Origin of the sequence: Marinobacter sp. SS13-12 (assembly GCF_030227115.1) — a bacterium.
Taxonomy (GTDB): domain Bacteria; phylum Pseudomonadota; class Gammaproteobacteria; order Pseudomonadales; family Oleiphilaceae; genus Marinobacter.
Map to the genome: position 1 here is coordinate 172,680 of NZ_JASSUA010000004.1, position 57,671 is coordinate 230,350.

Consider the following 57,671-nt stretch of genomic DNA (forward strand, 5'->3'; position numbering starts at 1 on the left):
CGGACGCATACCCGAAGAGTGCAGAACACGCGAAGGGAGGAGCATGAGATGACACAGATGAATATGCTCCAGGCCATCAACAACGCCCTTGATACCGCCATGGCCGCCGACGAACGGGTCCTGTGTTTCGGTGAGGACGTGGGCATCTTCGGCGGCGTTTTCCGGGCCACCAGCAACCTGCAACAGAAATACGGCAAAGCCCGCTGCTTCAACACACCACTGGTGGAACAGGGCATCATCGGCTTTGCCAACGGACTGGCGGCCCAGGGTTCCGTGCCGGTCGCCGAGATACAGTTTGCCGACTACATCTTCCCGGCCTTTGACCAGATCGTGAACGAGTCGGCCAAGTTCCGCTACCGCTCCGGCAACCTGTTCAATGTGGGCGGGCTCACCATTCGCGCCCCCTATGGTGGTGGCATTGCCGGTGGGCTCTATCACTCACAGTCGCCCGAGGCCTATTTTGCCCACACTCCGGGCCTCAAGATTGTGGTGCCGCGCAACCCGCACCAGGCCAAGGGCTTACTGCTGGCTGCCATCCACGACCAGAACCCTACCCTGTTCTTCGAGCCCAAGCGGCTGTACCGCGCCTCCGTGGGCGACGTGCCGGACGAGGACTACCGGCTGCCACTGGGCGAAGCGGAAGTGCTCAAGGAAGGCACGGATGTGACCGTGCTGGGCTGGGGCGCCCAAATGGAAGTGATTGAACACGCCGTCGAAATGGCGGAAAAAGAAGGCATTTCCTGTGAAGTCATCGACCTGAGAACCATCCTGCCGTGGGATGTGGAAACCGTCGCCAACTCGGTGTTCAAGACCGGACGCCTGGTGGTTACCCATGAAGCCCCGCTGACCGGCGGTTTCGCCGGCGAAATAGCGGCGACGATACAGGAGCGTTGCTTCCTGTACCTGGAGTCCCCGATCGCTCGGGTGACCGGGATGGACACACCGTTCCCATTGGTGCTGGAAAAAGAGCACCTGCCCAATCACCTGAAGGTCTATGAGGCCATCAGGTCGAGCGTGGATTTCTAGGTTGATATCAGGACAGGAGAGCAATCATGAGTGATTTTATACTGCCCGATATCGGCGAAGGTATCGTGGAGTGCGAACTGGTCAAATGGCTGGTCAGCGAAGGGGACGTGATCGAAGAGGACCAGCCGGTGGCCGAGGTGATGACCGACAAGGCGCTGGTGGAAATTCCGGCCCCCTACAAGGGCAAGGTGACCCGTCTCTACCATAAGGAAGGCGACATCGCGAAGGTCCACGCTCCGCTGTTCGAACTGGTGGAAGTCGACGGTGACAGTGAAAAGGACGCAGCGCCTCCAGCACCATCGAAAGAAGCCGAAGCTGGCACGAAGGAAGCAGAGCCTGTGCAGGGAACCGCTGGCACCACCACAACCAATAGTGATGAGACCGAAGACTTCATCCTTCCCGATATCGGCGAAGGCATCGTTGAGTGCGAGGTGGTGGAATGGCGCGTGGCCGAAGGCGACGAGATCGAGGAAGACCAGCCGGTAGTGGATGTCATGACCGACAAGGCCATGGTGGAAATTACCGCCCCCAAGGCTGGCCGCGTCACCAGGCTTTACCATAAGCAGCAGGAGATGGCCCGGGTACACTCCCCACTGTTTGCGTTTATTCCCCGCGACCGTGACGAGCCCACCGAGGCAAAAGCCGAATCGAAGGCGGCACCGGAACCCTTACCCGCTACCGCCAAACCGGTTTCAACAGGAGCGCGGCAGCGGATTCCCGCCAGTCCTGCCGTGCGCCGCCTGGTGCGTGAGCATGACCTGAACCTGGCGGATATCGCCGGTTCCGGCAAGGATGGCCGGGTGCTGAAGGCCGATGTGCTCGCCCACCTGGACAAGCCCACTGCGCCGGCGCAAAGCGGGGAAGGCGCCGGCGAATCCCAGCAAGCAAGTCAGGGCAGCGGGCGCAGAATGCCAGAGCGTGAGCAGGAAGTCCGGATCGAACCCATCAAGGGCATGAAAGCGGCGATGGCCCGCAGCATGGTCAAGTCGGCCACCACGATCCCCCACTTCATCTACAGCGAAGACATCGACGTTACGGACCTGCTTAAACTGCGGGAGCAGCTCAAGTCGGAAGCCGAAGCCAGGGGCTCACGGCTGACACTGATGCCATTCGTCATGAAGGCCATGGCCCTGGCGGTTCAGGAATTCCCGGTGCTCAACAGCCGCGTCAACGACGACGTCACGGAAATTCATTATCTGCCCAATTGCAATATCGGCATGGCGGTGGACGGCAAGGCCGGGCTGATGGTTCCCAATGTCAAAAGTGTTGAGAGCCTGAGCCTGCTGGGCATTGCCGATGAAGTGGCCCGTCTGACCGAGGCGGCCCGCTCTGGCCGTGTCAGCCAGGAGGACCTCAAGGGTGGCACCATCACCATCTCCAACATTGGCGCTCTGGGCGGCACCTATGCCTCGCCCATCATCAATGCGCCGGAAGTGGCGATTGTGGCCCTGGGCCGGACCCAGAAACTGCCGCGATTTGATGCCAACGGCCAGGTGGTGGAACGGGCCATCATGACCGTAAGCTGGGCGGGTGACCACCGCATCATCGATGGCGGCACCATTGCGCGTTTCTGCAATCGCTGGAAAGGCTACATGGAATCGCCGCAATCGATGCTGTTGCATCTCGGCTGACGGGGCATCATGGCGCAGAAGACGCAACTGCAGCAGTTCTACATACCTGAAGAGCAGTCGATCTACCTGCTCAGCCATGACGATGCAAAGAAGCTCAAGGACTGGGTGGCACTGTGTGCCACCCAGCTCCGCCAACTGGGTTACCTGGACATAGAACTGATTGGCAAGGGCGCCTACGGCTTCGTGTTCGCAGGCCGTCTGCCAAGCCCGGACAACACCGGCCCCGAACACGTCTTTAAATTCACCCGCATCAATCTGCCACAACATCTACAGGACCGGCTGGAGGACGAGGCCTATATACTGGAGCAGGTTCGCCACCCCAGGGTGCCACGGTTGATCGCCTATCAGCGGGCACACAACCAGCCCATCCTGGTAATGGAACGGGCGGCCGGCCTTAACCTGGAAGAAGTCTCCCTGCGGGAGGGCCGCCTCAAACCACGAGTGGTGATGCGTATCGCCGACCAGCTCGCGGACATCCTGCGCAACCTGCGCCGGGAGAACGGCCCCGCCGGGCGCCCCATCGTGCACGGCGACATCAAACCGTCGAACCTGGTCTTCGACGCCAGCACCGAAAACATCGCCCTGATCGACTGGGGCTCGTCGGTATTTGCTCAGCTCGACGCCAACCTGCAGTTCCTCACCACCAATGTCATGGAGCTGATGTCCGACAATCTGCAGCAGACTAACGCAAGGCTGGGGGATGTCTACTTCATCGGCGAAGAGCAGCTCAACGGCGGCCTGTCGTCTCCCCGCTTTGACGAACAGGGCGCTGCCGGGACGCTCTATGCACTGGCTTCCGGCCAGTCATGCCGTTTTGGCCACCAGGCGATTCCCGCCACCTCCCTGGGCCTGCCCATGGAATTCGCCCGCATGCTGGATGGCATGCTGGCCCCGGACCCGGAGACGCGCCGAAAGGCAGGTGACTACTATCTGGAAGAAATGCCAAGAATGGCCCGCACGGTGATGATCGATCTGCCGGAGCCACCGGTGAACCCACTGGTGCCGGTCTGGACCCGAACCTCGGATCACGAAATCGATACCGTGGTTTACAGTTCCCGCAAATCCTTCCTGCGGCAGGAGGGGGCTCCGGAAACCCTCAACGACGTCAATGACGTGCAGCTGGACCGCTACTACAAGAACTTCATGCAGGGCATGGGGGAAACGGAAAAAGCCTTCCTGGCCGCCGTCAGTCGGCTAGGACGTTACCCCGTGGAAGGTGGCCTCGCCGTGCGCTGGGAATCCGATGGGGTCTACATAGATACCTCGCTGAACCTGCATGACCCCAGCCTGAAGACTGCCTTCATCAGGGCCGTCAACAACATGGTCTACCTGGCCCAGGCCATCTACCGCCAGGGCATCTTCAAAAGCTGCCTGTTCAACGCCCGCAACACCTTGCACATCGACCGCGACGAGCCGGACCAGCCCTTCGTGCCGGAACCCGGCATGCAATTGCGTTATGAAGTCAGCGCAGCGCCAGAGGTGGAAGACGAATCCCGGGTGCATTCCTACTTTGAGGACGGACCGGACCCGGAGGAGTTCCTGGTACTGCCCCAGACCATCATCAATGCACTCGAATCCCTCAACGATATTCACCACACCGGCATGATCATCTTCGAAGCCCTCCCCCGCCACCTCAAGATCCACAGCCACTACCGGCTGCTGGACCCTGACCGTGAGGGAGAATTTTCCCGGCTTCTCGACGAAATCCTGTCAGCGGTAAACCAGATCACCGGCCTGGGCGTCTCCGGCTTCATGAAAATGCCCTACAAGGACACCCGCTTTTTCCCCCACATCGAACGCCTGCCGGAACGTTATTACCCCCGTAACCCCAGAGCCGAAGCCGATTCCATCTGAACCTTTCGACTGTGCGAAACCAGGGCCAATAGGACTGGACAGGACACCCCATCACACGTAAGATTGCGCACTCGAAATTGATGCCAAAGCATTGATTCCGACAACCGCCCGTAGCTCAGCTGGATAGAGCGCCGCCCTCCGGAGGCAAGGGTCAGAGAAAAAATCCGGAACCGAAGGCAACGGTCAAACATGCTAACTTTGTTGAAGACCGCCCGTAGCTCAGCTGGATAGAGCGCCGCCCTCCGGAGGCGGAGGTCAGAGGTTCGAATCCTCTCGGGCGGGCCATTAACTCGGAAAATCAATGAGTTATCATTAAGGCAATCCCCTCACCTGTGGTCATTCGCACCTGAGCAATCCGAAAACCTCCGATTCGATCAGTGACCTTTGCTCGGCAAGATTAAGATCACGAATTTTTCCCTATCAGTGCGCCTGTGCCCAAACGGTGCCTTGGCAGTGCCCAGTCAATTTAGGCCGATGCATCACCACCCATTAACGTGACCTTTGCACGGTTTTCAGTCCACCATCTCTGTGGCACAGCCGCTCTACGGTATTTAAGAAGACAAATTCGCTTGGTAATCTTAACTTTGGTCGCAAAGCGCGCATTCAGATCCGATTGCGAAGGGGCTCGTTAGGCTGTCTTATGCCGCCCATCTCGGGGTAAGTCCAGTTGAGCCTGAGGGGTGTCATGCCTTTCGGGGCAGTCCAGTTCATGAGATTTTGTCCACAGGTTCCGGCAAAGAAAGTGGCATGAACAGTTCTTACGAAGCCATTTGTTGCTGATCCCCGTTAGTGAAGGCAGGCTCCAACGCCACGTGCAGCACAGTGCCCTGCTTGTGATTGGACATGAAGCGTATTTTACCGCCCTGCACTTCAGTCATCAGCTTTGCAGAATAGGTACCCAAGCCCGTGCCCTGTGCTTTATTGGCAGTCGTATACTTGTCGAAGAAAGTGTCTCGCAAATTTTCGGGGATTGTTCCTTTATTGTGGATCAGGAGATTAATCTTGGCTTTTCTGTTCACCATAATATGTACCGTATCGCCAGGTGGAGAAGCTTCGACGGCATTCTTGAGTAAGTTGCGCAACAAGGAAAGACACAGGCTTTCCTCCCCGAGACAAACGCAATTCGAGGCCGGCCTCAGTGATAAGCGGACCTGTTTCTGGTCTGCCTCACTCTGCAGCTCACGGACAACCCGCTTTGCCAATTTGATCAGGTTCACGGATGCTGGCTCGAAGTGGTAGGCACCCGACTCCATTTTGTAGAGATCCAGGGTTCGGTTCACCATATTAAGGGCATCAAAACCCGCGTCTCGCATCGTTTCCAATGCACCTGCGACATGCTTGGTCCAAGGCCCGTTTTGTAACAGCGCGTCAGCGGTAGAAATAATGGCAGATAGCGGACTTTTAATATCGTGGCGCGTCATGCGTTCCACATCTTCGCGCAGGCGGGCATTCTCCAATAAAGCATCAATGTGGTTTCGCAGGTCCTCTTTTGCATGGCGGATTTCAATATGTGTCGCGATGCGAGCCTGCAGCACCGTCGGATCAGCCGGTTTGGTGATGTAATCCACGCAACCGGCCTTGAATCCCCGGGTGATCTCCTTGGACGTTGCATGTGCAGTAAGAAATATAACCGGTATGGCAGCAGTAGAGGGATCACTTTTTAGCTGGCGACACACCTCATATCCAGATGTATCAGGCAGCGCCACCTCCATCAGGACGAGGTCGGGTGTCGCCTGAATATGAATCATCTCCAAGGCCTGCTCGCCATTGGCAGCTGACTGAACATTGTGAAGACGGCCTATGGTAGTGGCCACCGCCCTGTCCGACGAAAGATCGCCGACCAGCAGAATAGTGGCGCTCCCAAAATCGTGGCCAAACGCCTCGTTTGGTGTTTCATGAGCTACTTCCGCAGTTGGGACAATCTCTGCGGGGCCAGCGTGTTTCACCTGATTGGTAATCTTGTTGACCCGATACTGGAGATCCGCGTAGGTAAAAGGCTTGATAAGGAATTGGGTCACGCCCTCGTCAATGGCCTCACTGACCAACGTCCTGTCGCTTTCCGCAGTCACCATCATAAAAGGAATGCTGCGCCAGGCTGGAGTTTTGCGGATCACTTTCAGCAATTCCATGCCGTTCATTTTTGGCATGTTGCTGTCCGAAATAATTAGGTCGACTCGAGTGGTCCCCAACAGGGATAGTGCCTGTTCGCCATTTTCAGCCAGTGAAACATTGTTTAACCCCATCAATCGCAGGCTGTCTTTTACCATTTTTCGCATTGCCGCAATGTCCTCGACAACCAATATGGACATAGACTGGGAAGGAAAAATCATGCCGGCCTCTCAGTGGTTCGGTGAGGGTCACGTACCAGACCAGATGCACATAGCGGTTTTTACGATGCGACCCTTTTCTGGATACAACCTGCGACTTGAGCTTAGTTGCAGCGGTTTAGGAACTCAAATTTGCTGAGAGCGTCTGCGTGTAGGACATGGGGCGTGACTCCTACGATTTTCAATTCGAATCAAATCTTCCTGGTAATTAGTGACGTAACAAATCATTACAGGATAACCGTTATTGTTTGAACTACGATCTCAATGGCTGCCTTAAACAGCAATAATAAGGCAGCCTGCAATTGTGAGTCTCTCAGGTAAACCATCAACAATGAACTGACTATTCTTCAAAGACCCGACCATAAAAGGCAGTTAGATGAATAGAGAGAGTAGTAGCTACCTTCCTACCTTCAACAGTATTTGGCACTCGCAGAAATGGCCACAAATGTCGGAGTTTGCGAGGTCTATTTCTAGACTCTTGTTCATTATAATTTTTTTTGCAGCTGGCACATGGGTGGTTTACTTCACTGGTGGTACAGGATATGCCTACCCCTATGTAATCCTGCTGCCAATTCTGTTATCCACAGTTTGGTTTGGACTACCCGGGGCAATTCTCGGTGCGGTGGCGGGTGGACTTCTCATCGGCCCGTTAATGCCGCTGGACGTATCAACCGATACCTACCAATCGACGGACAATTGGCTGGCGCGAATCGCTTTCTTTCTGCTTATCGGTGTTTTTTCAGCAGGGATTTTCCAGAGCCTTCGGCTAGCCAATCAGCGGCATCTCCATGCACTCGAAATCGATCATAAAACCGGCCTAGGTACACAAGCAGCCCTTAACCGAGACCTCAAAAGGTTACTGCGAAGGACGAGCCAGGATAATCCTTCCTCATCCGCGATATTATTGGTCCGGATGCAGGACCTGTGGGAGATCTTGCAGTCAATGGGTGCTGATACAGCGGAACAGGTGGTCAAAGACCTGGCCAGGCAAATCACTCAGAACATCGAGATACCTCACCAAGTCTACCGGTTCAGCAAATCGGAGCTGGCCATTCTGTTCTCCGTTGAGTCTCAAGAGGAGGTTGATCGCCAGGAAAAAGTGGGCGCCGTTTTTGACATTGCCAAGCGAGTGGGCGAAGAAGAAACCATTGTGAAGGGCATCCCATTTCGCGTTCAGATAGTTGCCGGAAGCTACCTCATCAGAGATAACGATCAGAATCCGGAAATCGTCGTAAACCGCGCGAGAACCGGCTTATCCGTGGCTATCGAGAACAATGTTCCCTACAGGCGTTACGATCCTATGTTCGACCAGAAAACCGCGGAGCGCGTTCAACTGATAGCGCGAGTCCGTGATGGACTTGTCAAACAACAATTCCAGCTGTTTTACCAGCCCAAAATCTGTATGCGAACAGGCCGCCACGTTGGATCTGAAGCCTTGCTGCGTTGGTTTGACCAGGATAATAAGATGGTCATGCCCGGGCTGTTCATGCCCAAGGTTGAAAGTACTTCGTTGATAGACCCTGTAACGCGATTCGTGATCGCCAAGGCCTGTGAAAACATCAAATCACACAATCTCATGTCGGTGAGCATAAATTTCGCGATCGACAACTTGATGAACTCGGCTTTAATCGAGGATCTGGGACGGATCGTAGCTTCTTATGGTGTCAGTCCTGAATCTCTGGAAATCGAAATTACGGAAGGCGCACTGATCCGGGACCCTGAACAAGCAAAAACAGCCGTGAGGAGCTTGCGCGACCAGGGTTTCAAAGTCAGCCTTGATGACTTCGGAACAGGGTATTCATCCTTTCAGTACCTGACGCACTTACCGCTGTCGGGGTTGAAGATCGACCGGGCGTTTGTCGAAAACCTAGAAACCAGCGCTGATGCCCGCACTATCATGGAATCCATGATCTCCATGGCCAAGGCACTAAAACTCGAAGTTACCGTTGAGGGTATTGAGACGGAAGAACAAAGGAAGATTGTCACCGACCTAGGAGCGGATCTGGTTCAGGGGTTTCACTACTCTCGGCCTCTTCCCTTGACCGAGTATCAACAATGGGCGAAAGCCCGTAGTTAGCGTTTTGACAAGTATGGCCGGATTTCAAATTAGCAACTTTAGGAAAAAACAGAAGCGGCTCTAGCTACGGGGAACAGAGTCCAAAGGTCGCAAAGCGAGCATTCTGTTCCACACCCCTTCAACCACGCGTAATCCTTCGTCAAGCCTTTGAATGCCTGGGGGATAACACTCCGTCATATTCGCCCGACTTTAGCCAAACGCCACTTTTGCCAGTTCTCCTCCGCGCCAAAATACAACGTTCAGCCAATTCATCGAAAAGCCCATTCCCTTTCCGACCGGGCGGGTGTGTTTTGGGAATAGAAAAGTGCTAGGATCTGCGGAACTGACAGATTGATTGTATGTCATAGGTCGTGTCCTCACAGCTTGGTGCTTGAAATTAGGATGTCCGCAAAGAACCGCCCAATCATTTCCGTGTTGCTGTCACTGCTTCTGGTGATCAGCGCGCCGGCGTTTGCTTTGTCAAAAGTAGCAGGCGGCCAGGCGGAGCCAGCGATGGCGAATTGCGGCACCATGATGATGGACCAGGCTGAAGACGCCGCTTACTCCTCAGACACAGAAACGGATTGTGTTTCGGCTCCTGAAATGGCGTGCCCAAGTGGCGCTGGTCCGATCAAATGCGGCGTCAGCGTCAGCCTTGCCCTGTTACCGCGGACCTCCATTGGTTTTACTGACACCGGCTCCCAACTACTATTGACCGCGCGAACGGCTCTCTACCAAGATCCATTCCTGACCTCCATTACACCCCCTCCAGAACACCACTCCTGAGTTTTAACCCGGGTTTTTGCCCATCGCGGCAAGCTCTTTAACGTTAATTCTTGCAACAAAGTCCCGTACTTCCGTTCATCCGTAACGAGACTTTAACCGGAGTGAATCAAATGCGTAATCCAAAACTCAAGCTCACCATAACCGCCGCTATTCTGGCAGGCAGCGTCGCCCTCTTCTCCGCCGTTGCCCATGGCGAAGGCGCCGGCATGATGGCCGGCCATTCCGAACACCATGGCATGATGTCCTCGCACGGCATGGAGGGTATGGACGGCATGATGGGGATGATGAACATGATGTCGGATATGTCCCCTGAAGACCGTAAAGCCATGACCGAGGCGTGCATGAAGATGATGCAGGCTCATGGTGGCGATGGCATGCATGGTGGCATGGAAGGCAAAGACACCGGCGCCAAATAACCGTTTGGGCACCCTCATGAACTGAAGTTCTTGGCCGGGGATGCATGCGCATCCCCGAGCCCTGCACTGCACATAAGCGATTCCAACCGAGGATTTTCCATGAAGACCAAAAAACTCGCCCTGTATACGGGTATAGCCGCTATCGTTATCGGCGCTGGCGCCACCACATTGGCCATCCAGGCCGACGAATCCGCCCAGCCATCGGTTGCTCTAGCCGAGAGTGGAGAGACAGGTCAGGCCATCACCATTTACAAGAGCCCCAATTGCGGTTGCTGCCAGTCCTGGGCCGAGCACCTCGCGGCCAATGGCTTTGAGACCCGCATTGTTGAAACCGACAACCTTAATGACATCAAGCAAGAGTACGACGTACCCCGTGATATGGCGTCCTGCCACACCGCGCTGATCGGTGACCTGGTGATTGAGGGACATGTGCCGGCCAATGACATCCTGGACTACCTTGAAGATCCGCAGTTCAACATGGTGGGCTTGTCCGTGCCCGGGATGCCCCATGGCACCCCCGGCATGGAAACCGGCCGGAAGGACGACTACCAGGTCATCGCTTTTAACGCCAATGGCAAACAAGGTGTTTTCCGTGAACACAAGGATTACTGAGGTCAGCCCCATGAAAGCGATGGTTTACCGCCTGAATTCTGCCGTCTCCAGGCTTTTCCTGTTAGCGTTGGTTGCCGTCATGCCGGGCCTGGTTCAAGCCCAGTCTGCGAATGATGGCCAAGCAGTGAAGGCGCTGACGACTGACTCCTCCGGCGCCCTACTGGTGCTTCGGGATAGCGGCCTGCTTGCCGTGGAAGGCCAGAACACTACCGAGATCCCGCTGCCACTGTCCGATTCCGGCGCTCAACCCCGTTCCATGGCAAAGGGCGCAGACGAAAGCCTTTACCTGGCAGGGCCTGGCCTTGGCATCTGGCGCTATGACAACGCCAGCGAGCGCTGGCAATCCCTCAATGACACCCTGCCCTATCTCGAAATCAAGGCCATTGCCGCACACGCTACCCAACCGGACACCCTCTACGCCTATCTCGGAGACGGTGGCATGTTCCGATCCAGGGATGCTGGCGCCGAATGGGTGAAGGTAGACAGTGGACCCCGGGAGCCGGTGCAGGCGTTTCTGCACTCCGATATGCCGGGCAGTATGGAAAGTGGCTGGCTGTTCGCCGGCACCACCCGCGGTGTGGCCCGTTCCATGGACTGTTTCTGCTTCTGGGGCGATGCCGGCGAATTGCGAGGAACTGTTTCCGCCATTGATTACGATCCTTCTGCCCCGGAAAACGTCTACGCCGTGATCGAGGGGCAACTTCACCACAGTTCTGACGGTGGCGAAACCTGGGCTGGTCTTGAGATACCCCAAGCGGTGACCGCCCTGACGTTCTCACCCACGGAAGGACTCGTGGTGGGCACAGAGAATGGGGATCTGCTTTCGCGGAACGCCTCTGGCGAATGGGTGCCTGTTCATGAATAGGTGGTCTTTCGCGCTGGTCTTGCTCGTTGCCCCGGCCCTTGTGATGGCGGGGGGCGCGCCGCCAAACAGTGACAGCGTGCTGACCGAAGTGGCCGAGGGCCGCCAGATTTATGAGCAATACTGCGCCGCCTGCCACGGATGGCAGGGCGAGGGCACTGCCGACTGGAACAAACCGGATGAAAAAGGCGAAATGCCACCACCACCGCACGATGAGACAGGCCACACCTGGCGCCACAGCGATGCCATGTTGTTCCGGATGATTGTCGAGGGATGGCGACATCCCTTCAATAAAACGGATCGGCTGACCATGCCGGCGTTCAAGGACTCCCTCACCGACCAGGAAATTCAGTTAGTGATCGAGTACCTGAAAACGCTATGGACGGAAGACCAGCGCCGCTATCAACGGAGCGAAAGTCAGGACATTAACCAGGCTGAGGGCCCCTCCTGATTTCCCACGGATACCAGACAACACTCACTTTAGATCTCGGGTAACTCGAAAATGTCGTTGAAGCAGCACTTCAAGAAATGGTCATGGTTATTCGGTATCGCCGGTTTCACTCTCTTCATCGCTGCAATCTTCGTCTTGCCGCGGTACCTGAAGCCTGATCCGGATGCCGGTGTCACTTTTTACGCCACCGAGGGGTGCGCACCTTTTGCAGGTCAGTGTATCGGGCGAATGGGCGATCAAACCATCACTGTCGGCTTAGGTAATAAAGCCATCGAATCGATGACAGAGATTCCCGTTCGTGTGCGTCTCGAAAACATGACAGCAGACTCCCTGATCGTGGATTTCGAAGGGCTTGAAATGTACATGGGCGTGGTCCGCACCCAGCTGTTACCGAATGCCCACGGTGTTTACCAGGGATCCATTACCCTGCCGGCGTGCGGTACCGGCAAGATGCTATGGCGGTCGAGGGTTATCATCGACAACGGCCCTTCCAGAGAAGGTATCAAATTTGATTTCTGGGCGGTTTAACGGACTTACAAAACTTAGGGGACTAAATGCCTGATCTTGCAACCTGGGGAATTGCCGCCGCGTTTGCCGGGGGTCTCGTGTCGTTTTTCTCACCCTGCACTTTACCCTTGGTTCCCGGCTACCTGTCGGTTGTTACCGGAGGCGCTCTGACTGAGACTTCAAATCGGTTGAAGGCGTTCTGGCTGAGTCTTTGTTTCGTGATGGGGTTCAGTCTGGTATTCGTCGCCTTGGGTGCAAGCGCCAGTGTTCTTGGGCAATGGCTGATGGCTTATCGTGAAGAGGCCAACCTGGTGGCTGGCGTGCTCATCGTGTTGATGGGCCTGTTTATGCTGGGTTGGTGGAGCATGCCGGCTTTGCAGCGGGATTGGCGCATAGGGCAGTCACTTGAAGGCGGGCGCCCCACTGCCGCCTTTCTACTGGGCATAGCATTTGCTGTCGGCTGGACACCCTGTATAGGTCCCATTCTCGGGGCGATACTGGCGCTCAGCTCCACGCACGCCAACGCCGAAGCAGGAATGCTGTATCTCGCCGCATATTCGCTGGGACTAGCCCTTCCCTTCCTCGGAACTGCCCTGTTCATTGAGCACTTTCGGCAACGAGTCCGTTGGTTCAGTCGCTGGAGTCGACTTCTGAGAGGAATGGCGGGCTTGGTGTTGGTTATCATGGGCGTGATGGTACTTACCGGCCAGATGACACTCTTTGCCTCGTGGATGTTATCGACATTTCCAGTTCTCGGAAGGCTTGGTTGAGTTTCCTACAGCCAAACTAAAGGGTACGGTTCATGGATTCAGGCTCAAATACTGCATATGAACAGGCTTCATGAACAAATGAGGCTGCCTTGTCAATTAACGCATTGTTTTTGAATGCGTTTGTAAGCGCAGCACTTTTAATGAACTGAAGATACCACGCATAAGTTAAAGCACATACAGTGTATCAAAAGGTTCATCAGGTTGGATTGGTCGCAAAGCGAACATTCAGGCGGATAGACCAACACTTTCCCCCGGGAGAAATTCCGCCTCTTTTTCGAAAGATCCGCAGCAACGGGGCAGAACCCTTACATCTCAACTGCCCAACCCAGTCCATAGTTCGGTCGCAAAGCGAATGTTCAGTTTGTGCAACAAGGCTTGGGCTCAGCCACCTCGGATCGGCAGCGGAAAATGGGTCTGTCGGCTGGCCTGCTCCCCTCTGGCTTAACCGTTTTCAGCTTAGTAATGTTCATCCCAGATCACGCCTGAGCCGGTAAAGCAGGTATACGAAAAAAGGTGCGCCAATACCCGCCACAAATATACCCGCAGGCAGGTCCCTGGGTATAAAGGCCACCCGCCCGATCCAGTCCGCATACAGCAGAATCAGTGCACCGATTAGCGTCGCTATCGGTAGCAGACCCGTGTGCCCGCTGGTAACCAGCCGCCTTGCCATATGGGGTGCAATCAGGCCAATGAAACCGACCGCCCCGGCATAGGCCACCGCGGAACCGGCCAGTGCAACTGCCAACACCAGGAACAGCAGTCGATGACCCTGCAATGCGCTGCCCAGGCCCAGAGCCATGTCTTCCCCCATGGACTGGGCGTCGAGGTGTCGCAGTTTGATCAGTGCGAGGGGCCAGCAAACCATCAGCCAGGGTGCCAGGGCTGTTACGTCGTGCCATTGTGAGGCATAGAGGCTTCCCGTCAGCCAGATATAGGCGTTCATGGCGGTGGAGTCGGGGCTCAGTACCAGCAGGAGGGTGGTAACCGCAGTCAGTGCGGCGGCCAGCCCGACACCCACCAGCACCAGTCTGGCGGGACTGATACCCTGGTGCCAGGCCAGGGCCGAAATACACAGGGCCACGGCGAAAGCACCGCCCATGGCAACCGGCGCCAGTAGCAATGAGGTGCCGGTGGCGCCACCCAGCCAGAGAAACAGCACTGCCGCCGCAGACGCCCCGCTGGTGATGCCGATAACATCCGGAGAGGCCAGCGGGTTTCTTACCAGGCCCTGCAGGATCAGGCCGGCGGAACCCAGTGCGCCGCCCACCAGGATGGCCATGATCACCCTCGGCAGACGGATTTCCAGAATGATCAGTGCCAGCTCCGACTGGGCCGGGTTGGCCAACGTGCCGAGCACGTCCTCAAACGACGTCGGATGACTGCCGGAGGCCAGGGCCAGGACACTGCTGATGGCCAGCAGCACTGCCAGCGTCAGGGTGACCACCAGAACTCTGACATTTAGCTTTACCGACCAGCGGTCACCAGGCGTTCGCAGGACGAGGGAGCGGGTCATGATACTTTCCTCACATGGCGGGCAAGATGGAGGAACAGCGGCGTGCCCAGCAGGGCGGTCATTACCCCTACCGGAACCTCCTGGGGCGGAATGATCATCCGCGCCACGGTATCGGCGGCCAACATAAGTGTGGCGCCGAGTATGGCGGACATGGGTAACAGCCAGCGATGATCGGTGCCGAAAATCCCCCGCGCTATATGCGGCACAATCAGGCCCACAAAACCGATCAGCCCGGCCACGGCAACGGATGTGCCTGCCAGTACTATGACCACGAGGCCGATCAGCAACCGTACTTGGCCTACCCTCAGGCCCAGGCCGCGAGTAACCTCATCGTCCAGTCCCAGCAGGTTCAGTTGCCGGGATAACAGCAGTGCAACCAGCAGGGCCAGGCCGAACATTGGCAGGAGAGGAAGTATGGCATTCAGTTCGCGTCCTGAGACGGACCCTGCCAGCCAGAACAGGATGCTTTCAAAACGGTCCTGGTTGAAGATCAGTAGTCCCTGGGCAAACGACACAAACAGAGCGGTAACGGCGACACCGGCGAGCACCGTCCGTACCGGAGATATGCCGCGCCCGGCTTCCTGGCCCAGGAAGTAAACCAAAAAGGCGGCAGTGGCTGCCCCGATGAAGGCCACCCAGACCAATTCGGAAGGAGAGGTCAGGGAGAAAAGCGTGGCGCCAATCACCACAAAGAACATCGCGCCGGCATTAATGCCCAGAATACCGGGTGAGGCTAGCGGATTGCGGGTGAGTGTCTGCATCAGCACGCCGGCAATGGCCAGGCCGGCGCCTACGATCAGCGCGGTGATGGTGCGTGAGAAACGCTCGGTGCGAACCACCAAGTGCTCCAGGGAACCAGGATCGTAATCGATCAGGCTTGCGGTCAGCATATCCAGCGAGACAGATATGTGGCCAAACACCAGGCTGGAAACTGTTGCCACCAGCAGCAAGCCCAGGCAGAACAGGGTTCCCGACGCTCTTGCCAACAGTGAGGTCAGCATTGTGCACACTCCTGGCGGTCCGGCTGCTCCAGGTTGTAATGCCGGTAAAGTTCATCAAGCATCCGGTTGGCGGCAATTATGCCGGCACCCATGTTCCAGGTCACCGGGTCCACCCGGTAGACGTCATCCTGCCGCACCGCCTGCAGGTTCTTCCAGAGGAGATGGCTGGACCAGGTCTCGTAGGTGCGCCGCACCGCCGGGTCGTCGTCCATGAAGACAAAGATCGCCTCCGCATCCATCGCCGGGATGCTTTCCTGGCTGGTGAGTTTTATGCCCCAACCTTCCTTGCGATGGTCAATCGGAGCGGCAAACCCCAATTCGTCCAGAACGGTACGGGCAAAACCATCGTAGTAGATACGGGCATGGTCGGCGCGAAAACTCAGGATGGCCACTTCCTGGGGCCACTGATCACCCAGTTTGCGCTGGATCCGGGTCCTGAAATCCTCCACCCGTGCCTGCCACTGTGCTAGCAGTGCCTCACCGCGCGCCACACGACCAGTGGCCTTTGCCATCAGCGCAAGCAGTGCCTTGAAGTCGTAGACGTTGCCCGGAATGACCGTGGGGGCGATTCGGTCCAACAACGGGTAGATGGTGCGGTGGCGGTTGCTGGCCCCGACGATCAGGTCCGGCATCAGCCAGGCAATACGTTCCAGGTTCGGCTGGGTTTCAAGCCCGAGGTAGGTGACCTCCTGAAGGTCCTGCCGCAGGTACCGGTACATGGGCTTTTCGGTCCAGGACTCCACCACGCCCACCGGCTCGATGCCCAGTGCCACGGCGGTATCGGTGGCACCCTGGTAGAGGGAAACAACACGCGCAGGATTGCCGTGGATGGTTGCCTTGCCGAAGGCATGCTCTACCACGGTAGCGGAATTGTTGGCGCTGGCTGTCGGCGCCCAGGCCAGACAGGTGGCGACTAGAAAGAAGCCGGCATAGCGGAGCATGGCAAATCCGGGTGATTGATGGTCGGTACGACGTGCCGATTTGATAATGAGAATGGGAGATAATATCATCTGACCATATTCGAAAGCGACGCCAACATGCCCTTAAACCGAGATTCTTCAACTCCGGACTCTGCCGAACTGCCCCGGTTGCGAGGAGAAGCCCTGTCCGCCGGATACAACGGCCGGCAGGTGCTGGCAGATGTGCACTTCACGGTGCAGGACGGCAGCGTCACAGTTCTGCTTGGGCCGAATGGCTCTGGCAAATCCACCCTGCTCAAAACCCTGGCGAGAACCCTGGCTCCCGATGCCGGCAAGGTGATTCTGGATGGCACCGATATCCATCGGCAATCCACCAGGACCGTGGCGCAACGCCTGGGTATATTGCCACAGAGTCCCTCAGCGCCGGACGGCCTGACCGTGAGGGAGCTGGTGGGGCTCGGTCGTTTCCCCTACCAGAGCCTGATGCGCCAGTGGTCCAGGCATGACGAAGCCGCTGTTGAAGAGGCCATGGCCGTGGCCGATGTGGCCGCCTTCGCGGACCGGCCGGTGGATGCCCTCAGTGGCGGGCAGCGCCAGCGTTGCTGGATTGCCATGGTGCTGGCCCAGGAAACGGAGCTGCTGTTGCTGGACGAGCCCACCACCTTCCTCGACCTGAAAGTGCAGGTGGATCTTCTCGAGCTGCTGGTTTCCCTGGCCCACCAACAGGGGCGCACCCTGCTGGTGGTGCTCCACGACCTGAACCTGGCCGCCGCCTATGCCGACCGGCTGGTGATGATGAAAGCGGGTAGGATTCTGCACGATGGCACACCGGAAGCGGTTTTCACGGCCGACAACCTCAAGCAGGTATTCGATCTCGATGCCCAGGTTATCCGTGAGCCTTTGGCGGGTCGCCCGGTTTGTGTGCCGGTCAAGCGTGCGCTTGGAGCGGTTGAAGCTGTCAAACCGTCGGTAGCAACGGTATAGGGGATTCTGTCCCGTTGAGAGTGGGCAGGCGGGCCCCCCGCTGCAACATGAGACGGACGGTATTTTCCTCCACCTTGCTATCGGGATCAGTCTCTGCTGACGCTCGTCCAGTAGTTTACCGAAATATCAGCGCCAGAGTGGCGGTTATCGTAGGATTCGACTGCGCGTGTGCGGCCGCGCGCGTTCGATTGCCAAGTGGTAAAAAGCAACAAGCCGCTTCTTTAGCGGCCTGTTGTGTGGTTTCTCCTATTCCTCTGTTTCGTTTACCAGTCTATCCCGTAGGTCAGCATAACCGTGCGGCCTGGAGCGGTGGTGTATTGAGTGTCAAAGTTGTAGATCTGAGAGATCACCGGGAAGTAGTCTTCGTTCAGCAGGTTGCTGATAGCAAGGGTAACGTCGCCATTACCGGTCCGCCACCGACTGGTGAGGTCCAGCACGGTAAAGGACTCCACTTCACCTACCCCGAATCCGCTGCCGCTGAAACGGTCCCGGTCACCCACCACCATGGCCTGCAGGCGGTTGGTCCAGCGTGCGGTGGTGTCGTGTTCCACGTAGCCAGTTACCTTGAGCGGCGGAATACGGTTGCCTGCCAGGTAGGTGTCGTAACTGCCGTTATCGTCGGAGTCCACCTTGCCTTCCAGCCAGGTGAAGGTACCACCGGTGCTCAGGTCGCTCGTGGGATAGACATTGAATTCCGCCTCGAAACCGTAGATGCGTTCAGGGCTCCTGAGCACCGGGATGGGTTCGTTGGCGTTAGCCGCCGCAAGGCTGGTGCCCAGCTCGGATTCGCTATAAAACAGCGACAGAGCAAGATCGGCGCGATCCCATACCGCCTCGGTACCAAGCTCATAGTTGTCGACAACTTGTGGCTCCGGGCGGATCTGGTCAAGAGAGGTACCTTGCTGGGGCTGGCGCAGGGTGCGGCCAATCTCCGGCACGGTAAAGCCTTGGGAGAAGCTAGCGGTAGCGGCCCAGACATCGTTCACCTGATAGCGGGCTCCGGTATTGAACACGGTTTCGCTGTATTCCAGTTCTCCGCCTTCGACATCCGCACCGAAGACCGTGGTGTAGTCGTCCACCTCAAACCAGAATTTTTCATAACGCACACCAGCGTTGACGGTCCATTTTGAATCCAGTTGGAGCTCCGCCTGCAGGAACGGCGCTACACTGTTCTGGTCCATCTCCGGTACGAAGGTACGGCCGTCTTCCAGCGGCTGAGAGGTGGTTTCCAGCAGGGTATCGAGGCCCCAAAGCAGCTTAGCTCCGGACATCACGTCAAACGGCGTCTCGAAATCGAGGCGTGAGCCAATGCGCTCGGATTCGGTCAGCGACTGGCCGCCACCGGGGTAGAAAGTGGCGAAGTAGCCGAAACGGGTCATGTAGTCGCGATAGTAGAGTTGCGCGCCCAGCGAGGTATCGCCGAACAGTTGGCGGTCACTGTAGGTCAGGTTCACGTTCAGGTTTTCGGTGCCCTGGTCCTTGCCGCCCGGGTCGCCTTTCACGGCGCGAGTCTTACGCTCACCATACACTCCAGGCTCTAGGACATAGTTGGTGTCCTGTTTGATGTCGTAGTAACTGGTGGTCAGTTCCAGCCGTTTGTCAGCATCGAGGTCAAAGCCGAGCTTAGCCAGAAGATCGAACTCACGGGAGTCGGCAATACCGCCCTGACCGTTCGGGTCCGGAGGAATGCGGTCGCCATCGGCGTCGAAGAAATTTGCCCGCTGTTCATAGGAACCGCGGAACTGGTAATCAAAGTCGCCGGAGCCGCCCGTCACGCTCTGGGACAGCCCGAACTGCTCGCTGTCCTTGATATGTTCGGTGGAGAATCCGCCGTTCAGTTCGGTGCGGTAAAGGGGTGCGCCTTTTTCGTTCTTGCGGGTGATGATGTTGATGATACCGCCGGTGCCGCCGAAACCGTACACACCGTTGGAGCCCCGAATCACCTCGATACGCTCAATGGAGGAGGGATCAATGGAGTTCAGGGAATGCAGCCCATCACGAAGACTGATGGTTTGGGGAATGCCGTCAATCAGCACGAACAAATTGCGGCCTCTCAGAGTCTGGGCAACAGTAGTCAGTCCATGAGTAGAGGGCGACAGGCCGGGTACGGTTTTGGCCAGGATGTCGCCGATGTTGCCGCCCAGAGAGGACTGCTCTTCAATGGCGTTTCGGTCAACAACCGTGACGGCACCCGGATTTACATTCAGAGAGTCAAGGCCACGTGTGGCAGTCACTTCAAGCGTACCAAGCGACTTTGGAGCCTGTTCGGCGCCTTCTTGTGCGGTGGCAGTTGTAGCGCACCCAAGCGCGAGGATCATTGAGAGGCGTAGTTTGTTGGTTTGTCGGAGCATTATTGGCACCTAATGGTTTGACTTAATTTAGAATGCGGAATCTAAACTAAATGTAATCGATTATCAATACCATTAAGAATATAACAAGTTCCAGCCGCCGGGTCGGGGTGTTCTCCGCTTCCAACCTCACCAAGCAGCGATACTTGATCACACCCTGTTGCAAATGGTTCTTATTTGCGTTTAGCATTGCCCCCTGCACCTAAGGAGGCGAAAATGATCTACGACAATGTTGCCAGCTGTATAGGAAATACACCGCTCGTCAGGCTCTCACGGGTCTTTGCAGAAAAAAACGTTACCGTTCTCGCAAAGATGGAACTCATGAACCCCGGCGGAAGCATCAAGGACAGACCCGCCAAGTATATGCTGGAAATGGGCATCCAGGCCGGCACGATCAACCACGACAGTCACATCATTGAAAGTTCCTCGGGCAACCTGGCCATTGCCCTGGCCATGATCTGCAAGCTGAAGGGGCTCGAATTCACCGCCGTGGTCGATCCGAAAATCTCCCCGGCCAACCTGAAGATGTTAAGGCTGTACGGCGCCAACGTCGTATCCGTTACGCAAAAGGATGAGAACGACGGTTATCTGCTGACCCGGATCAACACCGTCAAACAGCTCCTCCATTCCATACCCAACTCGGTCTGGATCAACCAGTACGCCAACCCGGACAACTGGCGCAGCCACTATTACGGCGAAGCGCGGGAAATCCTTGGGCAAATCAATCACCAGATCGACTACCTGGTTATAGGCGCGAGCACCTCCGGAACCCTGATGGGGGTGTCCCGCTGCCTGAAAGAAGTATTTCCGGCCATGCGGATCATCGCGGTGGACATCGTCGGCTCCATCCTGTTCGGCGGCAAGTCGGCTCCCCGCGAAATCCCCGGCATTGGTGCCAGCCGGATTCCGGAATTGTTGTCCGCAAACGAAGTGGACCAGGTGGTCTACGTCGACGATTACGAATCCGCCCTGGGCTGTCGTCGTCTGATTGCCGAAGAGGGCATTTTTGCCGGCGGCTCCAGTGGCTCCTCGATCTCGGCGATCGAGAAACTCCTGCCCGAGATACCCGCGGGCAAATGCATCCTGACGCTGTTGCCTGACCGTGGCGATCGCTACCTTGATCTCATTTATAACGAAGAATGGCTTGAAATGGTAAAGCAGCGTCATTTCAAGCAAGCAACCGATACCCACGAAGAAATTGCTTAATCGAACTCCAGGGAACTCATCAATGACCAACACCGCAACACTCCGCTATCTCAGCCAATCCGACCTGAAAGCGCTGGGCGCAGATCACAGTCATGCTTTCATTGAGGCGGTCGAGGAGGGTCTAAGGCTTCACGCCGAGGGCAATTTCGTCCAGCCACTCAAGCCCTACCTGCGCTGGCCCGGGGCCGACCATATTGCCGACCGGATCATTGCCATGCCCTGTTACTTGGGTGGCGAGAACCCCATGGCGGGCATCAAATGGATCGGCTCTCGCCAGCACAACCCCAGCAAACACCAGCTTCCCCGGGCGAGTGCGCTGATCGTCCTCAACGACGCCCAGACCAACTACCCCGTGGCGGTGATGGAAGGCGGCCTGATCAGTGCAATGCGAACCGCGGCCATTACCGGCGTGGCGACCCGATACCTTGCGGCCAGCAACTTTACCGATGTCACGATCATTGGCTGTGGGCCCATCGCACACATGCAGGTGAAAACCCTGCTCGAGCAATACCCGCAGATCCAGACGGTGCACCTGTATGACCTGAACCCAACCGCCGCCGACCACCTGATCAGCGAATTCGCCGCGGACTACGCAAGCACCCGGTTTGTCATCCACGAGTCGGCCAAGTCAGCGGTGGAGCAGGCTGACGTGCTGGTGACCTGTACCGTTTCCGACAAGCCCTATATCCCGTTCGAGTGGATCAAGAAAGGCTGCTTTATTTCCAACATCTCGATCATGGACATCGAGCGTGATGTCTTCCTGAAAGCCGACAAAGTGATCGTCGACGATTGGGACCAGTCCAACCGCGAGAAAAAAGTGATCAATGTGCTGGTGGAAGAGGGCCTGTTCAGCCGTGAGCAGCTGCACGCCGAACTGGGCGAGATTGTTTGCGGCTCGATCCGGGGCCGCGATAACGATGACGAAATCATCCTGCTCAATCCGATGGGCATGGCCATTGACGACATCGTGTGCGCGCGCTGGTTCTACCAGGCCGCCGAAAACAACAACGCGGGCACTGAACTCCCCTTGTTCTAGGAAGACGACAATGCGGCGGCAGCTTTATACCGACCAACTGCAAAAACTAATCGATGCCCTGTTCATGGAGGATTTCAATGGCGCCTGTAGCCACATGCATTGTACCGGCTCATTCCTTTCCATCACTCTGGACCGTACCACCCGCCTGGAACTGGCGTGTTCCAGGCGGGAAGGGCTCAGGCCCTACCGGCTTTGGGACGACGAAGTCTTCCTTTACCGTGACCGACAGCGCAGCCGGCTGAACGCTCGGCTCCTCATGGCCCATCTGGTCGAGGCCTCGTGGTGGCCGGCCACCAATCGGGCGGAAGCGGTGCAGTGGTGGGAGGAGTGTTTCGATTTCATCGACGGCCTTCCCCACCTGCTCCGACTCGCCACCAACCGGGGCCATTCGACCCTGACTGCCAGCGAATACCTGGCGATGGCCGCAGATCGACCGTTCCATCCCTTTGCCCATGCAAAAGGGGAGCTTGCGGCCCTGGTGTCGCCAACGGAAGCCCAGGACCCTTGCCTCCCTCACCTCCTTCGCCTCCGCTGGTGGGCCTTTAACCCGGACCACCTGATGACCCGGCAGGCAGCGCAGCCCGCGGAGTTGTTGCTGGCCAGTGCCGAACTGGCCAGCCTCAACCACCAGCTTAAAACCCTGGCGCCGGGGCACGTCGCCCTGCCGATGCTACCAAGCCAGCACGCGGCGTTGCTGTCAACTGCCGCCGGGGTGGATGCCGCAGACCTGCGGTTCTCATCGCCGACGGGACAGCCGACCTCGTCCCTGCGAACCCTGATCAGCGGAAGCGATGAGTATTTGCACCTGAAGCTTTCCACCAGCGCCCGGACCCTCGGGGCCATCCGTTCGATGCCCCCACGGTACCTTGTCAACAGTGACCAGGCCCACCAACTGCTGAAACGCATCCTGGCGCAGCACACCGAGTTGGCGCGAACCGTGGCGCTGTGCGACGAAAGCCACTGGTGGGTCGTGGGGCGGGAACAGGACATGATCAGCAATCCGGGGCTGTTCGGCTGCCAGCTGCGTTATTTGCCGCGGGCTGCTGGAGCCCAACCGGACCAACTGATCACCTTGTCCGCGCTGGGCTTCGCCCATGCACCGGTGTGGCAGCAACTGCTCGGCGATGACATCGAGCCCTGGCAGGCGGTCAAGGAACTGACCGCCCAGTTCATCCGGACCTTCCTGACCTTGTGGTGCCAGGGCGTTATGCCGGAATGTCATGGTCAGAACCTGCTCGCCCGCTATCAGGGCAAACGGCTTAGCGGCTTCGTGTTGCGGGACCACGACACCCTGAGAATTTGTCCAACCCGGCTCAAGCAGCAAGGGCTGCCATTGCCCGACTACCAGATCGACTGGGGCACGCCCAACTCGCTGGTGCTGGGGTCAGACGAACGGCTACTGGCGTATTTCACAACCCTGGGGCTACAGGTCACCTTGTACCCCATTGCCCTGGCGACAGTTAATCACGGCAACCACAGTGAAACGGACTTTTGGAACTGGGTGCGGGTGTGCCTTGAAGAGTACGCCGCAACACTGGCCGATAAGCAACTGAAACAGGTCCTGTGCAAATTCTTGCTGGACGCCGAGGTATGGCCATTCAAGCAATTGCTCACGCCGCTGTTAAATCAACAGGCTGCTTCAACAGGGATGCCAAGCGCCATGGGACACATCCACAACCCGCTGCTTACCTCCCGGCCAAACGCTCTCCCAGCCGAACAGGACTTAACGCAAGCTCGGGACCATGAAACCACAACCTAACGTTTTCACACTGCTGTTTTGCTGCCAGTTCCTGGCCACCTTCGGCTTGATGGTGCTGGTGCCGGTCATGCCCCTGTACCTGGAGAAGCTGACCACCAGCACCAACGCATCGGCGGCCTGGGCGAGCGTCGCCCTGGCGGCTCCCGCCATAGGCGGGCTGCTGACAGCGCCAGTGGTCGGACGCCTAGCGGACCGCTGGGGTTACCGGACGGTGCTGTTTCTCGCCCTGGCCGGCTTTTGCCTTTCGCTGGTGCTGATGTCGACAGCCGGTAACCTGGTGCTCTTCCTGTTTGCCCGGGTGTTACTGGGGCTGTGTGGTATCTCAGTGGCCATCATGGCTTACACCAGCCATACCACGGGTTTGCCAGGGGCCGGGCTGTCCAGGGGCGTGGCCCTGGGAAAACTGCAGAGTGCCCAGGCGGCTGCCTGTCTCAGTGGCCCCCTGCTTGGCGGGCTCTTCATGGACCTGTGGGGGATGGAGCTGCTGCTAAACCTGACAGCAGCCGTGACCTGCGTTGCCCTGGTCGTGGCGGCGACGCTGCTCCGTGAAGTGCCCGGGACAACTGGCAGCGACCACGGCACGCCATTGCCCAAGCGGTGGTACTGGCAACGGCGCCACCTCTCCTGGCTCGCCGCTGGCACCCTGGCACAGGGCGGGGCCTTTGCCCTGGTCACCTGTTTTGCGCTTTATATTCGTGAGCTCGGCCCCCAGGCGTTCCCCACCGCAACCACAACCGGCGTGCTGCACGCCCTGGCCTGGGCCTCCACCTTCCTTGCCGGCAGCTACTGGGGCAGGCGCAATGACCAGGGCCAGGCCAGCGACAGCTTCATCCTTGCGTCGGCCGGGTGCGGCGCCGCCATCCTGGCACTGATCTGGGTGGACAGCCTTTGGCTGGTTGCGCTGCTGCGCCTTGCACAGGGGTTCTTCTTCGCCGCTCTGATCCAGTCGGTCATGTACAGCGTGAGCGACCAAGTGGCACCGGGCCAGCAAGGGCAGGCCATAGGGACCGCAAAGAGTGCCCTGGTCACCGGCCAGTTGATCGGTCCACTGGTGGCCGCCGCTACCTATTCACTGTTCCAGGCCGCAGGCGCCATGACAGTTACCGCCGGATTCTTCCTGGCTGCCAGCCTCCTGATGACGACCTTCAGATATTCAACCTACCCAGAGGTAACCCACTCATGACGTCGGCCCATGCCCACCATTGGCATTACAAACTCTTCGAACAGTATCTCAATACCTTTTTCAGGGAGACTGGCGTGGATGTTCGCGAGAACCTGCTTTCCCGCCCGGAAGACCTGACCTGGGAAGGGCAACAGGCCACCGACAGTGACCTCTATTTCCGTTACCGGTTTACGGCCCCGGACACCGTCCTGTACGGCAGCCTCAAGCACCTTTCCCTGACCGGCTACCACCGATACGGTCACAGGTTCTGGCTGCAACAAGGCTCCGCGAGTGCTGCCAGCGAACTGACGGACATCCGCCCGCTGCTGCGACTGATCTGTGAGCAACTGGCCCACGATGCCGGTGGCGAAACTGAACGGGTGGCGGCCGCGGCGACACTATACGAGAGCATGTGCAACAGTGTTGATAAGTCACGCTTCTTTCTCGACGCGCGACGCCTCCAGGCCGACGGACCGTCCGTCGTGGATGATTTTACCGCGGCGGAGCAGGGCATGGTGCTCGGGCACCCGTTTCACGTCACCTCGAAAGCCAGTACCGGCCTTTCGGAACAGGATATGAGGCATTACAGCCCTGAACTGGGTGCCTCCTTCAAGCTCCATTACTTCGCGGTGGCACCGGCACTGGTTCAAACCCTGTCGGCTGGGGCCGAGGTCGCCCAACTGATTGACCCGGCCACCCAACGGGAAGCCCGGCAACAGCTGGAGGAACTGGCCGGTCAATACCAACTGGTACCCTGTCACCCCTGGCAGGCCAGCTTCTTGCTGGACCAGGCCGAGGTTCGCCGCAAACTCGAGGAGGGCGACATTATGTCCCTCGGCCCCTTGGGTCAGGTGGCCTGGCCGACGTCCTCGGTCCGCACCGTATGGTTGCCGCAGAGCGGACTGTTCCTGAAACTGTCGCTGGATGTCCGGATCACCAATTTCATTCGCAACAACCCCCTTGATCAGGCCAAGCGCGCCATTGACGCCAGCCGCCTGATCAACCTGATGACCCCGGACGAACGCAGCGAATCCCTCTGCCTGTTGCCGGAACTGGCGGCTCAGACCCTGAAGCTGCCGGGGCTCGAAGCCTCTTTTGGCATCATTTACCGGGCTGGACTGGCCCCCGAGACCCTGGCGCAAACCCGAGTCCTGGGCAGCCTGGTGGAAGAATGCCCGGTGACCGGAGCGCTGCCACTGCGCCATTACCTCCAGCAAGCCGCCCAGGTTGCGGGCACCCCGATAACGCGCGGGTTTGTCTGTGACTGGTGGCAGCAGTACCTCAAGGTGTCGCTGCTTCCCGTACTGGAGTTGTTCGCAAGAATCGGGATCAGCCTCGAGGCCCACCTGCAGAACTGCCTGATGCGATTCGACCAGGGCATTCCGGTGCAACTGGTCGTTCGTGACATGGAAGGTGTCAGTGTGGCGGCGGATTCCCTGCTGGCCGATCGCAGTACCGAGGTACTGCCGGATAGCCCGGTCTGGTATTCCGCGGACGACGCCTGGTTCCGCTTCAAGTACTACGTGGTCGTCAATCACATTGCCCACGTCACCGGGGCCCTCGCCCGGATGTGCCCGGTGACCGAGACCGCGTTGTGGCAGGTGGCGGGGCAGGTTCTGTCCGACGCCGGGCTCTCGGAGCGGGCGCGGCATTACGCCCGCCAGTTGCTCGAAACCAGCCATCTGCCGGCGAAGGCCAACATGCTGAGCACCTTCGCCAAAAGCGGCGAACAACCGTCCTGGGTGGACATTCCGAACCCACTTTGTGACCACCGGCCCACCGGCCTTACCCCGCTGTCTGATACCGGCTTCGAGGCTGCCTACCAGCACGCCGAACAACGGGTCATCACCCAGTTGTTGGAGGCCTTGCTGTTTGAAGGGGTGCTGCCGCACCAGCAGGCACCCAATGGCCTCGGGATACCGATCACAGCAACCTTGAGCTACCAGTGCCAGGCGACGACCAGCTTCAGTTTTGGCCGTATCCGCATCCGGCCAGGGTCGCTGCAACGGATCGAGGCCGGAAAAACCAATATCCCTTCCCTCGGGCAGGTCATGCAGGATCTCTCGCAAGTCATGGAAGCGGACCCCGTGCGCTGGCAGCAGTTCCACGACGAGCTCGCACACACCCTGGTCAAGCACGCCCAGGCGCTGCAGAGTCCGCCGGCCCGCCCCATCCGTGAGGTGTCGTATTTTGAGCAGGAAGCCCGGGTAAGCAATGGCCACCTGTACCACCCCAGCTTCAAGTCCCGGATTGGCTTTGACCTGACCGAAAACCAGCGCTACGGACCCGAACTGTCCAACGGACACACCCTGGTCTGGATTGCGGTGGACCAGGCCCTGACCCGAGTGGGGGTCAGTGGGACGGCCAGCCTGGAGGCCATCCATCGCGAGCAGTTCACAGTTGGGGAATACCAGGCCATTGAGCAGCAAATTCGCACCGCCGGTGGCCAGCCGGACCGAATGGCCCTGATGCCGGTACATCCATGGCAGTGGCAAAAGGTTATCCGCGTCTACTATCAGGCTCAGTTGGCCAGCAACCAGATCATCGAACTGGAAGTGAAGGGGCCGGATTACCTGCCACAGCAATCGATCCGTACCCTGTCCAACATGAGCGACCTGGAGGCACCCTCGGTCAAGCTCGCCATGAGCCTGGTCAATACATCGACCTCCCGGGTACTGGCGCCCCATACCGTCCAGAACGCCGCCCCCATCAGTGACTGGCTGTGGCAACTGGTCCAGGACGATGAGCTGCTGCCGGAGGAACACAAACCCATTATCCTGCGGGAAATCGCCGGCGTAAGCGTGACCCCACCGCAACAGGTCCAGGCGCAATACGGCGCCCTGGCCTGCATCTGGCGCGAGAGTGTGTACCGCTACCTGTCCCCGGGGCAGTCGGCCACACCCATCACCGCCCTGATGCAACTGGACGTTGACCAGCGCCCGGTCATCGACCCGTGGATCGGCAAGCACGGTGTTGACGATTGGGTGACGGCATTGATCGAGCGCGTCTACCTGCCAGTCATGCACATGCTGTGGCACAACGGCACCGCCCTGGAATCCCATGCCCAGAATATGTTGCTGGTCCATGAAGACGGATTGCCCGTCAAGGTGGCGCTTAAGGATTTCCACGATGGCGTGCGTTACAGCCGAGCGCTGCTGGCCAATATCGAGGCCTTGCCCGACCTCACCGACGCTCCCCAGGCCCACGCCCGGGTCAATCCGAACTCGTTCCTTGAAACCGACAACGCCGATGAGCTGCGCGACTTTACCCAGGACGCCCTGTGTTTCGTCAACCTGGCGGAGCTGGCGTGGTTCCTGAGTGAGCACTACGGTCTTTCGGAGCGAAACTTCTGGGCCCTGGCCCGGCGGATCATCCAGCGGTATCAGGCCGACCGTCCGAGCCTAGCTGAGCGTTTCAAGCTGTTCGACTTCTTTGCCGCCGGCATCGATGTCGAGCAGTTGGCCTGTCGCCGCTTCCTGCCGGAAATCAGGCTAAGGACAATGACGGTCGCCAACCCATTGAAGGAGGACAGCTGACGTGACAACGCCATCACTCAAGTCACGAATTCTCACCCGGGACGAGTGCTTCGGACTGTTTTGCTCCATCCCCTCAGCGGTGGCCCTGGAGCAGGTGGCCGCCGCCGGCTATGACTTTATCATTATCGACCTGGAGCATACCCTGATCAGCCCCGAGCAGGTCGAAACCATGATCCTGGCGGCGCGCTCCGCACAGCTGGCGGTGTTGGTACGGGTGCCTCCACAAACGCCGCACCTGGTGGTACAGCTACTGGATGCCGGTGTCGCAGGCATCGTGTTTGCGCGCATTGACGATGCGGAACAGGCCCGGCAGGCGGTGGAACTCTGCCACTACGCGCCCCTTGGCCAGCGAGGGCTAAATGCCACGCGAGCCAGCCGCTACGGCATGGACAGCCTGACCGAGGCCACCCGGCGTGCCGCCACCGAGACCCTTGTCGTGGTCATGGTCGAAAGCAGGCAAGGGCTCGACAACATCGAATCTATCGCTGCAACTGAGGGGGTCGACGTTGTGCTCGAGGGCGCCGCCGACCTGTCCCAGTCCCTGGACCTGACCTGGCAGAGCAGTCATCCACAGGTCCAGGCGGCTGTCGAACAGGTGTGTGTGGCTACCCAGTCCGCCGGCAAGGCCTTTTGTGCCATACCGCGGGAACTGGACGATATGAAGCGCTGGCGCGAGAAGCGCGTGTCGCTTTTTGTGATCGGTGACGACCGGGGCGTGATGCGCCGGGCCCACCTGGCCCACCTGGCAGCCCATAAGGAGTAACAATGACGGTTCCTTTTTCTTTGACGCCACTGCTGCAGTACATCGAGCAACAGCACGAGCCGATCTGCGCCTACTATTACGACCTGGATTACCTGGCGCAGCGAGCCCGATGGATCAGCGAAAACCTGCCGCAACGGGTCCATTTCTACTACGCCATCAAGGCCAATTCCGACGCCCCGGTGCTGACAACCCTGGCGCCCGATGTACATGGCTTTGAAGTGGCCTCGCTGGGCGAGATCCACAGGGTTCGCCAGGCGAGTCCCGGCACCCCCATCGCCTTCGGCGGGCCTGGAAAAACCCAGGTGGAACTGCAGGGCGCCATTGAGGCTGACGTGGAGCTCTACCATATTGAGAGCGAGCTGCAACTGGTACGCCTGAACGCCCTCGCAGCCAAGTCGGGCAAGGTGGTGAAGGTGCTGCTCCGGGTCAATCCACGGTTTGACCTGCCGGATGCCACCTTGAAGATGGCCGGCAAACCCACGCAGTTCGGCATCGACCAGGACCGGATTTGCGATGTCCTTGACTCGTTGCCGGGCTATTCCCACCTCCGGTGCGTTGGTTTCCACTTCCATGCCCTCTCCAACAACCTTGATGCCAGGAGCCATCTGCTGCTGGTTCAAAGCTACGTTGAAGTGGCACGATCATGGCAGCGGGCTTACGGTCTGGACATCAAGGTGCTGAACATCGGTGGTGGCATAGGCATCAACTATACGCCGGGCGGAGCCCAGTTTGACTGGCCCTACTATTGCCAGGAACTGGAGCGGTACCTGGATAGCCGGGATTTCGACTTTTCGTTAGCCATGGAGTGCGGGCGGTTCGTCACCGCAACAATGGGCTGCTACGTTACCGAAGTCACCGACATCAAAGTCAACCATGGCGAGAACTTCGCCATCCTTCGTGGCGGCACTCACCATTTCCGCTTGCCCTCCTCCTGGCAGCACAACCATCCGTTCCAGGTGATACCGGTTGAGCAATGGTCCTGGCCCTGCCCGCGGCCCGGCGTTTCCCAGCAAAAGATTACCCTGTGTGGAGAACTCTGTACCCCGAAGGACGTGCTGGCAAAGCAGGTCAAGGTGGACCAGTTGCGGGTCGGCGACCTGGTGCTGTTTGACATGGCCGGAGCCTACGGCTGGCATATTTCCCACCACGACTTCCTGAGCCATCCACATCCCCATCGGATTTATTATCACGACAACCAATTACGCCTCACTGACGAAGTGGGACCCTAATGACAAGTCCTTTGTGGACCCAGAGTTGATCGCCACGATCTTGATCCGGAGCTGCTAATAGCGTTGTTTCGAATGCGGCATCCTTGGGGCTTGGAGCCAAACGGATTTGACCTCCCATTTGCGTAACTATCGTTTAGCAAATAGACAAGCCAATACCGAGACCCGAGCTCTCCACACCTGGGCTGAATGGATCAAAAAGCGTTCGTCACCTATCATCCGTTCACATAATTCCGAAAACACTAAATGTAAAAACAGTCAAAACATCAATCATTTAATTAGTGAACATAGCAGCTTAAATGGGTGGTCCGAGACGTTACGCGAATAGACACGAGAGGACGGCGATACTCCGACCTCAAAAAATTCCGTTTTTCTCGACTTCAGGTGGGCTGCTAAGGGTCGGCAAAGACATGGCCGCCGTCGGTATTATGATTGCCGCGAATGTTCGCTTCTGTTTAATAGCAAACAATTCATGAGACCCTGAGCTAAAGAAACCATCACTAAATTGTTCGAACTGGGAGGTGCGTGGCAATACGTGGAGCTCGAATCACTTCTGGAAAACGAGAGCAAAAAGCCACGAAGCCCCTGCCCAGTGGTAAGGAGTCAACTCTCACCCTCAGGATCCTCAACAAACTGCGCCACTTTTTGCAGCTCTACATCGAAGTACATGCAAAGCTTGTCCAAAATTTCGGTCGTTGTGTTGTAGCCGCGTTGGTTCGCTATCTTGGATAGTGTCGTTCTGTGGATACCCGTCTCCCTAGAAACTTCATCCAGCGTAACCCTTCGATTTTCTTGAAATCCTTTCTCGGCAATCAGTTCTTTTAGCCGAAATCTGATCATCGCGCTTGCCCCCTCTTTGCAAGGTCTCAGCTTACCAAAGGCGACGCACAATCACATCTAATGTTGCCCAAGCGCTACAAAAGATGCTTGACAGCGATGTTTTCCGTATTAATATGTAGCTTGTGCGCTACAAAAAGAGGTTAAAAGCTAATTATGTCGACAACCGAATACCTAACAACAGATGAACTTGCTGCGCGAATTCGCTATGACGCCCGAACCATTCGGGAACGTCTAAAGGATTCAGTTCTGATTGAGGGAATTCACTACATCCGCCCCTTTGGTGGACGAAAAATTCTTTACATGTGGGAGCCCATCGAGCGGGACATGGGGGTGCAGTCAGGCCACCAATCTATCGCAATTCCAATGGCTAATGGAGGACGGATGAATGGGTAGTATCCGAGTGCGTGAGTCCACGCAAAAACTGTTTTTTGACTTTCACTATCTGGGTAAGCGGTGTCGCGAGCAAACCGCACTGGAAAACACTGCATCGAACCGTAAAAAGCTCGAAAGCATCCTCAAACGAATAGAGGCAGAAATCACACTGGGTACCTTCGAGTACCACCACTACTTCCCCAACAGCCCGCGAGCAAAGGAGTTCACCAGGCAGGCAGAAGTACAACGAGCCAGGGAAGCACACGACACGCCGTTGTTCGAAGCCTTCTCGAAAGACTGGCTCGACGAAATGAAGATCCAGTGGCGCCAGTCACACATCTCAACAGTGGAGGGAACGTTGAAGAACTACCTCAACCCCTATTTTGGGGAAAAAGAGGTTGGCCGCATCACCAAGAAAGACATTCTCGATTTCCGGGCCTCACTCGCCAAAGTTACAACCCGGAGCGAAAAACATCTTTCAGCCAGTCGTATTAACCGAATCATGACGCCATTGCGCATGATCCTCAGCGAAGCAGCCAACCGATTTGAGTTTAGCTCACCCTATCACGGGATTAAATCACTGAAGGTCCCGCGGACGGATGTCGAGCCATTCAGTATCGATGAGGTCAAACAGATTATCGATACGGTTCGGCCGGACTTCAGAAACTACTACATCGTTCGTTTCTTCACAGGGATGCGCACGGGTGAGATCGACGGGCTCCAATGGGACCACGTGGATTTCAAAAGGCGCCAGATTCTGGTTCGTCAGGCATTGGTTCAGGGACGCCTGGAATACACCAAAAACGATGGTTCCTTCCGCACCATTGAAATGTCCCAACTGGTTGTAGATGCGCTGAACGATCAGAAGAAAGCGACGGGCAAAATGAATTTCGTTTTCTGCACCCGGACCGGTAGCCCGCTGAACCATAACAATATCACCAAGCGGGTTTGGTACCCCCTGCTTCGACACCTGGGCTTACGCAAGCGACGTCCTTATCAAACACGCCACACGGCGGCTACGTTGTGGCTGGCGGCCGGGGAGAACCCGGAGTGGATTGCTCGTCAGATGGGCCACACAACAACTGAAATGCTGTTTCGGGTGTATTCACGGTACGTGCCGAATCTCACTCGACGGGATGGGTCAGCTTTTGAGCGATTGCTTCTTACCGAGTTCGATAGTTCAACCCATGCATCGGCCGAGGAGGTGTTCAATGAGAAGTGAGACATACAGCGACGTTCTCGGGGCTCTGGGAGTTAAGCACTATTTGAACACTGAACTCCAGAGTCTCGCCAGAGCTCTGTGCGTCGATCTGAATCTGGTTCGTGATTCATCCCTGGTGCACGTTCTCGGAGCGGGTGACGAACCGTCAGTCGAAAGGGCTGTCTGTACATGGATCCGTTGGCAGCTGCCAGAGCTTCAGAGACTTGCCAGACCTCAGTTATTAGACGAGCTGAAATTGAGACTGTATCGCCACCTGACCCTTTGGGAGCTAGAACGATGAACGATGTATCACCATTGACCACGCGAATTGTTCGGGCCAAAGCCGAGACGACCGAGTTCATCCATGCCAACGACGGACTGATATGCTGGAAGATAGCCCTCGACCATTATGGGGTGCAGCTTCAAGCATTCTGGTTTCGAGAGCATAGCTCGATGAACCCGCTGCCAATGGATGGCCAAACCGTTTTGGTCCGGCTATCTGAAATGCCCAATCTCCCCGACCCAGTGCTGATCATCGAAGAGCTCTACCCTCTCGGACTGCGTCCGTCGATCTAGGCAACAGACATGGCCGAGACAATGTCCCGGCCATGTCTGAGGACAGGAGAAAACATGTCAGACCAACCCTATTCAAACACTCACCTCACCGTAATCCAGGCAGCCAGTGTTCTCCGCGTCTCCACGAAAACGATCTACCGCATGATCCGTTCGGGACGGCTCGTTTCGATCAAAGATAACACTGGCCGACGACAAATTGATAAGGCTTCAATCATTCAAGCGCTGGACATCCGGGGACAGGGACAGGGACAGGGACAGGGACAGGGACAAACCATCGGCGATGTCCCTGCCCTCCGTCAAGAGGTACTTAGACTTCGGCGCTTTATGCTTCGCATCATTGAACTACACGAACCCTCATCCTTTGCGAAGATTCAGCAGAAGCAGGAACTACTGCGTGATTTTCGTGCTGATGAGGAAAGCCATTAAGAAATTGGGCCCTCCCATTCCAGACCTTTTGGCACATCCCATGGCCCATTAAAGTGAATCACTGCGACCGACAACAAAGCAAATCGAAATGTCGGCCAGAAAAGATTTTGCTCCCGGTTCAATTCACGCGGGGGCCTCACGGAGACACTCAGGTCAACGCCCGAGCTCTTTGCTGCCTCACTGACCTCCGACACTACTTTCACCTGCCGCTTCCTAATTCCCAGATTCCGAACCCATGTTCGCATATACTCTTTTTTTCTCGATTCGGGCACTTTCCTTAGCCTTACATCAATGGAGGATTTCAAGCCCAGAGCTTTAAGACACTCGACGAAACGGACATTCGCCATCTCGCCTTTCACCCTTATTTCGCCTTCGTTTCGGCGAACGGCCTCCAACAGCATCTTGATTGTTTCCAACGCTGTCACGGGTTCCTGATCCAACCATTTAATAAGCGCTTCAAACCACACTGCGCCCGCTTGTCTCGTGACCGGAGTGTTTGGGGGTGATATAAAGAACGGCAATTCAGGCGAGCGTTTCTCGAGCATTTTTGCATCCAGCCCACGACGCACACTCTTATTATCAATCGAAAGCAGTCGCCGCCGGTGCCTGTCGGTTCGCGTTTCATACTTTCCTTTTAGACCCATAAAGAACTGCGCATTGTAATCCCACCGTTCGGCCTCAGAACGAGGTAGGTCAAGCAACGCAGCCGCCTTATGGATAGCTTCAGCATGCCCTACGGAGTCTCTGATTTTGATCTGCTCAGCCAATAATTGGAGTCGATAGGGCAAAAGATAGGACCATGGCGTTGTCGAAGGATCGACATTCACTTTCTGCTTTAGAAGCCTCTCCCGCGGTAGCCATTCACCCTCGGGTGCCTCTTTTGGGTTAACCGTTGAAAATTGCCTAAGTAGATTCTGAGAACCGTCGTAGAAAGAGTATGTTCGCTGCTCACCACTCCGGGTACGAAGCCTTTCAACGGCAACAGGCGTTTTACCAGTCAGTTGGCTTTGCTGAGAAGGACCGAGCCCTTTAACCCGCCATAGCCATGCCAAGCGATCACCTAACATCCAGTCCATTAGATGGCAGTAAGTAGTCAATGTTTGCTGAGGGGATGCGTGGCCGAGCCACTGCGCGCAAAGAAAGATACCTTGAGCCGGATCCGCCAGCCCAGCCTCTTCCCAAAAATAAACACTCTCCCCCGGAGTGAGCCTTTCACCTTCCTCTGTCTTCAGCCAACATGATGGCAATTGGCTATCCGGAAGCATTTCCGTCAGCCGAACGGCAACCAAAGAGGCGAAAGAGTGACGGAGGTGATGAAACCGAAACCCCCGCTCACCAGTTACCTTCCGTAGACAGGCGGTTATTGGATCGAAAATTTTCTTTTGAAGGGCTGGCCAATAGGATATACCCGTCAGCGAAACCAATGGCCGGTTCGTCTTTCCGGGATTCAGTAGGCGCCACCTCTCAAGCACACGTTCGATTAACCGGCACTCAAGACCTAACAGCAATAATTCAGCCGGTAGTTTTCTGGTCGCGGAGTTACTTTTTCCTCGAAAAATTCGGTTGTTGGCGACAACCACTTCAACAAGTTGGCCATTGATCAATCGAAAATCGGAAACCAGCCGGCCCAGAACTTCCTGGCGACGCAATCCCAGCCGATAACCGAGAATTAGCGCCACTTTTCGGAGATCCCTCCAGTCCTGACTGTCGCCAGTTTGATCCACAAGCTCTAACGCTCTTCGGAACTCTATTGGCGAGAGAAAATTGACATCAACCTTAGTATCGCCGCCCTCGTCCAGAATAGTGGCCGGTGGATAGCCCCGCGACTGCATCAGGAAAACGTGAAAGTCCTTAAGCCGTGCTCCGAAGTCCGACCGCCCGGAGGCTGAAACCTGACAGGTTTCATAAAACTCCTCCCAATCGTCCTGTTCCATGGCGTCCGGATCCTCCGCATCGCCCGAGCGAGAGACCAGGTGTGGTCCAATGAGTGTCAGATATGTAAGGACCGAGGACACTTTAAGTTCGTTACCCCACCGGGAGCCATTCTCCAGTATCCAAACGCACCATTCGGTTAAAAGCCGAAGAATCGGAGCCATATCAGACCTTTGAAGAAAAGGATTCAGCCGTTCCACTGCCCTGGTTTTCGAAAACAGTACAGCCCTATCCTCTGACCGCAAGGCCGATAGCAACTGTTTGTATAGCGAGATCTGATCTCTCAATTTCGGAGGCTTAACTAACTTCTCCGGAAGGCTATCAAGTGGAGCAATTTGTTCTTCTGGCTCGAATTTACCGGTCGATTGCTGGATTCTGTTTGTCACAAGACGATGCCAGATATGCTCGGAACAGGAAGGCGCAACGCTTCTGGACTCGGCGTAATGACGCAGAAATCCGGGCAATCGGGAGCATGCCCCCGTTCGAGCCGAGCGAAGGACGCCCTGAAACGAGCGGAACTCAGTCGGCCAGTCACTGGCGGCATAATTTGTGTAGTCTTCTAAAAGCGACGAAGGATGCCTGTCCGGCCACACCCCGCCGAAATTACGACAGAATCGATACAGTAAAAGTTGTGTCGGCGGTGCAAGGAACAACCGCCTTGTCTCGGAGGGCATCTCGCTTTTTTGCGGCGAACGTGGGGATTTATCAATATCGCACGCCCTCAAATCTATCCAAGCGAGATGCTCGAAATAGCTGACGCCTCGACGAATAGCCGGGCCAATGCCGGCTACCCAATAGGTGGATAACAAAAAGTTGTGGGCGACGAGACTGAGAACCAGCTGACCGGCCATCAATCTTTGCCTCAGATCTTCTTCGGTCTCACTAAAATCGGTGTCATCCAACAACAATGCCAAAAGGCTCTCGTATTTGCCCCAGTATTTCACCGTATCCGGTGTCAGGGGCGGCACCTCCACTCGCTCTTTCATCAAGGGACTTGGGGGTGCCAAATCCCAGCCAAGCTCCTTAACGCCTTTGGTCAACCCTCGCTGCAGTAGACGCTGACGATCAAAAAATTCTTCTCCACTTGCGCCTTCACAGACGGTGTCGACCAGCCGCGTAACCTCATCGTCTGCCATGCGGATGTTTTCATAACCCTGGTAGAGTTGCGGGTAGTGCTGTTGGAGCACTGACATGATCGCTCCAAACTCCCGCCGTCTCCTTTTGAAACGAGAAGTCGCACGCTCGAAGGAGCCAAGCTCCTCGCCCGTATTGGAACCAGAACCATTGCGCTTTGGTTTTGGAAGTAAGTCTGTCCATCCCTTCCAACACTCATTACACACGATTGTCATGAAAGTCCTCCCAAAACTTTCCATCCAGTTTCGCTGAGTAGCTCATTGGCTGCTTCCCGAAGTTTCAGGACACCCATGATGGGATCGGCACCGCTGAAACGCCCCATCGGTTCCTGGCCAAGGGTCCAATGACCCATAAACCGGTCAACAGCTGGGCCCGGGATCTGCTTCCGGCGAAGCCCTGCCCTGAGGTAATGGCGGTTGAGATTCAACGGCAGATTGCGGTATGCCCAGCTAAGCGCTGCAGAAAGAGAAGTCGGCGTTAGTCGCTCAGGACGACCATCCTCCGTGAGATAAAAGAAAAAGCCGGTGCTTGCCTGCGGTAAACCAAGAGCCAAAGACCGACTTTTTACAATTTCAGTATGTCGTTCGTATGCGGTTAGCTGTTCCACCAGAATGTCAGCGAGCGCAACCGTCCTGCCATGGCCGTAACCGTCTGTCGTCTTGTCAACGATCAGAAGGGTTGGCCACGCTGGGAAGGCTGGGGCAAGCTTCAGAAATCTTCGATCTTCTATCGGGTCCTTGACAGCCCGATATCCGGTTCCAAACAGCGTCATCATGACGCAGTAGCTGGTAAAGCTGTTATGGAAGCGAATGAAACCTCCTTCACTCTGCATGGCCGCTTCGTCAGCGATAACCCGATTAACGAGGTCGCCAACAAGTGTCTGTAGAGCGGCGGCCGAGGGCGAAAGCCTTGACCCGACAACTTTATCGTCGTCCAACGTTGATGGCGAGGATAGCCAACCGTTCTCGAAATTACTCAGACAAAACGTCTGTCCGATAGCCTTTTGATAGAGCTTGGTCAGTTCCGTTATAGAACGACTGTGGTAATAGATTGAGGCAGACTGCCCCCACGGTGGTTGCTTCCCCGTGATCAGGAACGCATCGGCCAAGTCACCTGTGACCAATCGCAAAAAGACAAAGAGCGAGTTTTCTACCCGATGAAGGGTGAGGGAGGTTCTTTGTTCTTTGTTGATATGCCGCAGAAGTTCTTTCAACTCTTTTTCGAGCTCTCCAGGTTTATACCCCTTAAACAAGGCGACAGAGCGTTTTTTTCCATCGACATTTGGCACAGGCAGTTTGAAGAGCTCAGTCCAGAAGTATCTCGGAAACGGCAAGATCAGCGCGCTCGCATGTTTCCTGAGAACTGATCGCCAGGACCGCTCCGCCCTTTTTTGGGATTCCGGACGTGCTACCCCAGTCGCCCACGCCATTTCCTCTTTGATGAGATACAGATCATGACTTTCCACTGTTTCAGGCAACTGGCTTCTGGTTTGAACCAGCCGAGCATTCAACACGTCCGACAGGGGGCGACCGGTTAGTATGATGAGCGAGATGGCCGACGCGAGAACCGGAGACGCTGAAGACAGAAGTGCGTCCACAAGGTGAATCAGATCGTACGGGGTGAGTTCGCCCCACCGTCCGGGCAGAAGCTGTAATGATCGTCGACAATGAATCGACTTGGAACGTCCGCGCATCATCGCTGCGGCGGTCGAGTCTCCTTTATGCAGTTGAAGATGCTTGTCGCTACGCCGAAGTATCGGCCCTGATGTGAGTTCCGAGGGTGCATTGCCTTCACGAAAATGATCACTTCCCCTAACCTCAACGTCGCTCAATCTTGTTGTTAAAAAATCGACTCCATCTGTATCCACGCACCCGGTGTCCCCTGTCTCTGTGAAGACAGTTTCAATCGACCTTTCGTCTGAATTTTGTTCGATGGTGACACTGGAACTGCGACTTCTTGGTTTTCTATCCTGGAGAAAAGTAGCCAAGAAGTTCTTGATTGGAATGAGGCGCTCGTGCCCGAAATTTTCGTCATCGGGGACGCTGGCCAAAGCGTGCTCCAGTGAATCGTGAAGTTCGGCAAGTGAGTTGGTGCTGGGAGGAAGTTTTCGCTGGCAAGCTTTGGATAGGAGTCGGATAGCACGCCAAACCTCACACAGCCGCGCATGGCACCATGCTTTTTTCTCATCCTCCGTCATGGACTCTGGCAAACTCGACATGGCGACGATTTCCCAGCGTGCCCTTGTGACGATTATGGCGGCAACCAGACATGTGAGTTGGCCAGACACCTTTGGGCGCTGCGCCAGCTCTAAAAGGGCTGCGTGCTGAGGATAGGCCCCCATGAATCCCTTCGGGGCTGATATCCGATTAAACCCATCCTCTGACAGCGAAACCTCCATCGAATTCTTCGCGTCTAGAAAATCTCGCTCAAACGCTTGAAATTTCTGGTCCAGCTGGACCAAAACCGGCCATAGCCGCCAAACGAACGGATAAATTCGCTCGCTGCCCAGGTTGTTTGGTGCCAACTGAAGTGTTTCTTTGAGCGGGGCATCTTGCATCATGGATGTCATAGGGCTTCACCCTCCTCTTCTCCCATTAGCGCTCCGAACTGTGATCTCACCATTTGAGGTTCGGCTTCCTTAGCCCGCCGATTGATACCCGTTAAGGCAGCGAACCCTGACTTCGTCAGTAATTTGGGGGAAATCGATCGTTTATCCTCTTCGTCGACGAGGTTCCAAAACCCCATCAGCGCCGCATGCCCGTGTTTGGATGAGAGGGAGTTCACCAGTAGACCAAGCAATGTGCCCTGGGAGTATAAGCTTGCATAAAGTGCGGACGCAGGGGCTACATCGACAATCCAGACCGGCACACGTTCGGAGCCATCAAGCGCGCCTACAAACTCAAAAGTCCGATGATTGGCAATGACAATAAACTCGCCATCACGTTCGGTCACAACCATCGGCTGTAAAAACGTCAGTAATCGAACTGCATTCACTGAGAGTGAATCAATACTTGAGGTTGGATAAGGTAAGCCCAGGTGAGACAACGCAAGTTCACAGTTGGGCGCTTCCGCGGACTTCAATTGACGAACAAGAATATTTTTCTTTCTGAACGGAGGTGCGCTATGAGATTCGAGAAATGACATGTTTCTTCCCCTTTAAGAATTCGTTTCTGATCAGGGAAGATTGTGGACAACTGTCATTTTTTATTGCGTAAAGAGGACGCTGTTTTTATGCCTCTACTTAATTTTTTCCGGTTTACGGATCTTGCAGAGGGGGGGCACGCCTGATGGGCATGCAAAATCTTTGAGTTTGCCCGTAACCCGGCAAAAACTCCGCAGGTTATACCTATCTCCTGGACGCAATCCACACCATCAGATTCATAAGCCCAAATGTTGCAAGTACAACAACGCCTGTTCCGATTAATGCGAATTCGATAGTCATGCCAAGGCCCTTGCATTTTCGATAATACGGTTACGCTTAGCGTAGCCGCATTGCTTTGTTGATGTCGATAACATCGAAGAACGATACTCAGAAAAGGCCAATGCGATCAATCTCCCCAAAGAGACACAGAGGTGGAATTCATGAGTCGTTTTCAAACCAGGGCCAGCGTGAGCATGCATGGAAATTATGTGGGGCGACTGGAACGTATCGGCGGTAGGATTCGATTTCAATACGACAAGGATTACCTTCGGTTGGGTAGGCCGTTGAGCCTGAACCTTCCTCTGCTACCTGAGCCTTACGAATCGGAAGGCCTGCCTCCCTATTTCAGCGGACTATGTTCGGAGGGATGGCTGAGACGAGTACAGGCATTTGAGCAACGCATAGACCCTTTGGACGAGTTCACCTTGCTCGTCAACAACGGCAAAGATCTCGCCGGTGCGGTTACGATTGAGTCTGAAGAGTGATGCCAGCGATATCGGCAAGGCAAGCTGTCTCGCCGCCGATTGGACCAATCGATAGCCCATTCATTAAGCAAGTTTAAGAGCCTCGACCACGAAAAATATCAATCGCAATCATCACAACGATGGAAGCCATCAAGAGCGCGCCCGTAGTTATCATAAATTCAGTAGTCATCGCACCTCCTCAACATAACCATAACAAAGTTTCCGGATTTTCACTCACCGACCCGACAGAAAGATTTTGTGGAGCTCATTGCGCCTGGCCTTTATGCACACGGGGCATGCGGATTCGGGGAAAAGGCCACATTAGGGTGCTCGCAAAGATATTCACGAGCCTGTTTGTCCAGTGCACATCATGAAAAGCCAACGCACCGTCCCAGAAACCAGAAGAACAATGATGGTTGTGTAACACGCCAGCCAACCCGTCAAAATCCAGCCAATGGGAGAAGTGAAGTCCACGGACCCGATATGGCCGTTGAGGGCCAACAGTCCAACAACTACAAAACAAGCCGTATACACGGCGGTGCTGACTTTTCCAAGGGTCCAATTCATAAGCTCTCTCCTCTGTGCTTACATCCACTGTAATAGACCTTTTGAAAATGCAACGCGAGATCCAGCTATCTTTATCCGGCCCCGACAAAACGTGCGGCTGCCCCGCTAGCGATGTCGCTGAGCCAACATGCCGTAAACGACGCGAAGTAGTACAATTTCGTTAAAACCGATTTGCAGGAATCGCCGATATGCCGGTAATCCAAATAATTTTCAGTGAGCGGGAAACCATGCCGGATTTGTTGGAACGCCGCGCCGCTGAACTGGACATCACCGTCGAACAGTTGATTCGTCGATTCATCTGTAAGGGTATGGAAGATTACGAAACGACAGACGGCCCAGCGGAGCCTGGAGAGACACTCGAGGACTTTTTGATCAAAAACGGCGTATTAAAAAAGTGACAGACCTAGTGAAACTATCGTTTCCAAGTTCGGACGAGGAAGCCGTATCCGTCGCCATAAACGCAACATCGGGCATCGTCGCCTGCTGATATGGGTTCAATCAGACCGAGAACAACTTCATTCTGAATTTTGCTTTGCTTCGAAGTAACGTCTCGTCTGGGCCAGTTGTTTCATTGACCCACTGGCCATGAAATCAAGGGCGGACGATCCAGCAAATGGCAGATCGCTGGTGGCGAGGCGAATTCTTCGGTTGGCGCGCTCAGCATTCGGGTACATCTTTCTCAGGGATTTATAGATGCCCAGGATATAGCTCACTCTTTCTAGCAAGTCATGAGAAGGTTTCGAATACGGCAGCGTCTGATACTCAGCGAAAGTGGCGTCCGAAACTCCACCGAGCATTTGAATCATCTCTTCTTGAGAGCACCCCCACTCGCGACAGATACCAAAGAAGCCCTTGAGCGCAACATGGCCTATCAAACCCTCTTGGTCATTTGGCGTTGATTCATATTCATGTGGACCGATCATAACTATCTGCTCCGACTGTGAGCTTAACTGCCAACCAGGGAGCCCTTTTGATCCCTAGACTTGATAATTCTATCGCTTTCGGCTGACAACGAAAATGCCCTCCGGCACTAGGGTTCGCGTCTCGCTTCTGGGGGGGGCTCAACGGCAAACTTCTACTTATCTCCAACTTCGACTTCTACACAGCCTCAATGCCGGGCTAAGCCGGTTGGAGCGCCAGCGAAAACCGGCTTAGCCCGTGGTTAACTAATTCTCGTTCTTGGGCGGCATGCCGGATTTTTCCAACTCCGTAATCACTCGATTGCGGCCACACTTTTTCGCCTGATACATAGCGCTGTCGGCGCGAACCAATAAGGTTTTAAGGCTATCTCCCTTCCTCCACTCTGTAACTCCCAGGCTTACCGTCACCGGGTCTCGCAAACCAAAATCCGTTGCCGCCACCTGAGCCCGTAGTCTCTCGGCAAATTCTGTGGCACCTGTTAGTTCCGTGTTGGGCACCAGTACCAGAAACTCCTCACCGCCCCAACGGCCCAGCTGATCACCCTCCCGTAAGCAGGATTCCAGGCTGTTAACCAGGGTTTTCAGAACCCGATCTCCTTCATCGTGTCCGTACGTATCATTTACTTCCTTGAAGTGGTCGATATCAAACAGCACCAGAGAAAACGAATGGCCATAACGTTCGGCATTGGCCAGAAATACCTGCACCAGATGCTCGATTCGATAGCGGTTCATTGCGCCGGTCAGGGAATCGGTGGTTGCCAGCTCGTGCAAATGGTCATTCGCGCGAGCAAGCGCCTCCCGCTCGGACTGCAAGCGTTCGTTCAAATCAGTCACTTCGTGAGACGAAACCAATACTGCCAGATCGTCACCCAGGTCCCTGGCTGACACCAACTCCTGTGGCAGCCAGGCCAGGCTTTTTCCACGCACCTCTTCCCGCCATACGGCAAAGGATTGTCGCGGCGTAAGTCTCAATTGGTCATCCTGCCGCTCGAGTATTTTTTTCGGCTCCCCCGCCCAGTCGACCGTTTCGACCTGTTCCCGGCGAAAGAAAAACAGCCAGCCTCGGGTAGTGACATCTATCACCAAGGGCATGGCCAACAGCCCACAACAGCCACAATCAAGCTCGTCGACTGCGGGATACCCCGCTTCCGCCAGACTGATGGTGGACCACGGGTTGAGCTCACGCCACTGTTCCGCAAGCCAGGCCGCCAAATCAAACAGTTGGGATTTTACCGGGGTACAACCATGCCGAGACGTGTGATCGCGGTAAACCAAAGCCACTCCGCTGGCCCGAAACAATCGCAGCCACTCCGCGGCATATTCGGCAAGGATCTGCTCTGGCCCCTGCTCCAGCACTTCACGCGCCAGTACTATCCGGTTTTGGCGGACCTGATTCCGAAAGCGGGCCTCAGCCTCCGCTTGCAGCAAAAACAGGCGCTGGGCGGCCACCCGTACCAGGATCGCCACGCTGTCGCGCCCTGAGGGCGTTAACACTTCCGCATCCCGCTTGTGACAGGTCAAAAGGCCCCAGAGCCCAGTGCTCGAGTAAATAGCCACGGACATTGAAGTGGCGACTCCCATGTTCTGCATATACTGGCGATGTACTGGGGACACAGCACGCAGAGCTCCCAGGCTCAGGTCTACGGATGTTTCAAGAGAAGGCACCAGGGGCACCGGGTCCTGATAGGTATTGGCTATAAAACGGAGCTGGTTTACCCCGTAGAGTGCCCGCACCTGTGGGGGAATATCACTGGCGGGGAAGTGATGATTCAGCATGGACGATAATCGTTCGTTATGACTTTCCGCCACCACCCGACCATTCCAGTGTTCATCAAATCGAAAGACGAGCGTGCGGTCATGACCGGTAATCGACCTGACCGCCGCTACCAATTCATCCAGCACGGCGGCTTCAGTATCGGTATTGACCAACTTTTTCAGATGTTCATTGACCAGCGATAGCCAGCGATAACGGGTACCCGGCTCAACGGGTTCCAACTCCACCACCACGGAATCGCCGGAGCGAAAGGCAGCAACATGAAGCCTTTGGGCATTACCCTGTACCTCCCGGCTAACAACCAGCCCTGGCGGCAACTGGTCACTGTCAGCAAGCCCTTCACGCAAACGGCGATGTACTTTCTTGCCCAGCAGCATCTGAGGCGACACCGACAGGCTCTCGTGGACAGAAACGCCCAGGAAAGCCTCAATATTGGCGCTCACCTGTTGAACACAGGTGAGCTCCCGGTCAAGGCGAATCAGAATGCCAAACGGCTGAATGGCCCCGGGAATTCGGACCGGCTCACTGTCACAGATGGCGAGAGCTGCTTCTATTTCCGCCTCTGAATAAAGGGCGTTATCTCCCATGGGCAAATAGCTGCCACTGGTCAAGGTGGGTATGAAGAGTAGAAAACGTCATATTAGCCCCCTCAATAATGCTTCTGGTGTCATCCTGATAGTGTCGCTCCAAATCTGTACTCAACCAACTGCGAAAAGCGGCCCAGGAGTTGTTCCATTGATGAATGTTAAAAAAGCTTGCGCCCGAATTCTCATCTAGACCCAGTGTCTGAGCCAGATGTTTGGCAATAAACCGGCCGCCTTGGGTAGACCCCTCAATCACATAGAGTACCCCGATCAGATAAGCCCCACTGCCTTCCAGCCGAAGTTCTATCGGAGGATGGATCAAGCCGGGGGATGCACAACCCAGCACCCGGCAGTCATTGGCCAGTAGCGCCACGCGAGGCAGATACCGATAATCAGGATCTGGATGTCGCTCAAGCAGGGCCGCTGTCGCGGGGATCAGCTTCGATTCCAGTGTTTGGTAAAACGCCAACATGGACTGCAGCAGCTGGCCGTACTCTATCTCCGTCAGCCGACTGGAGAGCACTCGCTTCAATAATGGCTGAGCTTCCAAAGCCAAATGGGCCGGCCGGGTTTGCTCACGCAGTTGTTCCAATACTGGTTGACTCATAGCGTCTCCGAGCCTAGGGAAAAGGGAGCGAGCAAAGAAGAAATAAAATGACGGCTTCTGTAGATTCTACTGGTCGAAATGAAGTGGCGTCGGTGGGACAACTTGAAAGTGATGAGCAGCTTTGACCCGTCTGTCTATCCGGAGCAAGCTGCTAGTTTTGCGGCCTCCATGTAGCGCGCACTCAATCATTTTTGCTGCTGTAGACTATCACGAATCAAAAAATAGGTATCTTCGATCCACGTTACGGTGTGTCGCTCCTTTGTCATATCCGATTTTACGACCAGGGACTGGTTCTGCATGCGCAGCTTGAAGCATTTAAACTATGCTCACTCTGGTTACCTGACCAGTGGGATTTTCCGACAAGACTACACAGCAATTTTTACCTTTGAGCACGGCCTCTGATTGGGGATTGTGCTGAGGGCACCATGGAAAGGGCACCCCTCTGCCATCTACTGCTATGCTGTTAAGTCAGCGAATGGACAGTTGTCGTAAGGAGACTTAAATGGCGCCTCGCTCCATTTTAGCTTTTTTATGTGTTTTATTAGCTGGGGGCAGCCTCGCAGAGGAGCGAACCATAACTCTAGTGGGTGACAAGTGGTGTCCATTTAACTGCAATGACCATCCGGACCATCGCGGTGTTCTGGTTGAGAAGGCGGCATCCGCCTTAGCAGAGGAAGGGTTCAAGTTAGAATATATTGAAATTCCCTGGAGCCGGGCAATTATCAGTGTCCGAGACGGTCAGTATGATGCGATCGTTGGAACAGGGATTTCTGAAACGCCAGATTTTCACTTTCCACCTGAGCCTCTGGCTAATGCTCACCATAGTTTCTTTACTCTCCCCACTAGCGCCTGGGAGTACCAGGGGCTTGAATCCTTGAAGGACATACGTATTGGTGTGATCCAAGACTACTCTTATGGCGGGCTCTATGAGGATTACATTAAAGAAAATCAGGATAATGAATCCCGCGTGGTTATTCTTAGGGGTGATCGAGTTTTACCTCGGCTTGTAGAAATGCTGGGGCTGGGCCGTATCGATGTGCTCGTGGCAGAAGAAAGGGTTTTAAATTACCACTTCGCTTTGAGCGGTCAGGAAAACCCTTTGCGACATGCCGGACTTGCAAACGAGGAAGCCTTATACGTTGCGTTCTCGCCGGCATTAGATGATGGGGCTGAGTTTGCGGAAGCTTTGGGCCATGGCATGAAAAAGATAGAGAAGTCGCCTTGAGTTCATCAACGGATTTACTCGAATTCTGCGTCACTTCAATCTTGTGCACAACCCATCCTGAACACCATGCGCAACCTGTTGATGAGGGCGGCGTAGCAGTCGCAGGCAGCTGTCTCAAACCCGGAATGATCGAGAATGCGGATCTTGCCCGATTGGCCAAGAGATCATTTGATGAAGGAACAGAGGTGTGAGCAACTTAGGCTCTATTTGCTAAGTTTGAAATACGGGGATTATTCCTAGCCGCTGCGATGAAAGCTGAATCATTAGCAGACATCAGGGGCAGCGGTTCAAAGAGATAAGATGTCCGGAAGGACCCTGGAAGCGCCAACCATGATGTTTAAATGCCCCACGCGGTGTAAACTTGTCAGCGTATGCAAATGCAGACTCACCAGTCCTCGCAGATTAATGCACCTTCTCAGACGATGCTCAAATGTATGGCTAAAATCATACGGGCCGGCGCTCCAACATCGCCACTAGCCAACTACCTATTGAGGAATGGCATGGGGTTATCGGCGACGCCACTCTGGACCGGCTCGTTCACAACGCTTCCAAGATCAATTTCCTGGGTGAATCCATGCGAAAACGACAAGCAAAGTTGACGGACACTGCGAGTTCGGAGTAAGAAGAGAAATCCCGCGTCGCTACGCTCCGATGCGTGGCAGGCTTCACGTGAAATGGGTGGCAACCTTCAGCGGTTTACACAATTGGTTAGCATAGTATCTGTTCGACAGCACTGAAATGGTCCAGTATTATGCCACCCGCTGCCTCTGGCACTACAATCACGAACGACCCAATATGGGACTCGAAGGCATTGCTCCTCAACAAAAAGTTGCCATGATGGTCTAATGTCTACTTTTGAGCCCCTCTAAAAATGGGGGGTACCAAGGACTGATAGCTGTATGTCGATAGCACGCAGAATAAGTTCCCTGCTAAACAGAGACAGAATTCATCCACCCAACCCGACATATACGCAGGCTGCAGTTCTGATTGGTATAGTCCCGGGTCCATATGGCGAACAAGTGATTTTCAATCGAAGAGCCTCGAGCATGAACAATCACGCTAACGAGATCTGTTTACCCGGCGGTGTACTTGAATATATTGATCACGGCTCACACACTAACGCAGCTTTGCGAGAGGCCAATGAGGAAATCGGACTACCGAAGGAGAATGTTCAGGTTATGGGGGTACTTGAGAGCTGTACCACCAGTCAACACATAGAGGTAACGCCAATAGTCGCAATAGTCAGACCACCCACCGAATGGATTTTACAAACTCATGAGGTTGAAGAAGTCGTGGAGCTACCCCTGAGCACCTTCCTCGAAGCAAGAAACTACAGGCGTATTTCCAAGCCATACTTCGATAGAGAGGTTAATACTGTTTCGATCACATGTAACTCTTGCGAAATATGGGGGCTTACAGCGAAAATCATGATGCAGCTACAGCAACTTGTAGATCAGGACTCAAATTAAGTCTATGATTCCCTGATATCTCGAGCAGCAAGTTCGTTTGCAATGGTTTCTGCATGACTCCGCAGAATGCCTGCCACCTCTTTTATCTTTTCCTCGCCGAGTCTTGCAGAGGGGGCAGACATTGAAATAGCGGCTTGCAGGTGATATTCCTCACTGGTTGGCATGGGAATGGCAACTGCCACACAGCAGAGGCCACGCTCAAACTCTTCGTTGTCTACAGAGTAGCCCTGAGTCCGGATTTGATCCAATTCTTTCAGAAGCTGTTTAGGAGTCCCGATTGTAGAATCGGTATACTTCTTAAAGGTACAAGTCTTGGCGTACTGTTTGCAATAATCATCTGGCAATCTGGATAACAGAACTTTGCCCACTCCTGTGCAATATGCTGGCAACCGTGCCCCCATTCGAGTCCTTATCGTAAGGCTCCGCGCACCCTCACCTTTTGCCACGTAACAGACTTCGTCATTGTCCAGAATTGCAGCGTGGATAGTCTCGCCGAACTGATCCGCCAGCTCATCTACGTGGGGTTGGACGATGCTGTTCATCGCATCAATCACCGACACACGCCCCCCAAGAGTAAACAGTAGAAGCCCCAGCTCAAAGTGGCCGTCTGGCATTTTAACCACAGCGCCTACCTGCTGCAGCGTGGTCAAAAATCTGTGGGCAGTAGCAATATTGATATCCAGTTTTCTCGCAACCTGAGAGAGCGTGAGCTTCTCGCCAGCGTAAGAAAAAGCATTCAAAATCTGGAAAGCTTTTATAACCGAGTTATTTACTGGTGTTGCCATTTAAATACTCTCTTCCCTATATAGCTCTCTAGCCGGAAGGTCCCATGATGCCCCTGAAAGAGCTTCTGCTTCTGTCTAAAAAGAACCAGAACCCATGCTGGAACGAAAGGCGTCGAAGACTAAACTAATTCCAAAAGAGAATCAATTGAACGATCCGCGTAGAGCTCGCACATGGCGACATTTGATCGGTAACCATATCGGACGTAGACGGATGTCACCCCAGCATTTTTTGCCGCCATTATATCCGAAAAAGAATCCCCTACCATCATGCTCGATTTCGGCTCCCCACCCAACTCGCTCAGAGCGTACACCAGCATACCCGATTCAGGTTTATAACTACCAAACTGATCAGCGCAAACAACAACTTGAACCAGATCATCCAATCGGAATCTGGAAATTATCGAGCCCGTGAACTCAACCGGCCGGTTAGTGACAACACCAACTCGAAAATTCTGGTCCGTGAGTGTCGCCAGAATAGTACGTGCATCCGGGTATAAAGAGGCGTACCTTCCATTGGTTTCCCTGTAAAACGATAAAAACAAGTTGTAAGCGTTTAGAAAGTCCTCTTGTGAAACAATTCTATGGTGGAAACTCACGTACCTGTTGAATGCTCTCTTCAGAAGCGTTTGGGTTCCCAACCCTACCCAGCTTCTAACGTACTCTTCCTCAACAACGGGTAAACAATAATGAGCCATGACCTGATTTATACTGGAGCAAATATCAGGAGCACTGTCCACCAGAGTACCGTCGAGATCAAAGAGTGCAACACGGCAATAGTCGCGATTACCCGAGACAATGCCAGCCAAGGGGGTCTTTCCAGCCATACTAATCAAACCTCAAGCAATCGATCATCATCCAAGGGCTTCCGAAACTTTCTTTGCTCTGCGCAGTAAAACGACACTACCAATGATCAGCACCAAAAGAAGTACGATGCCAATAACCAGAAAGCCGTGGGAAATTCCTAACAATTCGATCACAATACCCAGCCCAATCGGTACAACCACACCTGCAAGTCGGTTCGCAGTCGATCTTAACCCAACGCTCAGCCCCTGCTGCTCTCTTGGAATGGCATTCGATAAAACTGAAAGAAGTAGTGGCAAGGAAATCCCCATTCCAAGGCCAAATATAACAGCTGCGGTGAAAAAGATACTGAATCCAGATAGGTAGGGCGTCATGGAGATGAAGATGATTGCGGTGGATATACCACCGATCAATACAACAACCTGAGAGCCAAACAATCTGGAAGCTGGCGCGCCGAGCAAGGTAGCGAGGCCTGAACTAAGTCCAGCAACACCCATCAGAATTCCAATGTTAAATTCGTTCTGCCCAAGATGTACCAACGCTACAGCGTAAAAAGAGGCTTGAATGCTATAAGCCGATATTCTTAAAAAAGTAGCAAAGACTACCAGATCCACGCCCGGTTCTTTCAGCATGATAAAAGCCTGCCTGTAAACCGACCACTTAGGCATCAGGCTTTTCCAAGATGTTATGGACTCTTTGGGTCGGTCACCAACCGGAAGGCAGTATACGGCAGCGAATAAAAGAAAACCCCACAATGAGATAATTCCAAAGCCGGCTATCGGGCCACCGAACTTCCACGCGAAGCCCACCAGCACAGGCCCGGCAAGGTTCCCCATGTTAGTGGCGAAGCTGAAGCGCCCGGCACTCTTCGGATCCCCTTGAGCAACTCTGGCCAACGCTGTCTGTGCGCCGATCCATGCCATTGAGCTGACCAGGCCGCCAAACAGCTCCAGAATGAGCACGGCAATAACAAAAGGAAAAACGGGATAAAGCCATGGCAATAGCCCATTGAGAATAGCCAGCACAAGGAGTGTTCGGCGAACACCGAGTTGGTCCATCAAGGAACCACCATGAATGGAAAGGAACAATGGCACAAAAGAGCGGGCACTGAGAATGACACCCATATAGGCCGGTGGCACACCCAGGGAAATACACCAGAGGGGAATAGCCAACCCCTTCATCAGGGTTATGCTCAGTGAGAAAAAAGCAGCTGCGTAGATCGCCAACATGCTGACTTCACTTGTACCTGTACTGGCACTAGTTTTCGATTCCATTAAGATACCTATTTATATCTTTGTAATAATGATCACTTCATACAAAAACATTCCCTGCTTTACTTCGGGTAACCCCTGATGTACAAGCCTGAGCCGGAAGAAAAAAGCGCCCTTATCGGAAAATCCGGGGCGCATGGCAACGATGCAGAGCAACAACCACAACAACTCATTCAGAGCAGACTGTTCATACGTCCACTAGCGAATGAACTTCTCGGTAAGAACATGTTTGATCTCTGCCTTTCTTTTATCAGAAAGATCAGCAAAAATGTTCTGAATCAGCTTATTCAGATCAGCAGCTGAAAGAAAATTGATGGGGCGATTCATATCCTTAGCTTTCTGGATAAACTTGTCATCGGTGAGAATATCCTCGAGGTGACCGGCCAGGAAATCAGCCCTTTCAGGGTCTACGTCTTCATGCATAACCAAAGCACGGCCAAGCGTGGTGATGTTGGAGCGGAAGTCCATCCAACGCTCGCCTTCTTCATCCAGATTACCAACTTCAAAAATAGTCGGAGTGTCCGGGAAAAGTGCGTCACGCTCCCGATCCAGGGCGGCCAAAGGCACCAGCGAGTCATCGCCAACATAGTTGATCGCGGACGTCGAACTTACAACAACACCATCTGCCTCACCCCGCACAACGGCAAGGGCAATGGCGCTGGTGCCATCGTAGCCAAGCACAATTGAAAGCTCATCCGATGTCAGATTCAGCGCTTCAGCCATCGCAGCAGTGGCGTCAGATACAGAATCCGTCAAGCCAGTTGCCCCCCAGCGGCTACCTTCTGATTTCATGGTTGCCAGAACTTCTCCGAAGGTGCGTTCTGTATTTTGCGCGCTCCACATCGCCATGCGGGTGTCTACAACAGCCCGACCAAGCCAGGTTACCTTGCTCAGGTCAAAGCGCGTACCCGGTCGGTCCGTAAGTTGTGCCAATGCTGCCGATTCCGAGCTTGCAAGCATCATGGTCTTATCATCGCCACTTTGTGCGAGCCTGTTAAGGGCAAGAAGGCCGCCACCACCGGGTTGGTTTTCCACTATGACCGTGGCCCCTATGCGCTTTTCCAGCTCCGGAGCAATCATACGGGCGTACTCGTCGTAACCACCGCCAGGATTAAACCCAACGACGATTTTGACGGTTTTACCTTCATAGTAATCCGCCGCATCCTCTGCCTGGGCGAGATTTCCAAATCCAAGAAATATGGCCGTCGTTACGGCAGACGCCATCACTGTTGAAGCGAGTTTTCCGATTTTATTTTTGTTCCGAAACATTGCCTTCCCCTTACTTTCAGTGGTCAGTGCAACGCGCCCGACTTGACGCGACGCGCTGCAAATCCGCATTTCAACCAGTTATTGGCTGGAATGCAGGTGTTACCTATTGAGCAACATTGAATTTATCCATCTTCGGAGTTACACCGTTCTTCTTCATTTCTTCGAGCCAGATCTGATGAATGCGTGGATCCTGATCTTCATACTCCACCTGATCACCGCCATCCTTCATGCTGGTAGATACCGCACCCCTTTCACCTGGCTTCATACCCAGGAGTGATTTCCGGCGATCAGTGGTGAACGGATACCGTAGACCACCAACACCTGTTGCCAGGTAGCGGGCTGGATCCTGACTGGTGTTGAAATGCTGGTGGAACTGGCGATCTGCAGGCGGGAACACCACACCGTGTTTCCAGTCGATACGGGTGAAGTCTTCTTCACCTTCGAACCACAGCATCGAGTAGCCCTGCCCCGTTACACACATGACGTGGTAGCCCGGGCCATGACGGTGACCTTTTTTGTAGGTTCCCACTGGCATCTCGGAGATGTGGGCGTGCATGGTGCCATCGGCAAGCACGAACATGATGTTGCTGCCGCCTGCACCGCGGTCACCCCAGGACTTGAGCTCAATGCTGGCCAGGTCCGGTACGAAATTGGTCTCCCACATGTGGTTACCCGGGCGCACGGTAATCAGGTCACCCTCGCCTGAGAAGTACTTCTCTTTACCGGTACGCTCACTGAAGTCGAAGTTATTGTTGAACACGAAATCTTCATTGTGAAACGCGTTCATCACCATCGGCATATCAGTGGTGGTTACCAGCAAAGCACGGTCTTTACCACTGCCATTAAAGTGGCGATAGCGGGCATTCAGCGGAATCGCAAACAGGCTCTTGGGACCCCATTCAAAGGACTGCGTAGAGCCATCGGCAAATTCGAGCTGGGTGCTGCCACGACCTTCCAGCACGTAGAAAACATCTTCGTACAAATGTTTCTGGGGTGAAGTGGATTTACCCGGAGCAATCTCGTAAAGGAACATGTTGCTGAAGTCACAGCGGCCTTTCAGATGCGCTGCTGCACCCTTCACGTGATCACCGGCTCTGGCCCAGGGCTTGGTTTCCAGTTCAAACAGATCAATACCAAATGCCTCTGTTACCGGCAGCCCTTCACGCTCGACCCAGTCCATATAAAAGTCGACGCCATATCTGGGGATATCTTTATCACTCATACTATTTACCTCTGATTAATTTACTTTTTAAGTTCAAACACTCTTAAAGGGGTGTCAGCCCTGATTCACCGAGGCATCTACCTCATGAAAACAACAACGACTTGATGACAACGGGCACAACTCCCGGAGGGTCGAGGAACTCGCCGACATCAACAAAATCCAGTTCTTGCAACTTGACACCGTCCACCGACACAAGACTGCTCTCCAACCCGAACTCATGCTTGAGCAGGTGCCCGAGTGTTCGGGCAACGTCGCCGTCGATCATCAACAATAAAGGGGCCCCGCGTTTTCCTCCCGGCGCAGCTGCCCGGAGAATGCCCTCGCTCACCGCGGCAAGTCGCGAATACTCGGGATCCCCTTTCCACGTGAATGCCAGTGCCATCTGGTTGTCATGATTCAGGTCCATCTTCTTCATTCCCGCGCGGATGGTTTCAGCCACTGATGTCGAATCAATTTCCCCTTTAAGCTCGAGGTCAACACTCACAACGGGAACGTTGTGCACCGGCAATACGGAATCGCCAGCGAGGAAAATGGTTTTTCCGCTGACCTGAACCGTGAACTGGGAAGCACCAATGACCGTTGCGCGAATTCCGTGACCGGGGTCGAGCATTGGAAGATTGAGCGTTTCAGGCAACATCCTGCACAGCTCCGTGGAGAGCATCTTGGCAATGTCGCCATACTCTTTGGTTTCACGCCCGAGAATGTATTCCGAGACACCCCCGGAGAAAGTAAGCGCTGTTGGCTGCATAGGCCTTGGCAAGGCTTCGGTCAGTTGCAATGACATTCCCAGACGGTCGAGGGACTTTCCTGAGATAAAATCGACAGCAACCTCAGCCAGGCGGGTGACAATTTTCTGCCGATTGCCTTCGTTAGCCATCGACTCCGGATCGGTCGCAATACCCAGTTCCTCCGCAACCAGGCGAACCGAATCATCCACCCGCGTCCATGCGCCCTCGTCATCCTGCGCAAGCAGTCTGCCGCCGACGGCAAATGCACAGACGCCCAGCACTTCACCCTTGTTGATCATTGAAAGCTTCGTTGTGCCGCCACCAATGTCGACGTGAAGAACGCACTCGTTCCGGTTCTTGGATAATTTGGCGGCACCTGAGCCGTGGGCTGCCAGAGTACATTCGAGCTTGTGACCTGCTGTCGCACACACGAACTTTCCGGCTTCCTCCGCAAACAGCTCATCAATTGCCCGCGCGTTGTGCCGCTTGATCGCCTCTCCAGTCAGGATGACAGCGCCGCTGTCAATGTCGCTTCGTGCGATGCCGGCGCTCTCATAGGATGTGCGAATGAATGCTGCCAACTTGTCTGCATCAATGTTGCCATCACTCAGAAAGGGCGTGAGCATGATGGGCGAGCGCCAAACCACCTCGCGATGGGTTACGACAAAGCGGCTGGAGAGCCCCTGTGACCGACGTTGCAGGCGAACCGTTGCAAACAGCAAGTGAGAGGTGGAACTGCCAATATCGATGCCGACCGTGTTGAGTTCCACGGTTTCCTGCCGCCAGATAAAGTTGGCAAGTTCGGCTTTATCTTCCTCATGCATGTGGCTGTGCCCATGCTGATGATCACCATGCAACTGCAGCATGAAATACTCTCCTTTCGAAACATTCGTGACTTGAAATACTATTTATTCCCGCATCCACATTGGCTCAATGGGCAAGGGCACTCCCAGCAACTCATAAAAGCCAATGTAAACAACCGCAAATATCAAAAAACCGGTAAGTATTCGTTGCCACCAGGGCAGCCCGTGATAACTGGTATAGGCGAAGCTGAATGCAAGAAGCCCGACAATAAATCCGAATACATAACCCAGAGGAAATACTGCGCTCAGCCACAATGCGCGCTTGAGCAATGAGCAGCGTCTGTTGCCTTCGGAGAACAGCTCACTCTCATCATCCAGTTCCTTTTCAGACGCGGTAAAGGACCGGACCGCCAACCACCCGGCACAAAGAGCCAGCAGGGAGCCGGCCATTACCGGGAACTGGAGCACTTTGGCCGAATACCCCCAGTGAAAAATGGCCATTAACAACATGGTTGATGTAAATAACAGCAGAACTGCCGCACTGAAAAAATTACCTTGTCTACAGGTCATGCGTAGTCACCTCTTTCTTGTTGTTTAATGTTTTCTCAGCTTTTTCAGCTTTTAACGCTTTATGGGCCCGATGACTTTTCATTCCCGCCATGACAGCGCCAGCAACTATAAAGAGAGCCAGAACCAGACATATCGGCCTCAGGAAAAACAAGCCGCCATAGGTATTGAGAGAGATATAAAGGTAGGTTTCGAGCAGCGGCGCCAGAACGAATCCCAGCAATAAGGCAGGCCTGGAGAAGCCGTAGGCTTTCATGGCAATACCGACCGCACCGAAGATGAAGACGAACAGAACGTCAGCAAAATTGTTATTGGTGGAGTATGCCCCCACAACGACCAGCGTCAGAAGTATCGGCGCCAGCATATGGCCCGGTAATAGAGTGATTTTAGCCAGATGTTTAGCCAATAACAGCAAGACCAGCGAACCGATCAGGTTGGCTCCCACCAGCACAAACGCGAGCCCGTAGGCCATGTCCATATGATCTTCAAGAAATTTAGGGCCAGGCTGCAGACCAAGCAGAAGGAACCCTCCGATCAGCAGAACCATTGCACTGCTGCCCGGTACGCCAAAGGCAAGAGTTGGCACCAATGCGCCACCGTCTTTCGCATTGTTGGAACCTTCCGGTCCGATAACTCCTTCAATCGAGCCTTTGCCGAATTGGTAAGGACGCTTGGAAGCCTGTTTAGCAGCACCGTAAGTTACAAACGGTGCAGTCTCACTGCCAACGCCGGGTATCAGACCGAGGAATACACCGAGGATTGAAGAACGAAGCAATACCCACTTACGTACGACTGCAGCGCGCGCACCCAGCCAAACCTGCTTGTGGGTAATTTCCATCGGGCTGCCGTCTGGTCGCGTGGCCGCGATACTCCGCCCGGACATCAAATCAATAATTTCCGGTATGGCGAACATACCCAGCGCCAGCGGAATCAGCCGGAAACCATCGAGCAGATAGTCGATCTCCATCCAGAACCGTGGCACACCCGTTGTACTCTGGTAACCGAAAGTGCCCAGGAACAGCCCGAAGGCGCCTGCAGCAAGCCCTTTGATAGGTGACCCACCGCCCAGCATTGCCAGATAGCTGATGCCCAGCAAGGCCAGGAAAAACGTTTCCGGTGAACCGAATGACATAACCACCGGGCGTACGATGGGGAGCAGCGCAAACAGCACTACAGCGCCGATAACCCCCCCCAGGGCGGAGCTCGACAATGCTGCCCCCAGGGCGTAGCCGGCACGTCCACGCCGACTTAGAACATAGCCGTCAATGATGGTTGCCGCGTTGCTCGGAGAGCCGGGGATGCCCAGCAGTATTGCGGTTACCGAACCCCCGGTCGACACCACCGCATAACTGGCCAGCAAAAACGCCAGGCCGACAATCGGCTCCATGCCATAAACCAGCGGCAGCAGTACCGACAGGGCCACAAGTCCACCCAGGCCCGGCAAAATACCGAACACTAGCCCGACAGGGACCGCTGCAAGCAGGACCAGGAATACATCCCACCGTGCGAAGTTCATCAAACCATTCAGTAGATCACTCATTCGTTGCCTCGATGTTCACACTGCCACCAGCCACACTCGGGCGACTGATGCCGAATGCCGTTGAATTCGATTCGTTCGTTCGGGCCCGTTTCAGGTAGAAGCTCCATAACAGGGCCGCGACTATCATTGCCCCACCCTGCACGAGCAGATTTGGAACAATCAGCGTGCAGGCAAGAGCTGCAAACAGAAGCCGCCCGAATCCGTTAAGGCGTGTTGTCAGTATCCAGCCGTGAACCGCAACCCCGAAACACAACACCATCCCGACTGCTGCTATCAGAGCACCGGCAATAGCCAGCACGCTGCCATCCATAAGGAGACCCGGATTGAAGATGAAGAAGAACGGCAATACATAGCCGGCGACAGCCAGCTTCGACGCATACGGCGCAACCGAAAACGGGTTGGTATTAGCGATGGAAGCGGC

General features: G+C 55.2%; 50 protein-coding genes, 1 tRNA gene and 1 pseudogene (2 of these 52 cut by a window edge). 30 read left to right on the forward strand and 22 right to left on the reverse strand.

Features of this window, described 5'->3' with window-relative positions; translation table 11 throughout:
* The 5 genes from QPL94_RS18895 to QPL94_RS18915 form a co-directional block, all read left to right on the forward strand.
* Window positions 1-47: the final stretch of a thiamine pyrophosphate-dependent dehydrogenase E1 component subunit alpha gene (locus QPL94_RS18895; RefSeq protein WP_285359477.1), read on the forward strand. The gene continues 1,138 nt to the left of window position 1, outside the view; only the last 47 of its 1,185 coding nucleotides appear in the window; the start codon falls outside the window, past its left edge; it ends in the stop codon at window positions 45-47.
* 1 nt (window position 48) lies between these two features.
* Window positions 49-1,026, forward strand: a complete 978-nt coding sequence (locus QPL94_RS18900) for an alpha-ketoacid dehydrogenase subunit beta (protein WP_285359478.1) — start codon at window positions 49-51, stop codon at window positions 1,024-1,026.
* A 26-nt stretch (window positions 1,027-1,052) separates the two neighbouring features.
* Complete coding sequence (locus tag QPL94_RS18905) at window positions 1,053-2,657, forward strand: dihydrolipoyllysine-residue acetyltransferase (protein ID WP_285359479.1); 1,605 nt, start codon at window positions 1,053-1,055, stop codon at window positions 2,655-2,657.
* A gap of 9 nt (window positions 2,658-2,666) precedes the next feature.
* The gene (locus QPL94_RS18910; protein WP_285359480.1) at window positions 2,667-4,511 is read left to right on the forward strand and encodes a protein kinase domain-containing protein; all 1,845 of its coding nucleotides are present in this window, start codon (window positions 2,667-2,669) and stop codon (window positions 4,509-4,511) included.
* A 208-nt stretch (window positions 4,512-4,719) separates the two neighbouring features.
* Window positions 4,720-4,796: transfer RNA gene (locus QPL94_RS18915), tRNA-Arg, on the forward strand.
* A 473-nt stretch (window positions 4,797-5,269) separates the two neighbouring features.
* Here the strand turns inward: QPL94_RS18915 and QPL94_RS18920 are convergent.
* Window positions 5,270-6,841 carry an ATP-binding response regulator gene (locus QPL94_RS18920; RefSeq protein ID WP_285359481.1) on the reverse strand — a complete coding sequence of 524 codons (1,572 nt, stop codon included), beginning with the start codon at window positions 6,839-6,841 and terminating at the stop codon, window positions 5,270-5,272.
* Window positions 6,842-7,283: 442 nt separating this feature from the next.
* Here QPL94_RS18920 and QPL94_RS18925 point away from each other — a divergent pair, with 442 nt between their 5' ends.
* The 8 genes from QPL94_RS18925 (at window position 7,284) to QPL94_RS18960 (ending at window position 13,298) form a co-directional block, all read left to right on the forward strand.
* Window positions 7,284-8,915 carry a bifunctional diguanylate cyclase/phosphodiesterase gene (locus QPL94_RS18925; RefSeq protein ID WP_285359482.1) on the forward strand — a complete coding sequence of 544 codons (1,632 nt, stop codon included), beginning with the start codon at window positions 7,284-7,286 and terminating at the stop codon, window positions 8,913-8,915.
* A gap of 381 nt (window positions 8,916-9,296) precedes the next feature.
* Window positions 9,297-9,680, forward strand: coding sequence for a hypothetical protein (locus QPL94_RS18930; RefSeq protein WP_285359483.1), 384 nt, complete (start codon window positions 9,297-9,299; stop codon window positions 9,678-9,680).
* A 110-nt stretch (window positions 9,681-9,790) separates the two neighbouring features.
* Window positions 9,791-10,096 (forward strand): hypothetical protein, encoded by a 306-nt coding sequence (locus QPL94_RS18935; protein ID WP_285359484.1) that lies wholly within the window; start codon window positions 9,791-9,793, stop codon window positions 10,094-10,096.
* A 99-nt stretch (window positions 10,097-10,195) separates the two neighbouring features.
* Complete coding sequence (locus QPL94_RS18940) at window positions 10,196-10,708, forward strand: DUF411 domain-containing protein (protein ID WP_285359485.1); 513 nt, start codon at window positions 10,196-10,198, stop codon at window positions 10,706-10,708.
* Between the two features lie 10 nt (window positions 10,709-10,718).
* Window positions 10,719-11,573, forward strand: coding sequence for a WD40/YVTN/BNR-like repeat-containing protein (locus tag QPL94_RS18945; RefSeq protein ID WP_285359486.1), 855 nt, complete (start codon window positions 10,719-10,721; stop codon window positions 11,571-11,573).
* Entirely contained in the window at window positions 11,566-12,021 is a 456-nt protein-coding gene (locus QPL94_RS18950; RefSeq protein WP_285359487.1) for a c-type cytochrome, read from the forward strand. The genes QPL94_RS18945 and QPL94_RS18950 overlap by 8 nt, the downstream gene beginning before the upstream one ends.
* A 51-nt stretch (window positions 12,022-12,072) precedes the next feature.
* The gene (locus QPL94_RS18955) at window positions 12,073-12,549 is read left to right on the forward strand and encodes a hypothetical protein (protein WP_285359488.1); all 477 of its coding nucleotides are present in this window, start codon (window positions 12,073-12,075) and stop codon (window positions 12,547-12,549) included.
* 26 nt (window positions 12,550-12,575) lie between these two features.
* A complete protein-coding gene (locus QPL94_RS18960; RefSeq protein WP_285359489.1) occupies window positions 12,576-13,298 on the forward strand; it encodes a cytochrome c biogenesis CcdA family protein in 723 nt (240 codons plus the stop codon).
* A 466-nt stretch (window positions 13,299-13,764) separates the two neighbouring features.
* Here the strand turns inward: QPL94_RS18960 and QPL94_RS18965 are convergent, their stop codons facing one another.
* Genes QPL94_RS18965 through QPL94_RS18975 form a run of 3 tightly spaced genes read right to left on the reverse strand, consistent with a single transcriptional unit; the run spans window position 13,765 to window position 16,753 of the window.
* Window positions 13,765-14,811, reverse strand: a complete 1,047-nt coding sequence (locus QPL94_RS18965; RefSeq protein WP_285359490.1) for a FecCD family ABC transporter permease — start codon at window positions 14,809-14,811, stop codon at window positions 13,765-13,767.
* Window positions 14,808-15,812, reverse strand: coding sequence for a FecCD family ABC transporter permease (locus tag QPL94_RS18970; protein ID WP_285359491.1), 1,005 nt, complete (start codon window positions 15,810-15,812; stop codon window positions 14,808-14,810). The genes QPL94_RS18965 and QPL94_RS18970 overlap by 4 nt, the downstream gene beginning before the upstream one ends.
* Window positions 15,806-16,753, reverse strand: coding sequence for an ABC transporter substrate-binding protein (locus QPL94_RS18975; RefSeq protein WP_285359492.1), 948 nt, complete (start codon window positions 16,751-16,753; stop codon window positions 15,806-15,808). The genes QPL94_RS18970 and QPL94_RS18975 overlap by 7 nt, the downstream gene beginning before the upstream one ends.
* Before the next feature lie 96 nt (window positions 16,754-16,849).
* Here QPL94_RS18975 and QPL94_RS18980 point away from each other — a divergent pair, with 96 nt between their 5' ends.
* Entirely contained in the window at window positions 16,850-17,716 is an 867-nt protein-coding gene (locus tag QPL94_RS18980) for an ABC transporter ATP-binding protein (RefSeq protein ID WP_285359493.1), read from the forward strand.
* 263 nt (window positions 17,717-17,979) lie between these two features.
* On the opposite strand, the gene QPL94_RS18985 is transcribed toward QPL94_RS18980, so the two are convergent.
* Complete coding sequence (locus QPL94_RS18985) at window positions 17,980-20,067, reverse strand: TonB-dependent receptor (RefSeq protein ID WP_285359494.1); 2,088 nt, start codon at window positions 20,065-20,067, stop codon at window positions 17,980-17,982.
* A gap of 213 nt (window positions 20,068-20,280) precedes the next feature.
* Between QPL94_RS18985 and sbnA the strand changes: the two genes are divergently transcribed.
* From sbnA to QPL94_RS19020, 7 genes are read left to right on the forward strand one after another with little or no spacing between them, the layout of a single operon-like run.
* The gene (gene sbnA, locus QPL94_RS18990; RefSeq protein ID WP_285359495.1) at window positions 20,281-21,270 is read left to right on the forward strand and encodes a 2,3-diaminopropionate biosynthesis protein SbnA; all 990 of its coding nucleotides are present in this window, start codon (window positions 20,281-20,283) and stop codon (window positions 21,268-21,270) included.
* Window positions 21,271-21,292: 22 nt separating this feature from the next.
* Window positions 21,293-22,306 (forward strand): 2,3-diaminopropionate biosynthesis protein SbnB, encoded by a 1,014-nt coding sequence (gene sbnB, locus QPL94_RS18995; protein ID WP_285359496.1) that lies wholly within the window; start codon window positions 21,293-21,295, stop codon window positions 22,304-22,306.
* 10 nt (window positions 22,307-22,316) lie between these two features.
* Window positions 22,317-24,065 (forward strand): IucA/IucC family siderophore biosynthesis protein, encoded by a 1,749-nt coding sequence (locus QPL94_RS19000; protein ID WP_285359497.1) that lies wholly within the window; start codon window positions 22,317-22,319, stop codon window positions 24,063-24,065.
* Window positions 24,049-25,248, forward strand: coding sequence for an MFS transporter (locus QPL94_RS19005; protein ID WP_285359498.1), 1,200 nt, complete (start codon window positions 24,049-24,051; stop codon window positions 25,246-25,248). The genes QPL94_RS19000 and QPL94_RS19005 overlap by 17 nt, the downstream gene beginning before the upstream one ends.
* Window positions 25,245-28,763, forward strand: coding sequence for an IucA/IucC family protein (locus QPL94_RS19010; protein ID WP_285359499.1), 3,519 nt, complete (start codon window positions 25,245-25,247; stop codon window positions 28,761-28,763). The genes QPL94_RS19005 and QPL94_RS19010 overlap by 4 nt, the downstream gene beginning before the upstream one ends.
* Window position 28,764: 1 nt before the next feature.
* A complete protein-coding gene (locus QPL94_RS19015; protein WP_285359500.1) occupies window positions 28,765-29,526 on the forward strand; it encodes an HpcH/HpaI aldolase family protein in 762 nt (253 codons plus the stop codon).
* A 2-nt stretch (window positions 29,527-29,528) separates the two neighbouring features.
* Window positions 29,529-30,755 (forward strand): type III PLP-dependent enzyme, encoded by a 1,227-nt coding sequence (locus QPL94_RS19020; protein ID WP_285359501.1) that lies wholly within the window; start codon window positions 29,529-29,531, stop codon window positions 30,753-30,755.
* Between the two features lie 600 nt (window positions 30,756-31,355).
* Here the strand turns inward: QPL94_RS19020 and QPL94_RS19025 are convergent.
* Window positions 31,356-31,592, reverse strand: coding sequence for a helix-turn-helix domain-containing protein (locus QPL94_RS19025; protein WP_153741779.1), 237 nt, complete (start codon window positions 31,590-31,592; stop codon window positions 31,356-31,358).
* A gap of 153 nt (window positions 31,593-31,745) precedes the next feature.
* On the opposite strand from QPL94_RS19025, the gene QPL94_RS21445 reads away from it, so the two are divergent.
* The 4 genes from QPL94_RS21445 to QPL94_RS19040 all read left to right on the forward strand — a co-directional run bounded on the left by QPL94_RS21445 (window position 31,746) and on the right by QPL94_RS19040 (window position 34,167).
* Window positions 31,746-31,985, forward strand: coding sequence for a hypothetical protein (locus tag QPL94_RS21445; protein ID WP_350310656.1), 240 nt, complete (start codon window positions 31,746-31,748; stop codon window positions 31,983-31,985).
* Window positions 31,978-33,186 carry an Arm DNA-binding domain-containing protein gene (locus QPL94_RS19030; protein ID WP_285359502.1) on the forward strand — a complete coding sequence of 403 codons (1,209 nt, stop codon included), beginning with the start codon at window positions 31,978-31,980 and terminating at the stop codon, window positions 33,184-33,186. Before QPL94_RS21445 ends, QPL94_RS19030 begins: the two co-directional genes overlap by 8 nt.
* Before the next feature lie 276 nt (window positions 33,187-33,462).
* Complete coding sequence (locus QPL94_RS19035) at window positions 33,463-33,741, forward strand: hypothetical protein (RefSeq protein ID WP_199448142.1); 279 nt, start codon at window positions 33,463-33,465, stop codon at window positions 33,739-33,741.
* A gap of 54 nt (window positions 33,742-33,795) precedes the next feature.
* Complete coding sequence (locus QPL94_RS19040) at window positions 33,796-34,167, forward strand: helix-turn-helix domain-containing protein (RefSeq protein WP_285359503.1); 372 nt, start codon at window positions 33,796-33,798, stop codon at window positions 34,165-34,167.
* On the opposite strand, the gene QPL94_RS19045 is transcribed toward QPL94_RS19040, so the two are convergent.
* Genes QPL94_RS19045 through QPL94_RS19055 form a run of 3 tightly spaced genes read right to left on the reverse strand, consistent with a single transcriptional unit; the run spans window position 34,164 to window position 40,377 of the window.
* Window positions 34,164-37,448 (reverse strand): site-specific integrase, encoded by a 3,285-nt coding sequence (locus tag QPL94_RS19045; protein WP_285359504.1) that lies wholly within the window; start codon window positions 37,446-37,448, stop codon window positions 34,164-34,166. The two genes, QPL94_RS19040 and QPL94_RS19045, sit on opposite strands and share 4 nt — an antisense overlap.
* Complete coding sequence (locus tag QPL94_RS19050) at window positions 37,445-39,802, reverse strand: hypothetical protein (RefSeq protein WP_285359505.1); 2,358 nt, start codon at window positions 39,800-39,802, stop codon at window positions 37,445-37,447. Before QPL94_RS19050 ends, QPL94_RS19045 begins: the two co-directional genes overlap by 4 nt.
* Window positions 39,799-40,377, reverse strand: coding sequence for a hypothetical protein (locus QPL94_RS19055; RefSeq protein WP_285359506.1), 579 nt, complete (start codon window positions 40,375-40,377; stop codon window positions 39,799-39,801). Before QPL94_RS19055 ends, QPL94_RS19050 begins: the two co-directional genes overlap by 4 nt.
* 438 nt (window positions 40,378-40,815) lie before the next feature.
* Between QPL94_RS19055 and QPL94_RS19060 the strand changes: the two genes are divergently transcribed.
* The gene (locus tag QPL94_RS19060; protein WP_285359507.1) at window positions 40,816-41,139 is read left to right on the forward strand and encodes a HipA N-terminal domain-containing protein; all 324 of its coding nucleotides are present in this window, start codon (window positions 40,816-40,818) and stop codon (window positions 41,137-41,139) included.
* 321 nt (window positions 41,140-41,460) lie between these two features.
* Here QPL94_RS19060 and QPL94_RS19065 read toward each other — a convergent pair whose 3' ends face one another.
* A complete protein-coding gene (locus QPL94_RS19065; protein ID WP_285359508.1) occupies window positions 41,461-41,685 on the reverse strand; it encodes a hypothetical protein in 225 nt (74 codons plus the stop codon).
* 188 nt (window positions 41,686-41,873) lie between these two features.
* Between QPL94_RS19065 and QPL94_RS19070 the strand changes: the two genes are divergently transcribed.
* Window positions 41,874-42,083 (forward strand): hypothetical protein, encoded by a 210-nt coding sequence (locus tag QPL94_RS19070; RefSeq protein ID WP_285359509.1) that lies wholly within the window; start codon window positions 41,874-41,876, stop codon window positions 42,081-42,083.
* Window positions 42,084-42,200: 117 nt separating this feature from the next.
* Here QPL94_RS19070 and QPL94_RS19075 read toward each other — a convergent pair whose 3' ends face one another.
* The 3 genes from QPL94_RS19075 to QPL94_RS19085 all read right to left on the reverse strand — a co-directional run bounded on the left by QPL94_RS19075 (window position 42,201) and on the right by QPL94_RS19085 (window position 45,570).
* A complete protein-coding gene (locus tag QPL94_RS19075; RefSeq protein ID WP_285359510.1) occupies window positions 42,201-42,608 on the reverse strand; it encodes a DUF2384 domain-containing protein in 408 nt (135 codons plus the stop codon).
* A 243-nt stretch (window positions 42,609-42,851) separates the two neighbouring features.
* Window positions 42,852-44,966 carry a sensor domain-containing diguanylate cyclase gene (locus QPL94_RS19080; RefSeq protein WP_285359511.1) on the reverse strand — a complete coding sequence of 705 codons (2,115 nt, stop codon included), beginning with the start codon at window positions 44,964-44,966 and terminating at the stop codon, window positions 42,852-42,854.
* Window positions 44,956-45,570, reverse strand: coding sequence for a biliverdin-producing heme oxygenase (locus QPL94_RS19085; RefSeq protein WP_285359512.1), 615 nt, complete (start codon window positions 45,568-45,570; stop codon window positions 44,956-44,958). The genes QPL94_RS19080 and QPL94_RS19085 overlap by 11 nt, the downstream gene beginning before the upstream one ends.
* 502 nt (window positions 45,571-46,072) lie before the next feature.
* Here QPL94_RS19085 and QPL94_RS19090 point away from each other — a divergent pair.
* From QPL94_RS19090 to QPL94_RS19105, 3 genes and pseudogenes are all read left to right on the forward strand, one after another.
* Window positions 46,073-46,795, forward strand: a complete 723-nt coding sequence (locus QPL94_RS19090) for a substrate-binding periplasmic protein (protein WP_285359513.1) — start codon at window positions 46,073-46,075, stop codon at window positions 46,793-46,795.
* 451 nt (window positions 46,796-47,246) lie between these two features.
* Window positions 47,247-47,417 (forward strand): annotated as a pseudogene (locus QPL94_RS19095) (ATP-binding protein); the annotation flags it as partial.
* 277 nt (window positions 47,418-47,694) lie between these two features.
* On the forward strand, window positions 47,695-48,264 hold the full coding sequence (locus QPL94_RS19105; protein ID WP_227663840.1) for an NUDIX hydrolase: 570 nt from the start codon (window positions 47,695-47,697) through the stop codon (window positions 48,262-48,264).
* Window positions 48,265-48,266: 2 nt separating this feature from the next.
* Here QPL94_RS19105 and QPL94_RS19110 read toward each other — a convergent pair whose 3' ends face one another.
* From QPL94_RS19110 to QPL94_RS19150, 9 genes are all read right to left on the reverse strand, one after another.
* Window positions 48,267-49,049, reverse strand: coding sequence for an IclR family transcriptional regulator (locus tag QPL94_RS19110; RefSeq protein WP_199447428.1), 783 nt, complete (start codon window positions 49,047-49,049; stop codon window positions 48,267-48,269).
* A gap of 119 nt (window positions 49,050-49,168) precedes the next feature.
* Complete coding sequence (locus QPL94_RS19115) at window positions 49,169-49,873, reverse strand: HAD family hydrolase (RefSeq protein ID WP_199447427.1); 705 nt, start codon at window positions 49,871-49,873, stop codon at window positions 49,169-49,171.
* Window positions 49,874-49,900: 27 nt separating this feature from the next.
* Window positions 49,901-51,079 (reverse strand): MFS transporter, encoded by a 1,179-nt coding sequence (locus QPL94_RS19120; RefSeq protein ID WP_285359514.1) that lies wholly within the window; start codon window positions 51,077-51,079, stop codon window positions 49,901-49,903.
* 240 nt (window positions 51,080-51,319) lie between these two features.
* Entirely contained in the window at window positions 51,320-52,390 is a 1,071-nt protein-coding gene (locus QPL94_RS19125) for a Bug family tripartite tricarboxylate transporter substrate binding protein (protein WP_285359515.1), read from the reverse strand.
* A gap of 103 nt (window positions 52,391-52,493) precedes the next feature.
* Window positions 52,494-53,612: a cupin domain-containing protein gene (locus tag QPL94_RS19130; protein ID WP_285359516.1), complete on the reverse strand. Its 1,119-nt coding sequence runs from the start codon at window positions 53,610-53,612 to the stop codon at window positions 52,494-52,496.
* A gap of 82 nt (window positions 53,613-53,694) precedes the next feature.
* The gene (locus tag QPL94_RS19135; protein WP_285359517.1) at window positions 53,695-55,206 is read right to left on the reverse strand and encodes an ethanolamine ammonia-lyase reactivating factor EutA; all 1,512 of its coding nucleotides are present in this window, start codon (window positions 55,204-55,206) and stop codon (window positions 53,695-53,697) included.
* Between the two features lie 42 nt (window positions 55,207-55,248).
* The gene (locus tag QPL94_RS19140; RefSeq protein WP_285359518.1) at window positions 55,249-55,713 is read right to left on the reverse strand and encodes a tripartite tricarboxylate transporter TctB family protein; all 465 of its coding nucleotides are present in this window, start codon (window positions 55,711-55,713) and stop codon (window positions 55,249-55,251) included.
* Window positions 55,703-57,250, reverse strand: coding sequence for a tripartite tricarboxylate transporter permease (locus tag QPL94_RS19145; protein WP_285359519.1), 1,548 nt, complete (start codon window positions 57,248-57,250; stop codon window positions 55,703-55,705). Before QPL94_RS19145 ends, QPL94_RS19140 begins: the two co-directional genes overlap by 11 nt.
* Window positions 57,243-57,671, reverse strand: partial view of a TRAP transporter permease gene (locus QPL94_RS19150; protein WP_285359520.1) — the end only. 1,575 nt of this gene lie beyond the right edge of the window; the window shows 429 of its 2,004 coding nt (coding positions 1,576-2,004); its start codon lies off the right edge, out of view; it ends in the stop codon at window positions 57,243-57,245. Before QPL94_RS19150 ends, QPL94_RS19145 begins: the two co-directional genes overlap by 8 nt.

What these genes read in the sequence shown, in the direction of transcription:
- QPL94_RS18920 (WP_285359481.1), bottom strand. Translation starts at nt 6,841, where the DNA reads ATGATTTTTCCTTCCCAGTCTATGTCCATATTGGTTGTCGAGGACATT.
- QPL94_RS18910 (WP_285359480.1), top strand. Translation starts at nt 2,667, where the DNA reads ATGGCGCAGAAGACGCAACTGCAGCAGTTCTACATACCTGAAGAGCAG.
- QPL94_RS18955 (WP_285359488.1), top strand. Translation starts at nt 12,073, where the DNA reads ATGTCGTTGAAGCAGCACTTCAAGAAATGGTCATGGTTATTCGGTATC.
- QPL94_RS18975 (WP_285359492.1), bottom strand. Translation starts at nt 16,753, where the DNA reads ATGCTCCGCTATGCCGGCTTCTTTCTAGTCGCCACCTGTCTGGCCTGG.
- QPL94_RS19130 (WP_285359516.1), bottom strand. Translation starts at nt 53,612, where the DNA reads ATGAGTGATAAAGATATCCCCAGATATGGCGTCGACTTTTATATGGAC.
- QPL94_RS19060 (WP_285359507.1), top strand. Translation starts at nt 40,816, where the DNA reads ATGAGTCGTTTTCAAACCAGGGCCAGCGTGAGCATGCATGGAAATTAT.
- QPL94_RS19025 (WP_153741779.1), bottom strand. Translation starts at nt 31,592, where the DNA reads ATGATCAGATTTCGGCTAAAAGAACTGATTGCCGAGAAAGGATTTCAA.
- QPL94_RS18970 (WP_285359491.1), bottom strand. Translation starts at nt 15,812, where the DNA reads ATGCTGACCTCACTGTTGGCAAGAGCGTCGGGAACCCTGTTCTGCCTG.
- QPL94_RS18925 (WP_285359482.1), top strand. Translation starts at nt 7,284, where the DNA reads ATGTCGGAGTTTGCGAGGTCTATTTCTAGACTCTTGTTCATTATAATT.
- QPL94_RS19075 (WP_285359510.1), bottom strand. Translation starts at nt 42,608, where the DNA reads ATGATCGGTCCACATGAATATGAATCAACGCCAAATGACCAAGAGGGT.
- sbnB (WP_285359496.1), top strand. Translation starts at nt 21,293, where the DNA reads ATGACCAACACCGCAACACTCCGCTATCTCAGCCAATCCGACCTGAAA.
- QPL94_RS18980 (WP_285359493.1), top strand. Translation starts at nt 16,850, where the DNA reads ATGCCCTTAAACCGAGATTCTTCAACTCCGGACTCTGCCGAACTGCCC.
- QPL94_RS19040 (WP_285359503.1), top strand. Translation starts at nt 33,796, where the DNA reads ATGTCAGACCAACCCTATTCAAACACTCACCTCACCGTAATCCAGGCA.
- QPL94_RS21445 (WP_350310656.1), top strand. Translation starts at nt 31,746, where the DNA reads ATGTCGACAACCGAATACCTAACAACAGATGAACTTGCTGCGCGAATT.
- QPL94_RS19125 (WP_285359515.1), bottom strand. Translation starts at nt 52,390, where the DNA reads ATGTTTCGGAACAAAAATAAAATCGGAAAACTCGCTTCAACAGTGATG.
- sbnA (WP_285359495.1), top strand. Translation starts at nt 20,281, where the DNA reads ATGATCTACGACAATGTTGCCAGCTGTATAGGAAATACACCGCTCGTC.
- QPL94_RS18985 (WP_285359494.1), bottom strand. Translation starts at nt 20,067, where the DNA reads ATGCTCCGACAAACCAACAAACTACGCCTCTCAATGATCCTCGCGCTT.
- QPL94_RS18930 (WP_285359483.1), top strand. Translation starts at nt 9,297, where the DNA reads ATGTCCGCAAAGAACCGCCCAATCATTTCCGTGTTGCTGTCACTGCTT.
- QPL94_RS18945 (WP_285359486.1), top strand. Translation starts at nt 10,719, where the DNA reads ATGAAAGCGATGGTTTACCGCCTGAATTCTGCCGTCTCCAGGCTTTTC.
- QPL94_RS19145 (WP_285359519.1), bottom strand. Translation starts at nt 57,250, where the DNA reads ATGAGTGATCTACTGAATGGTTTGATGAACTTCGCACGGTGGGATGTA.
- QPL94_RS19045 (WP_285359504.1), bottom strand. Translation starts at nt 37,448, where the DNA reads ATGACAATCGTGTGTAATGAGTGTTGGAAGGGATGGACAGACTTACTT.
- QPL94_RS19020 (WP_285359501.1), top strand. Translation starts at nt 29,529, where the DNA reads ATGACGGTTCCTTTTTCTTTGACGCCACTGCTGCAGTACATCGAGCAA.
- QPL94_RS18900 (WP_285359478.1), top strand. Translation starts at nt 49, where the DNA reads ATGACACAGATGAATATGCTCCAGGCCATCAACAACGCCCTTGATACC.
- QPL94_RS19000 (WP_285359497.1), top strand. Translation starts at nt 22,317, where the DNA reads ATGCGGCGGCAGCTTTATACCGACCAACTGCAAAAACTAATCGATGCC.
- QPL94_RS19140 (WP_285359518.1), bottom strand. Translation starts at nt 55,713, where the DNA reads ATGACCTGTAGACAAGGTAATTTTTTCAGTGCGGCAGTTCTGCTGTTA.
- QPL94_RS19120 (WP_285359514.1), bottom strand. Translation starts at nt 51,079, where the DNA reads ATGTTGGCGATCTACGCAGCTGCTTTTTTCTCACTGAGCATAACCCTG.
- QPL94_RS19080 (WP_285359511.1), bottom strand. Translation starts at nt 44,966, where the DNA reads ATGGGAGATAACGCCCTTTATTCAGAGGCGGAAATAGAAGCAGCTCTC.
- QPL94_RS18935 (WP_285359484.1), top strand. Translation starts at nt 9,791, where the DNA reads ATGCGTAATCCAAAACTCAAGCTCACCATAACCGCCGCTATTCTGGCA.
- QPL94_RS19085 (WP_285359512.1), bottom strand. Translation starts at nt 45,570, where the DNA reads ATGAGTCAACCAGTATTGGAACAACTGCGTGAGCAAACCCGGCCGGCC.
- QPL94_RS19065 (WP_285359508.1), bottom strand. Translation starts at nt 41,685, where the DNA reads ATGAATTGGACCCTTGGAAAAGTCAGCACCGCCGTGTATACGGCTTGT.
- QPL94_RS19105 (WP_227663840.1), top strand. Translation starts at nt 47,695, where the DNA reads ATGTCGATAGCACGCAGAATAAGTTCCCTGCTAAACAGAGACAGAATT.
- QPL94_RS19050 (WP_285359505.1), bottom strand. Translation starts at nt 39,802, where the DNA reads ATGACATCCATGATGCAAGATGCCCCGCTCAAAGAAACACTTCAGTTG.
- QPL94_RS18965 (WP_285359490.1), bottom strand. Translation starts at nt 14,811, where the DNA reads ATGACCCGCTCCCTCGTCCTGCGAACGCCTGGTGACCGCTGGTCGGTA.
- QPL94_RS19115 (WP_199447427.1), bottom strand. Translation starts at nt 49,873, where the DNA reads ATGGCTGGAAAGACCCCCTTGGCTGGCATTGTCTCGGGTAATCGCGAC.
- QPL94_RS19070 (WP_285359509.1), top strand. Translation starts at nt 41,874, where the DNA reads ATGCCGGTAATCCAAATAATTTTCAGTGAGCGGGAAACCATGCCGGAT.
- QPL94_RS19135 (WP_285359517.1), bottom strand. Translation starts at nt 55,206, where the DNA reads ATGCTGCAGTTGCATGGTGATCATCAGCATGGGCACAGCCACATGCAT.
- QPL94_RS18960 (WP_285359489.1), top strand. Translation starts at nt 12,576, where the DNA reads ATGCCTGATCTTGCAACCTGGGGAATTGCCGCCGCGTTTGCCGGGGGT.
- QPL94_RS19110 (WP_199447428.1), bottom strand. Translation starts at nt 49,049, where the DNA reads ATGGCAACACCAGTAAATAACTCGGTTATAAAAGCTTTCCAGATTTTG.
- QPL94_RS19030 (WP_285359502.1), top strand. Translation starts at nt 31,978, where the DNA reads ATGGGTAGTATCCGAGTGCGTGAGTCCACGCAAAAACTGTTTTTTGAC.
- QPL94_RS19005 (WP_285359498.1), top strand. Translation starts at nt 24,049, where the DNA reads ATGAAACCACAACCTAACGTTTTCACACTGCTGTTTTGCTGCCAGTTC.
- QPL94_RS19090 (WP_285359513.1), top strand. Translation starts at nt 46,073, where the DNA reads ATGGCGCCTCGCTCCATTTTAGCTTTTTTATGTGTTTTATTAGCTGGG.
- QPL94_RS19035 (WP_199448142.1), top strand. Translation starts at nt 33,463, where the DNA reads ATGAACGATGTATCACCATTGACCACGCGAATTGTTCGGGCCAAAGCC.
- QPL94_RS18940 (WP_285359485.1), top strand. Translation starts at nt 10,196, where the DNA reads ATGAAGACCAAAAAACTCGCCCTGTATACGGGTATAGCCGCTATCGTT.
- QPL94_RS19055 (WP_285359506.1), bottom strand. Translation starts at nt 40,377, where the DNA reads ATGTCATTTCTCGAATCTCATAGCGCACCTCCGTTCAGAAAGAAAAAT.
- QPL94_RS18905 (WP_285359479.1), top strand. Translation starts at nt 1,053, where the DNA reads ATGAGTGATTTTATACTGCCCGATATCGGCGAAGGTATCGTGGAGTGC.
- QPL94_RS18950 (WP_285359487.1), top strand. Translation starts at nt 11,566, where the DNA reads ATGAATAGGTGGTCTTTCGCGCTGGTCTTGCTCGTTGCCCCGGCCCTT.
- QPL94_RS19010 (WP_285359499.1), top strand. Translation starts at nt 25,245, where the DNA reads ATGACGTCGGCCCATGCCCACCATTGGCATTACAAACTCTTCGAACAG.